Source organism: Pseudoalteromonas sp. 5Ae-yellow, assembly GCF_014077565.1.
Classification (GTDB): Bacteria; Pseudomonadota; Gammaproteobacteria; order Enterobacterales; family Alteromonadaceae; genus Pseudoalteromonas.
The window spans coordinates 1-57,671 of record NZ_JACGWD010000006.1; the positions used below are offsets into that span (position 1 = coordinate 1).

The 57,671-nt window shown below is 38.7% G+C and carries 52 protein-coding genes, 2 tRNA genes and 1 pseudogene; 21 read left to right on the plus strand and 34 right to left on the minus strand.

Going from position 1 to position 57,671, the window contains the following annotated elements; genetic code table 11:
* Positions 1-94 (plus strand): annotated as a pseudogene (locus H4J63_RS02755) (IS5/IS1182 family transposase); the annotation flags it as partial.
* Positions 95-444: 350 nt separating this feature from the next.
* Here the strand turns inward: H4J63_RS02755 and H4J63_RS02760 are convergent.
* From H4J63_RS02760 to H4J63_RS02775, 4 genes are all read right to left on the minus strand, one after another.
* Positions 445-521: transfer RNA gene (locus tag H4J63_RS02760), tRNA-Ile, on the minus strand.
* A 247-nt stretch (positions 522-768) separates the two neighbouring features.
* Positions 769-1,275 (minus strand): hypothetical protein, encoded by a 507-nt coding sequence (locus H4J63_RS02765; protein ID WP_182194423.1) that lies wholly within the window; start codon positions 1,273-1,275, stop codon positions 769-771.
* Between the two features lie 379 nt (positions 1,276-1,654).
* The gene (locus H4J63_RS02770) at positions 1,655-1,813 is read right to left on the minus strand and encodes a YqaE/Pmp3 family membrane protein (RefSeq protein ID WP_002957822.1); all 159 of its coding nucleotides are present in this window, start codon (positions 1,811-1,813) and stop codon (positions 1,655-1,657) included.
* A gap of 72 nt (positions 1,814-1,885) precedes the next feature.
* On the minus strand, positions 1,886-2,452 hold the full coding sequence (locus H4J63_RS02775) for a BON domain-containing protein (RefSeq protein ID WP_165735438.1): 567 nt from the start codon (positions 2,450-2,452) through the stop codon (positions 1,886-1,888).
* 328 nt (positions 2,453-2,780) lie between these two features.
* On the opposite strand from H4J63_RS02775, the gene H4J63_RS02780 reads away from it, so the two are divergent.
* On the plus strand, positions 2,781-3,443 hold the full coding sequence (locus H4J63_RS02780) for a LiaF domain-containing protein (protein WP_182194426.1): 663 nt from the start codon (positions 2,781-2,783) through the stop codon (positions 3,441-3,443).
* Between the two features lie 38 nt (positions 3,444-3,481).
* Here the strand turns inward: H4J63_RS02780 and H4J63_RS02785 are convergent, their stop codons facing one another.
* On the minus strand, positions 3,482-3,898 hold the full coding sequence (locus H4J63_RS02785; RefSeq protein ID WP_182194428.1) for a VOC family protein: 417 nt from the start codon (positions 3,896-3,898) through the stop codon (positions 3,482-3,484).
* Between the two features lie 243 nt (positions 3,899-4,141).
* Between H4J63_RS02785 and suhB the strand changes: the two genes are divergently transcribed.
* Positions 4,142-4,945, plus strand: coding sequence for an inositol-1-monophosphatase (gene suhB, locus H4J63_RS02790; RefSeq protein ID WP_002957826.1), 804 nt, complete (start codon positions 4,142-4,144; stop codon positions 4,943-4,945).
* A gap of 53 nt (positions 4,946-4,998) precedes the next feature.
* Here suhB and H4J63_RS02795 read toward each other — a convergent pair whose 3' ends face one another.
* The 6 genes from H4J63_RS02795 to queA form a co-directional block, all read right to left on the minus strand.
* A complete protein-coding gene (locus tag H4J63_RS02795) occupies positions 4,999-5,808 on the minus strand; it encodes an ABC transporter substrate-binding protein (protein ID WP_182194431.1) in 810 nt (269 codons plus the stop codon).
* Between the two features lie 303 nt (positions 5,809-6,111).
* Positions 6,112-7,059: a protein translocase subunit SecF gene (secF, locus tag H4J63_RS02800; RefSeq protein WP_002957828.1), complete on the minus strand. Its 948-nt coding sequence runs from the start codon at positions 7,057-7,059 to the stop codon at positions 6,112-6,114.
* A 9-nt stretch (positions 7,060-7,068) separates the two neighbouring features.
* Positions 7,069-8,928: a protein translocase subunit SecD gene (secD, locus tag H4J63_RS02805; RefSeq protein WP_002957829.1), complete on the minus strand. Its 1,860-nt coding sequence runs from the start codon at positions 8,926-8,928 to the stop codon at positions 7,069-7,071.
* 19 nt (positions 8,929-8,947) lie between these two features.
* A complete protein-coding gene (gene yajC / locus H4J63_RS02810; RefSeq protein WP_002957830.1) occupies positions 8,948-9,283 on the minus strand; it encodes a preprotein translocase subunit YajC in 336 nt (111 codons plus the stop codon).
* Between the two features lie 25 nt (positions 9,284-9,308).
* Entirely contained in the window at positions 9,309-10,436 is a 1,128-nt protein-coding gene (gene tgt / locus H4J63_RS02815) for a tRNA guanosine(34) transglycosylase Tgt (RefSeq protein WP_002957831.1), read from the minus strand.
* Between the two features lie 183 nt (positions 10,437-10,619).
* Positions 10,620-11,651, minus strand: coding sequence for a tRNA preQ1(34) S-adenosylmethionine ribosyltransferase-isomerase QueA (gene queA, locus H4J63_RS02820; RefSeq protein WP_182194433.1), 1,032 nt, complete (start codon positions 11,649-11,651; stop codon positions 10,620-10,622).
* Positions 11,652-11,837: 186 nt separating this feature from the next.
* Between queA and H4J63_RS02825 the strand changes: the two genes are divergently transcribed.
* Positions 11,838-14,369 carry a GGDEF domain-containing protein gene (locus tag H4J63_RS02825; protein ID WP_182194436.1) on the plus strand — a complete coding sequence of 844 codons (2,532 nt, stop codon included), beginning with the start codon at positions 11,838-11,840 and terminating at the stop codon, positions 14,367-14,369.
* 181 nt (positions 14,370-14,550) lie between these two features.
* On the plus strand, positions 14,551-14,763 hold the full coding sequence (locus H4J63_RS02830; RefSeq protein WP_002957835.1) for a hypothetical protein: 213 nt from the start codon (positions 14,551-14,553) through the stop codon (positions 14,761-14,763).
* A gap of 18 nt (positions 14,764-14,781) precedes the next feature.
* On the opposite strand, the gene H4J63_RS02835 is transcribed toward H4J63_RS02830, so the two are convergent.
* From H4J63_RS02835 to H4J63_RS02865, 7 genes are all read right to left on the minus strand, one after another.
* Positions 14,782-15,708, minus strand: a complete 927-nt coding sequence (locus H4J63_RS02835) for a hydrogen peroxide-inducible genes activator (protein WP_024600190.1) — start codon at positions 15,706-15,708, stop codon at positions 14,782-14,784.
* Between the two features lie 82 nt (positions 15,709-15,790).
* Positions 15,791-17,059 carry an inorganic phosphate transporter gene (locus tag H4J63_RS02840; RefSeq protein ID WP_007586466.1) on the minus strand — a complete coding sequence of 423 codons (1,269 nt, stop codon included), beginning with the start codon at positions 17,057-17,059 and terminating at the stop codon, positions 15,791-15,793.
* 39 nt (positions 17,060-17,098) lie between these two features.
* Complete coding sequence (locus H4J63_RS02845; protein WP_024600191.1) at positions 17,099-17,776, minus strand: TIGR00153 family protein; 678 nt, start codon at positions 17,774-17,776, stop codon at positions 17,099-17,101.
* Between the two features lie 150 nt (positions 17,777-17,926).
* Positions 17,927-18,628, minus strand: coding sequence for a phosphate signaling complex protein PhoU (gene phoU, locus H4J63_RS02850; protein WP_007586465.1), 702 nt, complete (start codon positions 18,626-18,628; stop codon positions 17,927-17,929).
* Between the two features lie 46 nt (positions 18,629-18,674).
* Positions 18,675-19,502, minus strand: coding sequence for a phosphate ABC transporter ATP-binding protein PstB (pstB, locus tag H4J63_RS02855; RefSeq protein WP_002957840.1), 828 nt, complete (start codon positions 19,500-19,502; stop codon positions 18,675-18,677).
* Between the two features lie 27 nt (positions 19,503-19,529).
* Positions 19,530-21,179, minus strand: coding sequence for a phosphate ABC transporter permease PstA (gene pstA, locus H4J63_RS02860; RefSeq protein ID WP_002957841.1), 1,650 nt, complete (start codon positions 21,177-21,179; stop codon positions 19,530-19,532).
* A gap of 15 nt (positions 21,180-21,194) precedes the next feature.
* A complete protein-coding gene (locus H4J63_RS02865) occupies positions 21,195-23,429 on the minus strand; it encodes an ABC transporter permease subunit (RefSeq protein WP_024605596.1) in 2,235 nt (744 codons plus the stop codon).
* A gap of 381 nt (positions 23,430-23,810) precedes the next feature.
* Here H4J63_RS02865 and H4J63_RS02870 point away from each other — a divergent pair, with 381 nt between their 5' ends.
* Positions 23,811-24,317, plus strand: a complete 507-nt coding sequence (locus H4J63_RS02870) for a glycine cleavage system protein R (protein WP_007586460.1) — start codon at positions 23,811-23,813, stop codon at positions 24,315-24,317.
* Positions 24,318-24,493: 176 nt separating this feature from the next.
* Here H4J63_RS02870 and H4J63_RS02875 read toward each other — a convergent pair whose 3' ends face one another.
* The 7 genes from H4J63_RS02875 to H4J63_RS02905 all read right to left on the minus strand — a co-directional run bounded on the left by H4J63_RS02875 (position 24,494) and on the right by H4J63_RS02905 (position 33,658).
* Complete coding sequence (locus tag H4J63_RS02875) at positions 24,494-24,949, minus strand: hypothetical protein (protein WP_165743420.1); 456 nt, start codon at positions 24,947-24,949, stop codon at positions 24,494-24,496.
* A 200-nt stretch (positions 24,950-25,149) separates the two neighbouring features.
* Complete coding sequence (locus H4J63_RS02880) at positions 25,150-28,269, minus strand: efflux RND transporter permease subunit (protein ID WP_165743422.1); 3,120 nt, start codon at positions 28,267-28,269, stop codon at positions 25,150-25,152.
* A gap of 8 nt (positions 28,270-28,277) precedes the next feature.
* Complete coding sequence (locus H4J63_RS02885) at positions 28,278-29,840, minus strand: efflux RND transporter periplasmic adaptor subunit (protein WP_165743424.1); 1,563 nt, start codon at positions 29,838-29,840, stop codon at positions 28,278-28,280.
* Complete coding sequence (locus H4J63_RS02890; RefSeq protein ID WP_165743426.1) at positions 29,830-31,206, minus strand: TolC family protein; 1,377 nt, start codon at positions 31,204-31,206, stop codon at positions 29,830-29,832. Before H4J63_RS02890 ends, H4J63_RS02885 begins: the two co-directional genes overlap by 11 nt.
* A 112-nt stretch (positions 31,207-31,318) precedes the next feature.
* A complete protein-coding gene (locus H4J63_RS02895) occupies positions 31,319-31,681 on the minus strand; it encodes a hypothetical protein (RefSeq protein ID WP_225913250.1) in 363 nt (120 codons plus the stop codon).
* Positions 31,682-31,775: 94 nt separating this feature from the next.
* On the minus strand, positions 31,776-32,390 hold the full coding sequence (locus H4J63_RS02900; protein WP_007586454.1) for a paraquat-inducible protein A: 615 nt from the start codon (positions 32,388-32,390) through the stop codon (positions 31,776-31,778).
* Between the two features lie 2 nt (positions 32,391-32,392).
* Positions 32,393-33,658 (minus strand): EAL and HDOD domain-containing protein, encoded by a 1,266-nt coding sequence (locus H4J63_RS02905; RefSeq protein ID WP_182194439.1) that lies wholly within the window; start codon positions 33,656-33,658, stop codon positions 32,393-32,395.
* Between the two features lie 467 nt (positions 33,659-34,125).
* Here H4J63_RS02905 and H4J63_RS02910 point away from each other — a divergent pair, with 467 nt between their 5' ends.
* A complete protein-coding gene (locus H4J63_RS02910; RefSeq protein WP_024592489.1) occupies positions 34,126-34,692 on the plus strand; it encodes an alkylphosphonate utilization protein in 567 nt (188 codons plus the stop codon).
* Between the two features lie 121 nt (positions 34,693-34,813).
* On the plus strand, positions 34,814-35,632 hold the full coding sequence (locus H4J63_RS02915; protein WP_101164326.1) for an META domain-containing protein: 819 nt from the start codon (positions 34,814-34,816) through the stop codon (positions 35,630-35,632).
* Positions 35,633-35,737: 105 nt separating this feature from the next.
* On the opposite strand, the gene H4J63_RS02920 is transcribed toward H4J63_RS02915, so the two are convergent.
* On the minus strand, positions 35,738-36,577 hold the full coding sequence (locus H4J63_RS02920) for a 23S rRNA (adenine(2030)-N(6))-methyltransferase RlmJ (RefSeq protein WP_182194443.1): 840 nt from the start codon (positions 36,575-36,577) through the stop codon (positions 35,738-35,740).
* A 238-nt stretch (positions 36,578-36,815) separates the two neighbouring features.
* Between H4J63_RS02920 and zapB the strand changes: the two genes are divergently transcribed.
* The 8 genes from zapB to H4J63_RS02960 all read left to right on the plus strand — a co-directional run bounded on the left by zapB (position 36,816) and on the right by H4J63_RS02960 (position 42,524).
* Positions 36,816-37,046, plus strand: coding sequence for a cell division protein ZapB (gene zapB, locus H4J63_RS02925; protein WP_002957855.1), 231 nt, complete (start codon positions 36,816-36,818; stop codon positions 37,044-37,046).
* Complete coding sequence (locus tag H4J63_RS02930) at positions 37,046-37,351, plus strand: cell division protein ZapA (RefSeq protein ID WP_024605605.1); 306 nt, start codon at positions 37,046-37,048, stop codon at positions 37,349-37,351. Before zapB ends, H4J63_RS02930 begins: the two co-directional genes overlap by 1 nt.
* A 63-nt stretch (positions 37,352-37,414) precedes the next feature.
* Positions 37,415-38,437, plus strand: coding sequence for an MBL fold metallo-hydrolase (locus tag H4J63_RS02935; protein ID WP_165743440.1), 1,023 nt, complete (start codon positions 37,415-37,417; stop codon positions 38,435-38,437).
* Between the two features lie 55 nt (positions 38,438-38,492).
* On the plus strand, positions 38,493-39,962 hold the full coding sequence (locus H4J63_RS02940; RefSeq protein ID WP_182194446.1) for a LysM peptidoglycan-binding domain-containing protein: 1,470 nt from the start codon (positions 38,493-38,495) through the stop codon (positions 39,960-39,962).
* 66 nt (positions 39,963-40,028) lie between these two features.
* Positions 40,029-40,517, plus strand: a complete 489-nt coding sequence (locus H4J63_RS02945) for a peptidylprolyl isomerase (RefSeq protein ID WP_007586440.1) — start codon at positions 40,029-40,031, stop codon at positions 40,515-40,517.
* A gap of 21 nt (positions 40,518-40,538) precedes the next feature.
* On the plus strand, positions 40,539-41,267 hold the full coding sequence (locus H4J63_RS02950; RefSeq protein WP_010554366.1) for an SDR family NAD(P)-dependent oxidoreductase: 729 nt from the start codon (positions 40,539-40,541) through the stop codon (positions 41,265-41,267).
* Positions 41,264-42,103 carry an amidohydrolase gene (locus H4J63_RS02955; RefSeq protein ID WP_024605609.1) on the plus strand — a complete coding sequence of 280 codons (840 nt, stop codon included), beginning with the start codon at positions 41,264-41,266 and terminating at the stop codon, positions 42,101-42,103. Before H4J63_RS02950 ends, H4J63_RS02955 begins: the two co-directional genes overlap by 4 nt.
* A 49-nt stretch (positions 42,104-42,152) precedes the next feature.
* Positions 42,153-42,524 (plus strand): hypothetical protein, encoded by a 372-nt coding sequence (locus H4J63_RS02960; protein WP_024595815.1) that lies wholly within the window; start codon positions 42,153-42,155, stop codon positions 42,522-42,524.
* Positions 42,525-42,617: 93 nt separating this feature from the next.
* Here H4J63_RS02960 and H4J63_RS02965 read toward each other — a convergent pair whose 3' ends face one another.
* The 4 genes from H4J63_RS02965 to H4J63_RS02980 form a co-directional block, all read right to left on the minus strand.
* The gene (locus tag H4J63_RS02965; protein ID WP_024605610.1) at positions 42,618-43,793 is read right to left on the minus strand and encodes a mandelate racemase/muconate lactonizing enzyme family protein; all 1,176 of its coding nucleotides are present in this window, start codon (positions 43,791-43,793) and stop codon (positions 42,618-42,620) included.
* 26 nt (positions 43,794-43,819) lie between these two features.
* Positions 43,820-44,587 carry a class II aldolase/adducin family protein gene (locus H4J63_RS02970; protein ID WP_010554363.1) on the minus strand — a complete coding sequence of 256 codons (768 nt, stop codon included), beginning with the start codon at positions 44,585-44,587 and terminating at the stop codon, positions 43,820-43,822.
* A 165-nt stretch (positions 44,588-44,752) separates the two neighbouring features.
* Complete coding sequence (locus H4J63_RS02975) at positions 44,753-45,076, minus strand: c-type cytochrome (RefSeq protein ID WP_002957866.1); 324 nt, start codon at positions 45,074-45,076, stop codon at positions 44,753-44,755.
* A 183-nt stretch (positions 45,077-45,259) separates the two neighbouring features.
* Entirely contained in the window at positions 45,260-45,799 is a 540-nt protein-coding gene (locus H4J63_RS02980; protein ID WP_002957867.1) for a DUF2058 domain-containing protein, read from the minus strand.
* 198 nt (positions 45,800-45,997) lie between these two features.
* On the opposite strand from H4J63_RS02980, the gene H4J63_RS02985 reads away from it, so the two are divergent.
* On the plus strand, positions 45,998-47,146 hold the full coding sequence (locus H4J63_RS02985; protein WP_182194448.1) for an MFS transporter: 1,149 nt from the start codon (positions 45,998-46,000) through the stop codon (positions 47,144-47,146).
* On the opposite strand, the gene H4J63_RS02990 is transcribed toward H4J63_RS02985, so the two are convergent.
* Entirely contained in the window at positions 47,113-47,613 is a 501-nt protein-coding gene (locus H4J63_RS02990) for a prolyl-tRNA synthetase associated domain-containing protein (RefSeq protein ID WP_182194451.1), read from the minus strand. The two genes, H4J63_RS02985 and H4J63_RS02990, sit on opposite strands and share 34 nt — an antisense overlap.
* A 1-nt stretch (position 47,614) precedes the next feature.
* The gene (locus H4J63_RS02995; protein WP_024592478.1) at positions 47,615-48,010 is read right to left on the minus strand and encodes a hypothetical protein; all 396 of its coding nucleotides are present in this window, start codon (positions 48,008-48,010) and stop codon (positions 47,615-47,617) included.
* Positions 48,011-48,176: 166 nt separating this feature from the next.
* On the opposite strand from H4J63_RS02995, the gene H4J63_RS03000 reads away from it, so the two are divergent.
* The 4 genes from H4J63_RS03000 to H4J63_RS03015 all read left to right on the plus strand — a co-directional run bounded on the left by H4J63_RS03000 (position 48,177) and on the right by H4J63_RS03015 (position 55,179).
* Positions 48,177-48,252: transfer RNA gene (locus H4J63_RS03000), tRNA-Ala, on the plus strand.
* Between the two features lie 179 nt (positions 48,253-48,431).
* Positions 48,432-49,694 carry a PotD/PotF family extracellular solute-binding protein gene (locus H4J63_RS03005; RefSeq protein WP_024605615.1) on the plus strand — a complete coding sequence of 421 codons (1,263 nt, stop codon included), beginning with the start codon at positions 48,432-48,434 and terminating at the stop codon, positions 49,692-49,694.
* Entirely contained in the window at positions 49,694-52,912 is a 3,219-nt protein-coding gene (locus H4J63_RS03010; protein WP_182194453.1) for a response regulator, read from the plus strand. Before H4J63_RS03005 ends, H4J63_RS03010 begins: the two co-directional genes overlap by 1 nt.
* A 59-nt stretch (positions 52,913-52,971) precedes the next feature.
* Positions 52,972-55,179: an EAL domain-containing protein gene (locus H4J63_RS03015; protein WP_182194456.1), complete on the plus strand. Its 2,208-nt coding sequence runs from the start codon at positions 52,972-52,974 to the stop codon at positions 55,177-55,179.
* A gap of 71 nt (positions 55,180-55,250) precedes the next feature.
* Here the strand turns inward: H4J63_RS03015 and H4J63_RS03020 are convergent, their stop codons facing one another.
* Both H4J63_RS03020 and proB read right to left on the minus strand, forming a co-directional pair.
* On the minus strand, positions 55,251-56,498 hold the full coding sequence (locus tag H4J63_RS03020) for a glutamate-5-semialdehyde dehydrogenase (RefSeq protein ID WP_024600219.1): 1,248 nt from the start codon (positions 56,496-56,498) through the stop codon (positions 55,251-55,253).
* Positions 56,495-57,601 carry a glutamate 5-kinase gene (proB, locus tag H4J63_RS03025; RefSeq protein WP_010554355.1) on the minus strand — a complete coding sequence of 369 codons (1,107 nt, stop codon included), beginning with the start codon at positions 57,599-57,601 and terminating at the stop codon, positions 56,495-56,497. The genes H4J63_RS03020 and proB overlap by 4 nt, the downstream gene beginning before the upstream one ends.
* Positions 57,602-57,671 lie beyond the last annotated feature (70 nt).

Consider the following 57,671-nt stretch of genomic DNA (forward strand, 5'->3'; position numbering starts at 1 on the left):
GATAGCCACGCGGTATGAAAAGCTTGAACGAAATTATCATTCAATGCTCGCTTTAGCATTTACTATGATGTGGCTACCAATGTGGGCTGATTGATATATGTACTACAAAGATCAACAGCCCCTAGTTAACTCTTGTAGTTTTGAGCAATAAAAGTAATCGCTAATAAGTAAAAAGCTCCAACAGGGGCTTTTTTTGTATCCTGAAATCAGATGCAGCTCATTGTCATTTACAAAACAGAGCATGAATGGCGTCCGATCTAACGCTGGAACTTAATAGTGCATTCGCACTATTTCAAATTTAAGAGAGCTTAGCTTAATCTATGGATTATCTTTATTTAAATTATATTTATTATTAGGGGTAAAAAAAGAGTAATAAATTACACGATATTAAATTTATGTAGCTTTAAATAATTTGAGTAGGTATTTTTGGAAAGTTTGTAAAAGTGGTGGCCCCTCCCAGACTCGAACTGGGGACCTAACGATTATGAGTCGTGTGCTCTAACCAACTGAGCTAAGGGGCCAACTTTTATATAACTGCAAGACAGTTAATTTTTGAAGCGTTTAGTCACAGAGCGACTAAAGCGGACTGCAGTATAAAAACTTTTTAGGTGCTTGTCACTACCAAAAACCTTTATTTTAATAATCAGTAAGCTAACTGCTTAAATAGTAATCTTTTAGGCGGGTATAAACATAAAACGTAAGATATCTTCCACTATATTCTCTGCACTAAATTATAAAAACCTTCCTTCAACATGTAGTCTTTTATATTTAACGCTCTATTTTTTTAAGTAAAGCTAACATATATGTGTAGGCATACAAGGCTGTAAAAAATATGCTTGGAGCTACTGTAAGTGCCAAATTAGGTGTCTCATTAATTACATTCACTATAATCACTAAGCTCGATTGAACAGTAATCGGAATAATAGGCGAAAAAAGTACACCTGCTATTTTTTTGTTACCTAAATACGAGGCGCTAGAGTTAATTGCATTATTGAAGCTTTGTCGTATTGCTACGTTTTGTGGTGTTTTAGAATGAAACATACAAATAATTGGAGTTACAAACGCAAGCGTTACATAACTAGACTTATACTTGTTGACGACCTTTTCTAAAATAAAGGTAAAAAACAGTGTTACAAATCCACTATACAAACCTTGCACTAATGCAGCTTGAAGCGTGACCGATTTAGCAATATCTGCCGAACTGTTTGCCCAGTAGGCCCAACTAAAATAAAAAACGAATGACACAACGCCTGACAGTATAAGTCGAATATTCAATTAGCTACCTCAATATGCGTAAAAACTCGGTTTAATGATAACACTAGAAGTGATGGTAATATTGCCACTTAATAATAGAGTAATTAATCGCGTATTGTAGATATATAAATAAACTAATGTTAAAGATTTCCTAAATGGCATCAATACAGAATCAGAACACTACTGTTAGTTAGAAAGCTTAATTGAAGTAAACGATAGGTGTGGCTGAGGGAATGTTGGGAGTGAGTTACATGAAATAAATCACTTAGTTTGAGTAAATTAAAAATTAGATTTTGATAATAAATATTTACTTTAAAAACTAATATTGTGAGCCGATCAGTACTGAAGTTTTTATTTAGCTAAACCTCAGTAGTCGGCTTACACAATATATAATCTGTCATTATTTTTTCGCAATAATGTAGATCGCATGTATTAACCCTGGGAAATAACCTAACAGTGTTAATAAAATATTTAACCAAAAATGCATACCTAAGCCAACTTGCAAAAATACACCTAATGGCGGCAATAAAACTGAAAGTATTATACGAATAATATCCATGATTAAACTCCATTTAAATTAAGCATTAAAAAGGCGTAAAGCCCAGTGTTAGTGGGCCTTAACTATAATGTGTTATTCAGCAGTAATAGATAGTTTATCAACTACGTCACGAACATCTTCAGCATTTTTAGCAATTTTAACTGCTAGTTGTTTTTCAGCTTCAGACTCTACTGAGCCATTCAGAGTTACTATACCGTTGTCGGTATCAACATCGATGTCTGTACCACCAACTTCTGAATCAAACAGGAAGCGAGTTGTGATTACAGTGGTGATTTTAGCGTCCGTTAGGTCGTTATCATCATCGTCCATCATGTCTTTGCTTCTATCCTTTGTGTCCATGCTTTTAACAACGGTAAGGCTGTTTTCAACATCAGATACGCCATCTAGGCTAAGTACAAGTTCTTCTGCTAGCTCTTTATCAAGCTCGCTATTAACTTTACCTGTAAGTACTACCTTGCCATTTTTTACATCAGTGTTAATGTCAAAGTTGTTTAGATTAGTGTTCATAAGTAGAACTGTTTCTGCCTTACCATCAATCCAAGCATCTTTACTTTCGTTTTCCCAGCTGTTTGCTTGGGCACCCATAGCCGTAGTACCAAGAACTAGAGCTGCGATAATAGATTTGTTAAATGTTTTCATAATCTTTCTCCTTTTGATTAAAGACACTTTAACTAATGCGAGCTTTAGGCCAACTTTATTTATATATATATTTCAATAACTTGATGTAATCCTGGGATAAGGCACTATCTATAGCTGTGTAACTATTTACAGGCTACTCGGTAAAACTTTCTCAAATAGTGAAAATAACTAGATAATTGCATTTTTGGTTAATCTATCGTTAATATAACAAAACATAAAACATCATTAAAAATTAAACCATTGATAATTAAGATTATTATATTTGGTGCGTGCTTTGCATATAAACATCAGAAGCAGTATTAATAGCAAACATAATAAGGAATGCCCCATGTCTGTAAAAGTCGAAGACCGCCCAATAGAGCAAGTACGCGAACAAGTAATTGATCAATTAATTTATAATTACAGTCATGGGGTGATTTCTGTTGATGCATTTGAGAGACGCTTAGATAACGCGATGGATGCACTTAATAACGAAGCTCTTTTAGCCTTAGTAGAAGATTTAACACTTAATACTGATCAGCAATATAAAGCAGAAAAACAATCGCAATTTACACCACATTATAGTGCACAACAAAACAGTGATGATGATTTTACATTACGCAGCATTTTAGGCTCTAACGAGCGAAGCGGTCAGTGGGTCGTGCCAAAGAATATATATTTGAGTAACTTTATGGGATCGGTGGTGCTAGATTTTACCGATGCCATTTTTGCGCATCAAAATGTAACTATTCACGTTAACTGTATTTTTGGTAGTGATGAGATTTACGTACCAGAGCATGTAAATGTAGTGTCTAAAATGTTTTGTATTTTAAGTAGCCTTGAAAATAAATCTGTGTCGCTTAACAAACGCCAAGGTCCTACTATTCACATTGAAGGAAAGGCAGTAATGGGCTCAGTCGAAGTAAAAATAAAGCGCACAATTAAAGAAAAATTTATGAGCTTTGCTAATGAGCTAAAAACACAACTTGGCGCTGGAAATAATCGTTCATAAAGCCTCGTTAAGCACCGCACTTTGCGGTGGTTAACCTATTATAAATCGTTATTTCGCTCACTCGGGATATCACTTAAATATTCTACAAATTCTACTTCAAACCCTGCGGGGTCAACAAAATAAACATTCTTTCTAAAAGGGTTCTCACTACCTTGCTTACTTAGAGTAAAACCCGCTTTATTTAAGCGCATTACTACTGCGCTTAAATTATTAGTTACATAAGCAAAGTGTGCAAAACCAACTTGATGGCCCGATAAGCTTCTGTTTTCAGCCTCACCATGATCGCTTATCGCAATATAATGCGTGTCATCCCCAAAGTGTACCCAGCGTCTTGGTTTTCCATGCCAATCGCCTCTGCCCTCACTTCTAATCGACCAATGTGGAAATACAGCGCGATAAAATGTAAGCATACTATCTATATCACTCGCGACTAAGTTTACGTGCTCTAAATACATAATGTTATCCTATCAGTTAAGTTAGGAGTACGATAAAACCTCAAGTTAACTTTAGGTAAAGTGTTATTTAAATTTAATTTATTTAAATGCAGATAATTATTTTTTAAAAATATATAAACTTTTCAATCTTGTATAAAAAACAAACACAAGTATTTGGGGTTTATTGTTTACTTTATGGCAAAAGTCGCTAAAATACGCCGGCTGAAATATATAAACGTTCTTTTACAACCCAAAGGTAATACCATGCATCCAATGTTAAACATTGCGGTTCGCGCTGCGCGCAACGCAGGCAAAATTTTACTTCGCGCAAGTGAAGATTTATCAAAAGTTGAAGTGCAACAAAAAGGCGCTAACGACTTAGTAACTAACATTGATAAAGAAGCCGAAGCCGTAATTCGTGACACTATTTTACAGTCTTACCCTACTCACTCAATTGTTGGTGAAGAACTAGGTGAGCATAAAGGCAAGGATGATGATTACCAATGGATTGTAGATCCTATCGATGGAACAACTAACTTCATCAAAGGTATCCCTCATTACGCGGTTTCTATCGCACTTAAAGTTAAAGGTCGTTTAGACCAAGCTGTTATTTATGATCCAATTCGTGGTGAGCTTTTCACTGCATCTCGCGGTCAAGGCACTCAGTTAAACAGTAAACGTCTACGCGTTAGCAAAACTACGGTTCTTGCAGGCACTGTACTTGCTACTGGTTTCCCTTTCAAAAACAAGAACCACATGGATGCATACACTGAAGCGTTTAAAGCATTATTTGTACACACTGCTGATATTCGCCGTGCAGGTTGTTCTGCTTTAGATATGGCATACGTTGCAGCTGGCCGTGTTGATGGATTTTTTGAAATTGGTTTAAAACCTTGGAACTCTGCTGCGGGCGAACTAATGGTTAAAGAAGCGGGCGGTATGGTTGTAGATTTCGCCGGTGGTAATAACTATAACCACAGCGGCAATATTATCTGTGGTTCACCAAAACTGACTCAAGCAATTATCCGCGAAATTCGTCCAGTATTAACTGAGTCGTTACTTCGCTAATTAAATGCTATTAATAGCATACTAAAAAGGAGCCTAGGCTCCTTTTTTTGTGCCTAAAAATAAGGGTTATCGAGCTTAATCTCTATTGTTTTACCTTTTTCGTAAGGTAACGAGTTTAAATCTTTTGCGAAATATTCATCAAATAAAGCATCAAACTCGCCATTTTCTTGCATTATCTCAAGCCCTTTTTTAATTGCCACTGCAAGCTCTGGCTTACTATTTGATACAAAATAATAAAACCCTGTTGGATAACTCATATATAAATTAGGTACTATCACTAGGTTACTTTGTTTATTTGCCGCTAGCTCTGAATTAACCTCGATAAATGAACGTGGGAAGTAATCAATACGCCCTGCACTTGTTAAGGCAAACATAGCCTGATAATTTGCAAACGGCCTTATATGCAGGCCATTAAACGCCATTATTTTTGTATCAGGCCAATCATGACCTTGTACCGCAGAAAGCCTACCTAACTGCTCTAAGCTAGTAACACCTTTAAATCTAGCAATGCTGTTCTTACTTGTTAATAGCGCCCTTTTACCTATGTAGCCTTTAAATAATGGGATTTTAATCGCAATAGCTAAAGACTCTCTTTCGGGGCTGCTCATACTCCAGTATAAATCTAAATTTTTTGTATCTAGTGCTATTAAAGTACGTTGTTGATGGGGATGAATTAAAACGGGGTTAATCTCTGCAGGGTATTGTGCGCTCACCAATGCTTTTTCTAATAGCTCGTTAAGGTAGTCGTCACGAGCATATTGCACACGCTGCTCCTGCGCTACATTTACGATATTTACCTCACTCGCTAAAGCGCTGCATACAAACAAACTTACTACGTTAATCAAATACTTTAATGGCAACATAATTATCACCCTAGTTATTATCGGTAGTTTTAACAGTTATTATTAATAGTTTAAATTATCGCGTTATTTAAGCTAAACAGCTTCCAGCGCCTAAATATAAGATGACGATATTATGATTAATAACCGCGCTATTAATACTTATTTTAAATACATAGTACGACGTTACACTCATGGCGTGCTCTACAAAGTTAGCACTGTTTATTCATACTTGCACAGTAAAGCTAAAACAATCGTGAGCACAAATATATTACAGGCAATAAAAAACCGCCCAATGAGCGGTTTTTTAAAGTAGTTACAAAACCATTACGGCATAGCGTCTTGGTCTGCGCCTTCTTTTTCTATCACTTCAGGTATTAAATCTTCTTTGCTTACGCCCATTGCTATAGCAACAGAGCTTGCAACATAAATCGAAGAATAAGTACCAATAAACACACCAAACAGTAATGCAGTTGCAAAACCATGAATGGTTTGTCCGCCCCATGCAAACAAGGCAATCAATACTAAAATAGTCGTGATTGATGTTACAAGTGTACGGTTAAGTGTTTGCGTAAGTGAAATATCAATAATTTCTATCGTATCGTCAATGCGTACCTTACGGAAGTTTTCACGTATACGGTCTGATACAACAATCGTATCATTGAGTGAATAACCAATTACCGCAAGAATTGCCGCTAATATAGTTAAATCAAACTCTAAACCTAATACCGAAAATAAACCCACAGTAATGATAACATCGTGTAGTAGTGCACCTACCGCACCTACTGCAAAGCGCCATTCAAAACGAAACGCAACGTAGATTAAGATACAAATAAGCGCAGTTAACATGGCAAGGCCACCCTGCTCTTTTAAGTCTTCACCTACACTTGGGCCTACAAATTCAATACGGCGCATTACTACGCTGTCGTCTGCTTTTTTAAGTGCATCGATTACTTGGTTACCAATTACTTCAGCTTTTACATCGCTACCGCGTGGTGCTAAGCGAACTAAAATTTCTTGGCTTGAACCAAATAGCTGCACTGATGCATCAGCAAAACCATTATCAGCTAGTGCATCACGTACTTTTTTAAGGTCAGCCGGTTGTGAAAAACCCACTTCTACCGCAGTACCGCCGGTAAAATCTAAACCAAAGTTTAGGCCTTTGATAAAAATTGATGCAAACGACGCTAAAATTAGTAGCGTCGAGAAACCCATAGCCACTTTTCGAAGAGACATGAAACGAAGGGTTCTACTACCCAAACTTAAAATTTGCATGTCTGCTCCTTAAATCGAAAGTTTATCAATGCGTTTACCACCAACAAATAAGTTGATTACCGCACGGGTACCAACGATGGCTGTAAACATTGAAGTTAAAATACCAATCGCAAGTGTCACTGCAAAGCCCGCAATCGGACCAGTGCCCACTGCAAACAGTATAATGGCAGCAATTAGTGTCGTGATGTTGGCATCAAATATAGTGCTAAATGCGCTATCGTAACCAAAATGAATCGCTTGTTGAGGGCTACGGCCATCGGCCAGCTCTTCACGAATACGTTCAAAAATAAGTACGTTAGCATCAACCGCCATACCTACCGTTAATACAATACCGGCAATACCTGGTAGCGTAAGTGTAGCGCCCGGAATTAAAGACATAACACCTACAATTAGTACTAAGTTAGCCGCAAGCGCAAGGTTTGCAACCATACCAAAACCTTTGTAGTACACAAGCATAAACACAAGTACAAACGCAAAGCCAAGTGCAACCGCAGTCATACCCGCTTCAATATTTTCTTGTCCTAAGCTTGGACCTACTGTGCGCTCTTCAACAATTTGAATTGGCGCTACAAGTGCACCAGCACGAAGTAGTAAACTTAAGTTATGTGCTTCTGCTGGGTTATCAATGCCAGTAATACGGAACGAGCGATCAAGACGGGCTTGAATCGTTGCTACGTTAATAACTTCTTCAACCTTAATAGGCGGAAGCGCTTTACCGTCTGCATCTTTTTTACCTGATGGCTTGTACTCAATGAATACCGTTGCCATACGCTTACCAATAGCACGCTTGGTAAAGGCATTCATTTTTGCCCCACCTTTGCTATCTAGCGTAATACTTACTTGCGGACGTTGGTATTCATCAGCGCCAGATTGCGCGCCCGTAATATGGCTACCCTCTAAAATAATACGCTTTTTAAGTACAACAGGGTAACCGTCGCGGCTCATGATCATTTCAGTACCCGCTGGGATACGACCTTGGGCTGCAGCGCTAATATCTGCGTTTTCGTCTACTTCACGAAATTCAAGTGTTGCTGTCGCGCCTAAAATTTCTTTAGCACGTGCAGTATCTTGAATACCTGGTAGTTGAACAATAATACGCTCAGCACCTTGGCGTTGTACGTTAGGCTCTGCAACACCAATTTGGTTGATACGGTTACGAATAATCGTTTCATTTTGCTTGATAGCGTAGTCACGAATTTCTTTGAGTTTTTGCTCACTCATTGTCGCAAAAAATGCTTTATCGTTACTGCTGTCATCAATGTAGACATTTAGCGGGTAGCGAGTTTCTAAGAAACTCTCTGCAGCATTTTTGTCTTCTTCGGTACGCATTTCTACACGCATACGATCGGAGCCTGCTACACGGCGAACACTACGATAACGTAGTTTTTCTTCGCGCAGGTCACTGCGAAAATCTTGTTCCATTTGCTCAAGCTGGTTATCAACCGCTGTTGCCATGTCGATTTCCATGGTGAAATGTACGCCACCACTTAAATCAAGACCTAGCTTCATAGGGTTACCACCAACCGCTTTTAACCAAGCTGGTTGAGCAGGTGCCATATTAATAGCAGAAATGTAATCATCGCTCAGCGAATCACGCAGTAAGTCATGCGCTTTAAGCTGCTCTTCAACATTTTTTAAACGAACTAAAATTTGTCCATCTTCAAGTATTGTCGATTTAGCGGTTACATTATTTGTTTTAAGGATTGCGTTTACTTTGTCTACAACACTGAGATCTACATCAGCGCCTTTAGCACCTGAAACTTGTATGGCCGGATCGCGACCATACAAGTTTGGAGAGGCATATAAAAGGCCAATGGCTACCACAGCTAAAACAAGTAAATACTTCCAAACTGGAAACTTGTTTAACACGGGGTCGTCCTTATTATTTTTATAGCGACTTCATTGTGCCTTTTGGCAATACTGCAGATACTGCAGATTTTTGTACTGTAACTTCTGCTTGCTCGTTTAAAGAGATAACGATGAAATCTTTCTCTTCAGAAATTTTCACAATTTTACCCACTAAACCGCCTTGGGTAAGTACTTCATCACCTTTAGCCATCATACTCATTAAGCTTTTGTGCTCTTTAACGCGCTTAGCTTGTGGGCGGTAGATTAAAAAGTAAAAAACCAAACCGAAAATAGCTAACATTATTAGCATTTCCCAACCACCGCCTGCCGCAGGTTGACCAGCTGCTGCGTGTGCATTTGAAATAAATAAACTCATGATACTTCCTCTTTAATTTTAAAGTTTAATTTTTTATATCTGCTAACTCTGGCACATCTTGGCCTCGGCGAGCATAAAAATCTTGTACAAATTCTTCTAATTTACCTTCGCTAATTGCATTACGTAAACCTTCCATAACACGTTGATAGTAACGTAAGTTATGAATTGTGTTTAGTCGCGCACCTAAAATTTCGTTACATTTATCAAGGTGATGCAAATAAGCTCGTGAATAGTTTTTACACGTATGGCAATCACACTCAGGGTCAAGTGGCCCTGTATCTGTTTTATGCACTGCGTTACGTATTTTTACTACACCCGTGGTAATAAATAAATGGCCGTTACGCGCATTACGTGTTGGCATAACACAGTCAAACATATCAATACCACGGCGAACCGACTCAACTAAGTCTTCTGGCTTGCCTACACCCATAAGGTAACGAGGCTTGTCTTCTGGCATTTTAAACGCACAATGATCAAGGATATTCATCATTTCGTTTTTAGGCTCACCTACTGATAGGCCGCCTAATGCATAACCGTCAAAACCAATTTCTTCAAGACCAGCTTGTGATTGTGCACGTAATTCTGGGTACATACCACCTTGGATAATACCAAATAAAGCAGATGGATTATCGCCATGCCCTTCTTTTGAGCGCTTAGCCCAACGAAGAGATAACTCCATAGAATCTTTAGCTTCTTTTTCAGTTGCTGGGTATGGCGTACACTCGTCAAAAATCATAACGATGTCTGAGCCTAAGTCGCGCTGTACTTCCATCGACTTTTCAGGCGACATCATAATTTCATCACCATTTACTGGAGATTGAAATAAAACGCCTTCTTCAGTGATTTTGCGCATTGCGCCTAAGCTAAATACTTGAAAACCGCCTGAGTCAGTTAAAATTGGGAAGTCCCAATTCATAAAGTCGTGTAAATCACCATGTTGTTTAATGATCTCAGTACCTGGGCGAAGCATTAAATGAAAGGTATTACCTAAACATATTTGCGCACCAGTGGCTTTAACTTCATCTGGCGTCATACCTTTTACAGTACCGTAAGTACCAACAGGCATAAAAGCAGGTGTTTCTATTACACCACGGTCAAAAATTAAGCGGCCGCGGCGCGCTTTTCCGTCAGTACAATCTAATTCAAATTTCATATCATCCTCAATGTCGGAAAAACAGTCCAACAAGCTATAATTTAACCGCCTGATTCTACCCTTTTTGCCTCACTAATACTATTAGCTGCGATAAATTCAGTTTTGCCAATTGCCGCAAACAAAAACCCCAGCAACTAAGCTGGGGGTTTTAATATATTCGACTGAGTATTAAACAATATTTTGTTACTTACGTGTTAAAAACATCGCGTCGCCATAACTAAAAAAGCGGTACTGCTGCTCTATTGCAGTATTGTAAGCGCCCATAATATTGTCTTGGCCGCTAAATGCGCTGACTAACATTATAAGCGTTGATTCTGGTAGGTGAAAATTTGTGACCATGGCATCAACAACATTAAATTGATAACCCGGAAAAATAAATATATCGGTATCACCAAAATACGTGTCTAACTTGCCGCCGTGAACTTTAGCAGCCGACTCTAATGAGCGAACTGAAGTTGTGCCTATCGCAATTACACGCCCACCATTTGCTTTAGTTTGCGCAACAGCTGCAACTACGTCATCAGGTACTTCTATGTATTCTGAGTGCATTACATGCTCATCAACACTATCAACTCGTACCGGCTGAAAAGTACCAGCGCCAACGTGTAGCGTAACAAAAGCCATATTTACGCCTTTATCTTTGAGTGCTGTCATTAACTTATCGTCAAAATGTAGACCTGCAGTTGGTGCTGCAACTGCACCTGGTTTTTCACCATAAACAGTTTGATAACGCTCACGGTCAGCATCGGTATCAGGTCGGTCAATATAAGGAGGCAGTGGCATATGGCCAATATCATTAAGTATATCTAACACGTTTTGGCTATGATCGAACTCAAGCTCAAATAAAGTATCGTGGCGTGCAACCATTATTGCCTTGGCTTTGCCTTCTAAAATAACTTCGTTACCGAACTTAAGCGACTTGCTTGCCCGTACATGCGCAAGTACGCGATGCTCATCTAATACCCGCTCTACAAGTACTTCAACTTTTCCGCCTGAAGCTTTTTGACCAAACATACGTGCTGGAATAACGCGTGTATTGTTAAAGACCAATAAATCGCCTTCGTTTACTAGATCAAGTATATCGCTAAACACTTTATGTTCTAAAGTTCCGCTTGGGCCATCTAAAGTGAGTAGACGGCTGCTGGTTCTGTCCGCTTTAGGAAAACGAGCTATTAATTCATCAGGTAAGTCAAAGCTAAAGTCAGCCACGCGCATAATTAGTAATCCACATCATTTAAAATCGCGCCAAGTGTATATGTATCGGATATTAAGCTCAAGAAATCAGCCAAACTTATAATGTCTGTTTGCGTGTTTGCCATTAAATTCTCTTGTTCTTATGGTTAAATGTCACTATTCTTATTCGGCTAAATTATTATAAGTTATATTAGGGGTGTTCAACTCGTGCCAAACCAGCTTAAATTGCTAATATTAAACGCAAGTAGTGCTGAACGTCGCGCGATTAAGGGCACTTTAGAGAGCTTAAATGTATTTACCTTTATTGATGCCCAAGACAGCCAACAAGCTTTAAAGCTTTTGAAACAACACCCTGTTGATATTATAATAACGGGCATTAATGTTGGTAAAATTGATGGCTGGCGCTTTTCTAGGATGATCCGCTCAGGATTATTAAAAACACCAAAAAACACACCAATCTTACTTATTCCGCCAATTTACTGTGAGCGGATTGCCGAAACAACAGCCCGAAGCTATGGGATAGATGCTGTGCTACCGTTTGAGCACAAAGATATGCTCCCTCAAGTACTTGCGAATGTTTTATCTACTCACTTAGAAAAAAGTAGCCGGCTAAACTTATTATTATTAGAGCCACTTCAAAATACGGCCGACAAAATTAGTGAACAGTTAAAGTTAAACTTTGCTATTACTCACGTTACCTCAGCTAAAGCAGCACTCAACGCTTACAACCAACAGCAGTTTTCAATTGTGCTACTCGATGCCACTACATTAAGTGCAGGGAGCTCGAGTGTACTCGTTGAAGAAATACTACAGCACAATTCTAAACAAGCTATTGTTACGATTATAGAAAGTGATGATGCTGATTACGCTGAGCAGCTTTTGCTCTCTGGTGTTACCGATTTTATTAGAGCCCCATACGACCCTTCATTTTTAAATAAAGTGTGTGACCACGCCGCACGACGTGAAGATTTTATGGTGAGTTATGCTGAGTTTGCTTACAAAGTAGAGCAGCTTAGCGTGAGCGAAGTGCGTTACAAAGAGTTATTTTCGGCTCATCAGCGTATTTTATTGCATTTGAATACGGTTGTTTTAGAGCTTGATCAGCAAGGGCATATTCGTTTTATTAACCCTGCATGGGAGACATTAAGCGGTTTTGGTGTTAAATCATCACTACAAACCCCATTAAGCGTTTATTGTAATAACGAAGATAAAGGAAGACTAAATTATACTATTAATGACATTTTACATGGTGGCGAGCAACAGCAACAAATAGAAGTAAAGCTCACCCATAAAAATGGCAATTTAATTTGGGTCGAATGCAGATTACAGCTAATCAAAAATAGTCGTAATAACGCGACCATAACCGCCACTATCGACAACATACACGAACGTAAACAAGCAGAGATCCAACTACGTCATTTAGCACACCATGACCCATTAACTGGTTTACATAACCGTTATTACTTTGATCAACAGCTTAATAAAATATGCCAAGATAAATACACGTATGATGGTATAGAGCATGCTGTTATTTATATTGACCTCGATCACTTTAAAATAATAAACGACAGCAAAGGTCACCACCAAGGTGACATAGTATTAAAAGAAGTGGCGCAATTATTTAAAGCAAATATTGGCGAAGACCATTTGGTGTGCCGAATAGGCGGCGATGAGTTTGCAGTCATACTTACCAATATGAATTTACTGGATGCACACCTTATTGCTGAAGGTGTGTGCAGCGCAATAGAAAAACATGCTTTTAAATCAGAAGATCAGATATACACAATTAGCTGCTCTATCGGTTTAACTCAAATTACGACACAAAACAATGACCCTAATGAATGTTTAAAACAAGCCGATATTGCTTTGTATATTGCCAAAAATTTAGGGCGTAACTTAGTACATTGCTATTCAAAAGAGGGCGCCCAAAACAATACACTTCAAACTGGGCTTGAATGGGGTCACGAAATTCGCCAAGCACTGCAGCAAGATAATATTGAACTGCATTACCAACCTATTTGGGATTTTAAAGAGTGTAAAGTTGCTTATTTTGAAGCGCTCTTACGCTTAAAACTCAAAGGTGAACTTGTATACCCAAATCAATTTATTCCCTCTTTAGAGATGCTTAACGACACATTTTTGATGGATCAATGCGTTATACGTAATGCCGTTGCTTGTGTGTCTAAGCACCCAGAGTTAAACCAAGTTGCTATCAATTTGTCAGCACAATCATTTTTAGATGAACGCTTACTGCCATTAATTGAATCAAATCTTGAAAAGTATAACGTGCCCGCTTCGCGGATAATTTTTGAAATAACTGAATCTGCGAGTATTAATAACTTAAAAGCCACTCGTAAAATGATCGAGAAGCTTAATAGCTTAGGCTGTCATTTTTCTATCGATGATTTTGGAACTGGCTTTAGTACATTTAATTATTTAAAGCAGCTTCCGGCACAGCATGTAAAAATTGATGGCTCATTTGTAAGTGGCATGCTTAATGACCCTATAGACTTAGCGTTAGTAAAAGCAATAAATGATATTAGTCGGTCTCTCGGTAAGCTTTCTGTAGCTGAGTACGTTGAAAACGAAGAGATATTTTTTGCACTAAAAGAGATAGGTGTTGATTATGGACAAGGCTACTTTATTGCACGCCCAATACCTGTTGAAAAAGTAAAAGATGAACTTGAAAAAATTTCAAAAAATAAAACGTTTTACCAACAACAAGCTAGCCTAAAATAAACAAAATTAAACAATTTGTTACTACCAATATTACTTTTCTTGCCTATACTTTCAGTATCAAATGAAAAATGTCGTATCTTTTAATGCATTTCACTTTAAAAACATGACATTACCTTTTGGCGACGTAGTACTGATATTTGTATTAGGTTTCAAAGCTATTTGGGCTTTTAAGGAGAAAGGTATGACACAGCTAGTTATGTTATTACTGATTATACATTTTGCAATCGCGTATCAGTGTTATCGTTACGCAAATATTAAAGGCTACCCAGTTAAGGTTTTTACTGTATTAGGCTGCGTGCCTTACTTTAACTTAGTGGTATGGATTTATTTACTATTTTTACCCGAACTTGAACCTTTTGAAAGCCATCTTCAAAATCAAAAGCAGCCTTTATAGGCTGCTTTCATTCATTTCCTATTCTAATTTAGAAAAATCTAAACTACATTGACGCTTTAAAAATACCTCAAGCTGTTGACTAAATAACTTAAAGTCGCGGATCCGCCCCGTAGTTTTACGCCACAATATGCCAATATCTCTATATGCATCACTTTGTGATGGTGTAGCCACCATATTTTTATTATCTAAAATTCCGGCGTTAATCGCCATTTGTGGTAAAAAAGTCACCCCGAGCTGATGCTCAACCATACTCAATAATGTATGCAAGCTTGCTGCTTCGAATGGGTTAATACAACTAGCACGATTTAAATGACATGCACTAAGCGCATGGCCTGTCATACAGTGCTCACGCTCGAGTAAGAATACGCTAGCCTCTGGTAATAGATTAAAGTCGACTACGCCCTTTGCAGCGCTGTAATCCTTATGGTGCACTAAACTAAACTGATCTTTTGCCAATACTTGTGTATGAAATTTATCGGTTTCGTATGGCAGTGCAAGTAGCGCTAAATCAATATGCCCATGCTCAAGTTTATCCAATAGCTTATCACTTGTATCTTCTATTAAAACCAGCTCTAAATCACAAAAGGTTTCTTTACAAAAGTGATACAGAGGAGCCGCTATAAAGCTAGCAATTGTAGGTATAACACCCACTGTTAATTTACCACTCAGTGGTGTTAAAAAGCTTTTAGTGAGCTCTTTTAAACTAATTGTATCGTTAATTATTTTACGAGAGCGCTCAACAACTTCTTCACCAATACTGGTAAACATAAGGCTGCGATTTTCGCGTTCAATAAGCTGGCAACCCAAAGTTTCTTCAAGATTTTGAATAGCACTGCTTAAAGTAGATTGTCCAATAAAACAGGCACTGGCAGCTCTGCCAAAGTGCTGATGTTGATGAACAGCTAATAAATACTGTAGCTGTTTGATACTTGGAAGATTGGTCATTTTTTCTTTCCACAAATAAAAAGACCCCAACACCTAGGGCATTGAGATCTTTTCAAGCTAAAAGTCTTTGAGTACTTTTTTGTTAAACCCCAAATGCGGTTCTTAGTACGTAGAAAATAACAATAGCAAGGGCAGCGCCAACTGGCAATGTAATTACCCAAGAAACTACGATGTTTCTGATAACACCCATGTTAAGTGCACCAATTCCACGTGCCATACCTACACCTAGTACCGCACCTACTAAGGTTTGAGTAGTAGAGATTGGCATACCAGTACCTGATGCAATAACAACGGTAGAAGCAGCGGCTAGTTCAGCAGCAAAACCACGGCTAGGTGTTAAATGCGTAATACCTTCACCAATCGTTTTGATTACTTTTTTGCCTAAAATAGCAAGACCCGCAACAATACCAAAACCACCTAAAGGTAGAATCCACCAAGCAATAGCGGCTTTCTTAGCAATTTCACCATTGTTTTCAACTATATTTACAACAGCAGCTAATGGACCAATTGCATTAGCGACGTCGTTAGAACCATGTGCAAAGGCCATACAACATGCTGTTAATACCATTAGAACAGCAAACACTTTTTCAACATTGTTGAACTGCATTTGTTTATCTGCTTTTGGATCGATATTTAAACGAGAAATAGCAATTTTACCAATAATAGCAACAACTACTGCAACTGCGATTGCAAGGGCATACCCTTCGGCTGCACCTAAATCAACACCAACATGCTTTAAGCCTTTTTTAATTGTAACCAAGGCCATTATAAAACCTGCTAAACCCATATAAAGTGGTACATAGCGTTTAGCATTTTTTAGTGGTGCATCTGTATTGAAAATAAGTTTTTGTGCACTCATAAATATTAAGTATGCAATAAAGCCTGATATGGCGGGCGTTATAATCCAACTACCAACAATACCACCTACTTTATCCCATTGAATCGCCTCAGTACCTACTGCAACTAACGCAAAACCAATGATTGCACCAATGATTGAGTGAGTCGTTGATACTGGCCAACCTAAGAACGAGGCCATTAATAACCAAGCACCCGCTGCAAATAAAGACGAAATCATACCCAGAACCATAAGCTCCGGAATATCTGCAAACGGTGCCGCATCAATAATTCCTTTACGAATTGTTGATGTAACCTCACCACCCGCTAAGTAAGCGCCTGCAAATTCAAAAATCATCGCAATAAAAATTGCTTGTTTGATTGTAAGTGCTTTTGAACCTACAGATGTACCCATGGCGTTAGCTACGTCATTCGCGCCAATACCATAAGCCATAAAAAAGCCGACTGCTGCGGCAATTAAAATTAATACCGTGCCGTAAGATGCAATGATATCCATTGTAAAACCTTAATCTTTCGTGTTTGAACTGATTTTAAATTAACGAGCTAACATCAGCTCAAGACGTGATCCTACGCGCTCTGCAATATCTGCAAGCTCGCCAACCCATTCAATGATTTTGTATAAAAACATCACATCAATTGGATTTAACTCACCCTCTACATCACGTAGCTGGCGGCGTACTTTTATCTGCATTTCGTCCGTGTCTTGTTCTATGGCATCCAATTCAACTAACATTTTTTCTACTAAGGTGACTTCTCGACCTTTAAAACCCGTTTCTAACAATTCTTCTAACTCGTTAATTGCCTTTGATGCTTGTTTAGTCGCATCTACACAACGAGTTAAGTAAGCTAAAAAGTCAGTTTGCATAACTTTTGGTATGGTCATTTCACGACCAATTACTCGCCCAGCTATGTCTTTCGCTTTATTGGCAATTTTATCTTGTTGAGTTACTAATTCGAGAAGATCTGTACGCTCTACCGGCATGAATAAACCACGCGGTAACTGTAAACGTATATCTCTTTTCATATCATCAGCTTCACGTTCTAAATTGCGAATAGTGATGCGAAGCTCTTCTGCCTGTACCCACTCTTCTTTAAATACGTGATTAAAAAAAGGTATCAAAGCTTTACTTGCTTGATGAACCTTCTTGATGTGTTCTTCCATTGGTTTGATAGGAGATTTTGCAAATACTCCTAAAAACGCGTTTGTAGGCATAACTGACCCTTTAATCAAATTGATATGCTTTGCAGCATGAATTTTACAGTATTAACCAAGATTGTGAACGCTTTTTATTACTTCACTAAAGCTTGCAATACACAAAGCGGCACTAAGCCGCTTTAATAGAAATACGTGATGGATGAAAAATCATAGTGATTTTTCTATATCTTCTTGAGATGTATGGCGAATATCTTTGCCATTAACAAAATAAATAATGTATTCAGCAATGTTCTGACAGCGATCACCAATACGCTCTAATGAGCGAACAGACCAAACTAAGTCCATGATTTTCGGGATTGAGCGTGGATCTTCCATCATGTAAGTCATTATTTGACGTGTGATAGCTTCATATTCGCGGTCAACTTTTGCATCTTCTTTATGTACTTGAAATGCGCGTTGCACATCCATACGCGCAAATGCATCTAGTACGTCGTGTAGCATTTTTAAAACTTGACGGCCCATATTTTCAATATTTACTAATAAATCTTGCTGATCTTTAGTAAATGAGTCTAGTGCAACTTTAGCAATTCGCTCAGCTTCATCGCCAATACGTTCTAAATCTGCAATAGTTTTTGCAATTGCAATCACTAAACGTAAGTCACTTGCTGCAGGCTGACGACGAGCAATGATACGCGTACATTCTTCATCGATGCTGACTTCCATTGCATTTACTTTGTAATCGTTCTGACGTACCTTTTGAGCAAGCTCAGCATCGTTACGACTCACCGCATCAAGCGCGCTATTTAATTGCTGCTCAACTAAGCCACCCATACTCAATACATGGTTACGTACATTTTCTAGTTCTTGGTTAAAGCGCCCAGAAATATGCTTATTAATATTATGTTCCATAGTTACCTTCTCTCTTAATCTTGTACAACACGCTATAACGGGCTAATTAACCGTAACGACCGGTAATGTAATCTTCAGTCTTTTTCTTCGTTGGTGTAGTAAATAAGGTATTTGTGTCTGAGTATTCAATCAATTCGCCCATATACATAAAGGCTGTTTGATCAGATACACGCGCTGCTTGTTGCATGTTGTGTGTAACAATAACAACGGTAAATTTGTTTTTTAAATCGTTTATTAGCTCTTCGATTACCAAAGTAGAAATAGGGTCGAGTGCTGATGTTGGTTCATCAAGTAAAAGTACCTCTGGCTCAATTGCAATTGAGCGAGCTATAACTAAACGTTGTTGCTGACCACCCGATAAGCCAAACGCGCTATCGTGCAATCTATCTTTTACTTCATCCCACAAAGCAGCACCACGAAGTGATTGCTCTACCACTTCATCTAATTTACGTTTCTCTTTAATGCCTTGTAAGCGCAGGCCATAAACTACATTTTCATAAATTGATTTAGGAAATGGATTAGGGCGCTGAAACACCATGCCTACATTACGACGAAGTGCTGCTACATCTACGCTCTTATCGTAAATATTTTGACCATGGAGTAATATTTCACCTTCAATACGGCAAATATCAACCAAATCATTCATGCGATTAATACAACGCAGTAATGTTGATTTACCACACCCAGACGGCCCGATAAACGCAGTTACTTGGCCTTTAGGAATGTTCATATTTACTTTATTAAGCGCCTGCTTATCACCGTAGTAAAGATCGAGGTCTTTAATCTCTAGCGCTTTTTGATCATCCGTTAAATTTTCTAGGTCTAACTTTTGACCAATATTAGCTTGGTTTACTTGTGGAGCGACTGTAATCATTTTTGTTACCTATAAAATCTTTACTAATTAGTGTTCAAGCGATCTGAATTTTTCACGTAAATGGTTACGTATACCAATGGCCGTTATGTTTAGGGTAATAATCACCGACACCAATAAAAAGGCAGTGGCGTATACCAGCGGACGTGCCGCTTCAACATTAGGGCTTTGGAAGCCAACATCGTATATATGAAAGCCTAAGTGCATGAACTTTCTATCTAAGTGAAAATACGGGAAGTTACCATCAAGTGGTAATGTAGGGGCCATTTTCACAACGCCTACTAACATTAATGGTGCAACTTCACCTGCAGCACGCGCAACTGCCAGTATTAAACCAGTCATAATTGCAGGGCTTGCCATTGGAATAATTATGCGCCATAACGTTTCAACCTTTGTTGCGCCAAGCGCTAGCGAACCGTCACGTACGGTACTTGGAATACGAGATAAGCCTTCCTCAGTCGATACAATAACAACTGGCAAAGTTAATATAGCAAGCGTTAACGCCGACCACATTACACCAGGCGTACCAAATACTGGCGTTGGTGCCGCTTCAGGGTAAAATAATTGGTCTAAGCTACCACCTAACATGTATACAAAAAAGCCGAGGCCAAATACACCGTACACAATTGAAGGCACACCGGCCAAGTTAATCACCGCAATACGAATCATCTTAGTGACTGCATTTTTAGCGGCATACTCGTGTAAGTAAATTGCAGCAACAACACCAAACGGCGTCACTATTACAGCCATCAGCATAACCATAAACACAGTACCAAATATAGCAGGGAAAACACCGCCCTCTGTATTTGCTTCACGTGGGTCATCAGATACAAACTTACCTAGCTGCACAAAGTAGTGCCCTAGCTTTGCAAAAAAGCCCATATCATTTGGAAACCAAACATCAAGTACTTGATACATTGGAATCGTAACTACTTCACCGCGCATATCTTTTACAGTTACGTGGTCACGTTTAGCTTGTTTACGTAGTGCAAATAAATCTTTTTCAAGTACACCATACTGCGCACGTAATTCAGCACGCTCTTGAGCAAGCTCAGCAACACGTTCATCAGTGAGTGCGTTATCTAGTAAGTAGCCCTTTTCTTTTAAACGAAGACGCTCAAGCTCATAGTTAATATGCCCAATGTCACCATTTTGTAAATCAAGTGCTTCGTCGTTTAAATCCACGGCACGCTCTACAAGTTCATGTAGAGCTTCAATTTTATCGCCTTCGACTGGTTTACCATCTTTAATTACACTTTCAACATAACCATAAAAATTACCGTTTTTACTACGCTCAAATACAGCAAGCGTTGCAGGCGTTGTTTTATTTTTAATGTCGGTTTCTAATATCCAACGAAAGTCTAAATCTACATACTCACGATTACCTGTTTTAATAAGTAAGCGCTCTATTTCTTCTTTTTCAAATCCGCTAACGTCAATACCTGTCGCGGCTAAACGCGTTTTTGGTACTAATTCACGGTCATAAACTTCGCCAATAACGGTTTGTTTTGAAATTGACCCTTCAAGTTCAAACTGCACAACTTCTGAAGGCCAGAAAAAACTTAATCCTTTCCAGGCTATCATTGCTAATAAGCCTAGAACTGAAATTAAACTGATGCTCACTGCACCACCGGTCATCCAAATCCAAGGAGAACCAGACTTAAACCACTGCTTTACCATGTCATGTCTCTCCGCTTACATTGAGCTATATTTTTCACGCAGTTGCTGGCGAACAAACTCAGCGACTGTGTTAAAAATGAATGTGAATATGAATAGTACAAAGGCCGCTAAGAACAATATTCTGTAATGCGAACTACCTACTTCTGATTCAGGCATTTCAACTGCAATATTTGCTGCAAGCGTACGCATACCTTGGAAGATGCTCCAATCCATAATAGGTGTATTACCCGTTGCCATAAGTACAATCATGGTTTCGCCAACGGCTCGGCCAAGTCCCATCATTACCGCAGAGAAAATACCAGGGCTTGCTGTAAGTAATACAACACGTATTAGTGTTTGCCACTGCGTTGCACCTAATGCTAATGAGCCATTTGATAAATGCTTTGGAACACTAAATACGGCGTCTTCTGCAATTGAGAATATAGTTGGAATAACTGCAAACCCCATCGCAATACCTACAACAAGCGAGTTACGTTGATCGAATGTCATACCCAGCTCATTTGTTAAGTACTGACGTACATTGCCGTCAAACATCCAAAGCTCAACAAATTCACTCATCGCAAACGAAAACCAGCCAATAAGTAAAACGACCGGAATAAGGATAATTGAATGAGATCCTTCAGGAATTCGATGACGAATTTTGGTTGGTAATTTAGTCCAAGCTAAACCTGTCGCTAACATACCTAAAGGTAATAATATGAGTAACCCAACAATTGCAGGTAAGTGCTCTTCTATCAATGGAGCTAACCAAAGACCGGCTAAAAAACCTAAAATAACGGTTGGTAATGCTTCCATTATTTCAACAGTGGGCTTAACTACCTTACGTAATTTACTCGACATAAAGTATGCCGTGTAAATTGCCGCCGAAAGCGCAATAGGCACTGCAAATAACATCGCGTAAAGGGCTGCTTTTAATGTACCAAACGAAATTGGCACTAATGAAAACTTAGATTCAAAGTCATCACTGGCTGATGTTGACTGCCATATATAACCTGGCTCTGGGTAACCTTCGTACCACACTTCTTGCCAAAGCGCTGACCAAGTGACTTCTGGATGCTCGTTATGTATTTCTAATACTGTTAGTTTGTTATCCGCCAAAATTAATGCAGCATTTGAACGCGGTGAAATTGCAAAGTTTTGTATTGCGCCTTCACTTACTTTACCTTGCCATAATTTTGCTTCGCTTGTTGTGTAGTACACCCCAAGCTCACCGTTACTGCTGGTCGTAAAAAAAGTACGACGATAGAACTCTGTAAATACATTTAATTTACTTTGCTTAGTCGTTTCAAATGAACGTATTTTTTGATATTCGCGGCCAGTGTCAGTGTTAACTTCAAACCACTGCGAAACTTCGCCGTTATCATTGGCAAGCATTAATGAGTTTGCACCTGCTAGTAATTGTGCAGATACAATATTGGCATTTTCTTCGTTAGCTGAAAGTAACTGAATTTGTTCTACATCACTTGGGTCACGTGTATCGTATACGTAAACTTGATTAGCAGAACGTACAAAAGTACGGGTTGTATCTGGAGACATTAATAGCTCATCTACACGCCCTTCAACATCTAGCTCTGTGCGCTCAACAACCCACTCAACTTCGCCAGTAAACATATTCTCTTCAGCAACAAAACTGCTAAACAGCACCCGTTTGTCTTCTGTAAGTGCGACAACGGCTGTTCTGTCTTCATAGTGGCTAAATGCAAAGCGTTTAATAGCTGAGCCTTGTTCATCTACTTCCAAAGCCATTTCCCCAAGAGGAAAGTCTAAACGAGGCGTTAATTTACGCTCGTTATTAGGAAAGGTGACCAAAAATTTAGGTGCTACGACCATTACAGTGCCATCTTTTAAACCAAACGCATAATGCCCTTGAAAAGGCGCGCTAGTTGCAAAGCTTGTTGCATCACTTGGTAGCTCGGCGTTTAATGTTTTAAGCTTTTTACCAAAGCTGCCATCTTGCACACTGTAAAAATCAACCTGCCCTTGCTGACTGAGTAAATAAGCAACTTCAGTTTGCTCTTCTACACCTAGGCCTGCTATTTGCTGCGAATTAGCGACCTGAAAGCTATCGCGTTTTTCTACTTTTGCTGATTCAAAAATTGGCTGTACTACATAAAGAAGGTAAAAGAATATTAATAGCAGTGCTACCAATACCATTATCCCACCTGCGGTTATACCAAATTTGGCAAACCGATCTTTAAATAGACGGCTTCGATCCGTATTAAAAGTCGGTTTATTCGGATTTGAAGTCATCAAAACACCCTTAAATCTTAACGTTCTATAAATTATATTTCATCAAGATGACAGTAATGTTACAGCAGTAATAATAAGCACGTTAAAACGGTTTTAAATAAAACTAGCGAAGAAAATCGCTAAATAAGTCTCATATAGATGATTTTTAAGTGAACTAAATTATAAAATAATTGGACAAAGCATTTATCGAGGTCAATACTAAAAGAGTACTTACTAAATAAGAATGACTATTAATACCGCGTATAGTCAACACAACCATATTCATTTTTATTGCTTTAAAATTAACGATTTATAGAAAGTACAACAACACACAATTTAGATTAGACAATACACTTAATGCCTATGCATTTACTTTCTTTGGGCTTAAAAAGAGAATTATTTATGAAGCAGTTGGTTATAACTATTTTAGGGAAAGATCGCCCTGGTTTAGTAGAGAGCATCTCATCAGTCGTATTACAAAATCATGGCAACTGGCTTAGTAGTAACTTAAGCCATTTATTAGGTCATTTTGCAGGTATTATTCAACTTGAAGTTGCTGAGGAGCATTTTCAATCATTACAAAGTGCTTTAAATAAGTTACCTAAGTTAGACGTTCGTATTGAAACCGGAAACACAGAGATTGAACCATCAACACTAGAGCAAATTAATCTAGTTATAACAGGTAACGACCGTCCTGGGATTGTTCAAGAACTGGCAAGTGTAATACGTCATAAAGGCGCTAATATTACTCACTTAAATTCAAGACAACAAAGTGCACCTAATTGGGGAGTGCCTATTTTTAGCGCTGTTGCTACCGTTACTTTGCCAAATGGTATGGATAAAGACGAAGTTATTGAAGCATTGGAATCAATTACAAGTGATTTAATTGTAGATACAGAAGAAGTTTAACCTCCATTTATGCGTGCCATACAACTGACACGCATACCATTTTAGTCCATCAAAATGCTCTGCAGATTATTTAACGCAGACATAAAATAAGCCGATGCAAGCATCAGCTATTTTAAATAATCACCTTAAAGCTAATAAGAGCGAGATAAACTCAGTAATCCCGCTCTTTTATAAAGCTACATATCCATATGACGATTAGTACTTTGCATCATTTGCTTTATACCTTGCTTTTCAAGCTCTAGTATTTGTTGAAGCTTTTCTTGCCCACTTTGAGTTTCAGCGCGTTCAAGTAAGTATTCATATAACTCAATCACTTTTTGATGTTGCTCTGATAAGTAAGCTTGAATAACTTTCTCATCAAATTGCTGGTCTTTACTAATGTCTTCGAAAGTAATTAGCTCAGGATTTTTAGCAAAGTATTCATAACTGTACGTATCGAGCGTATTTATTTCAGTTATCGCTTTAAACCCGACTAAATCTTCGGCGAGTTTTTTTTCGTAATTTAGGTAGTAGTCCACCAGCATTGCATTATGTTCATCGAGTAAATCCTTTACGCTATAAAAATTAGCCGCCATTTGCGTATGAAACAAAACGGTCCAATCGTATACCTCTTTAATTGTTTTAACTTGCATGTGCATTCCTTACTTAGTTGACTGTATAGGTAATACACTGCGTAAAGCGTGCCAATTAAAAAGCCATTTAAAAACAGTTGGTTAATTTAAATATGAGTAATAACTAGCTCTTTAATAGAACAACTTACAAATTATAGGTAATTTTTATAGAGCAATGCGTGGGTAGTAACCGCACTGCTCTATCGTCTTGTTGCTTTATATTATTTAAGTCCTTGTTTGCGCCACAGTAGGTAAACCGCAGGAATAACAAGTAAGGTGAGTACAATTGCACTGCCCATACCGCCAACCATAGGTGCAGCTATTCGACTCATTACTTTGCTTCCGGTGCCTGTGCCATACAGCACAGGTAGCAAGCCAATAATAATTGTCGCGACAGTCATCATAACCGGGCGTACTCGAAGCCCTGCACCTTCAATAATAGCTTGCTGTAATTGCACTAAACTAAGTGGCTTATCTGCCTGCTCTGCTTCGATGCATTTTTCTTGATAGGCTTGGTTTAAATACACCAACATAATGACCCCAATTTCTACCGCTACCCCAGCTAAGGCAATAAAACCTACACCCACTGCAACTGAAAAGTTAAAGCCCTCTAAATACATTAGCCATACGCCACCAATCATTGCCAGTGGCAACGTAGCCATAATAATAGTGACCTCAGCAAAGCTTCTAAAATTAAGATAAAGCAACACAATAATAATCGCTAATGTAAGTGGTAATACATAAGTCAGTTTGTCTTTAGCGCGCTGCATGTATTCATACTGCCCAGCCCACGTAATTGAGTAGCCAGCAGGTAGTATTAGGTCCTTATCGAGCACTTGCTGAGCGTGCTCAACGTAAGTACCAATATCAACGCCATCTATATCAATAAAACTCCAACCGTTTAAACGTGCATTTTCGCTTTTTATACCAGGCGGTCCATCTTCAATAAATACATTGGCTACATCACCAAGTGCTATACGCTGCCCTGTAGGCGTTACAATGGGTAACAACATTAGCTCTTCTGGCGAGTCTCTGTATGCTTGCGGGTAACGCAAATTAACTGGGTAGCGCTCTTGCCCTTCTACGGTTTGAGTTACGTTTGTACCACCAATTGCAGTAGATACAACTTGCTGTATGTCGCTAATATTTAAGCTATAGCGCGCGGCTTTTTCACGATTTATATCTACTTTTATATAACGTCCACCGGCTACTCGCTCTGAGTAAACCGATGCAGTGCCTTGTAGATCTTTTAAAAGCACTTCTATTTGTTGACCAATTTTTTGAATTTCACTCAACTTTGGTCCCGCAACTTTAATGCCCACGGGAGTTTTAATACCGGTTGCGAGCATATCAATACGTGTTTTAATTGGCATTACCCACGCATTCGTCAACCCCGGAAACTTAACCAAACCGTCGAGTTCTTTTTTAAGTTTTTCAAGGGTCATACCATCGCGCCATTCATCTTTTGGTTTTAACTGAATAAACGTCTCTATCATTGTAAGCGGCGCAGGATCTGTTGCAGTTTCTGCTCGCCCAACTTTACCAAATACTGTTTTAACCTCGGGTACTGTGGCAATTAGCTTGTCGGTTTGCTGTAGTATTTCGCGCGCTTTACCTACCGATAAACCAGGATACGTTGTGGGCATATACATTAAGTCGCCCTCATCAAGTGGCGGAATAAATTCACTGCCTATTTTGTTTACCGGGTAAAAGCCAATAACAGAAACAACCACCGCGAGTACCAATGTCATTTTTGGAAATTTAAGCACCCAGTTAAGTAGTGGGCGATACGCTGCGACGAGTAATCGGTTAACTGGATTTTTTTGCTCCGAAATAACTTTACCTCTAATAAAGTAACCCATTAATACCGGCACCAAGGTAATCGCAAGCCCAGCAGACGCTGCCATAGCATAGGTTTTAGTGTAAGCCAGTGGCGCAAACATACGTCCTTCTTGCGCTTCTAAAATAAATACCGGCATAAAGCTGACGGTAATAATTAATAAACTAAAAAATAATGCAGGACCCACTTCACTCGCCGATTTAGCCACAACTTCCCAGCGGTTTTCGTTGGTAAGGGGCGTTTTTTCCATATGTTTGTGCATATTTTCAATCATGACGATAGCGCCGTCGGTCATTGCACCTATCGCTATTGCAATTCCTCCTAAAGACATAATGTTGGCGTTAATCCCCTGCCAATACATAATTATAAATGCCGTTAAAATCCCAAGCGGTAACGTAATAATCGCCACCAATGATGAGCGCACATGAAACAAAAACACCACACACACCAAAGCAACTACAATCAGCTCTTCAATTAGCTTACTTGTTAGATTATCTACCGCGTTATTAATTAAGTTGGAGCGATCGTACACAGGGATTATTTCAACGCCCTCTGGTAATCCCTTTTTAAGTGATTCTAATTTTGCTTTTACCAGCTCAATAGTTTTTTGTGCATTTTCGCCATAGCGCATAATAACAATGCCGCCGGTTACTTCGCCTTCGCCATTAAGCTCTGCAATACCACGGCGCATTTGCGGCCCGACTCTAATATCGGCTACATCACGCAATTGCAGCGCAGTACCATTAGCGTTTACACCAAGCGGAATAGCTTCTAGGTCGGCAACACTTTTAATGTAGCCTGTGCTTGTTACCATGTATTCAGCTTCAGCCATTTCAACTACCGAGGCGCCCATCTCTTGGTTGCCTTGTTGAATCGCCGTTTGAATAAGGCTAAGCGGGATACCATATGCACGTAATTTATCAGGCTCTACATTGACTTGGTATTGCTTAACCATGCCACCAACAGCAGCCACTTCAGATACACCGGGCACAGTTTGTAGCTCAAACTTTAAAAACCAATCTTGTAAGCTTCGTAGCTGACTAATATCGTGTTTATTTGTTTTATCAATTAGTGCGTATAAGTAAATCCAACCTACGCCTGTTGCATCAGGGCCAAGCTCTGGCGTAGCGCTATCGGGCAATCGGTTTGCTGCTTGGCTTAGGTATTCTTGTACTCGGCTACGCGCCCAATACAAATCAGTTTTTTCGTCAAAAATAACGTAAACGTACGAGTCACCAAAAAACGAAAAACCCCTTACAGTTTGCGCACCCGGCACAGAAAGCATTGCAGTGGTGAGCGGAAATGTAACTTGGTCTTGCACTACTTGCGGCGCTTGCCCCGGGTAAGTAGTTTTTATAATGACCTGAACATCAGATAAGTCAGGTAAGGCATCCACGGGCGTATTTTTTAGTGCAAACAATCCTCCACCCAGTAAAATTAATGTAAGCAACAACACAAAAAAGCGATTGCCAACAGACCAGCGAATAATGGCAGTTATCATAATGGCTCCTAGTGAGAACTATGTTGCATAGGTTGCATAGTAGAATGATCAATCAGCTCTGCGTTTTGCGCTTTAGTAATTACAAATTCATCATTAATAATGCTAAAAGTAAAATTAATATGCTGGGCATTTTCAAACTGAGTAATATCAATATCTGGCGCTAATACAAAGTCCATTGTGGCGGGTTCTCGATTCCATTTTTCAATGGCTTCTCGACTAATATTTATAATGCGATTTTGTGTATCTATGGCATTAATAGTGCCGTTAACCGTGGCGCTTTGTGGCTGCATATCCATGTTCATATTAGAGTCTGAACCAGAATCCGAGCTCATACCTGAGCTAATACCAGAACTAGGCATTTCCATTCGCTTAAAGTCAGAGCTTTTACTCGATTCAGAGTCTATTAAAAATTGCGCTGAAGTCACTACCGTGTCACCTGTCATTACACCTGACAAAATCACCGCTTCATTACTATTAATTTGCCCAACGTCGACTTCTACCGATTTAAAACGACCCTCACCTAATGCAATAACTACACGGTTTTGATGCTGCGTGCGAATTACCGCTTCTTTAGAGACTGTAAATTGCGCCTTACTCGCTTTAGCGTGAATGCTCACTTGTGCAAACATATTTGGTTTTAACCGATGATCTGCATTTTCAAACCTAAGCCTTACACGCAGAGTCCGGTTTTTAGCATCAAGCGCGGGGTAAATGTAATCAACCTTACCTTCCCACTTTTGACCTTTTAAGTAATCAAGCGTCATTGTAACGGGCAACCCAACACTCACTTGTTCTGATTGGCGCTCGAACACTTCCGCCTCTACCCAAATTTCATCAAGCTGGGCAATACTCATCATTGATGTGCCTGGTTTAACGTAAAAGCCTTCTCGTACTGTTAGCTCATCTACCACACCACTTTGCTTTGCGTAAAAAGTAATATTTTGCATTATCTTTTTATTTTTTTGTAAGCGCTCGATAAATCCATCAGACACATTTAACGACTCTAAACGCGCCTTTGCAGCCCGAATTAACACGGTATTATTACGATTAACCGCCAATAAAAGCTCTTCCTGTGCGTTCACCAATTGTGGTGAATACAATGTATATAAAGGCTCACCGGCTTTAACTTCTGCGCCTTGTGCTTTAACATATAAACTTTCAATCCAGCCTTCTACACGCGGATGAATGTGAATAAGTTGGTCTTGGTTATATTGCACATAACCCACAGTATTTATATCGCTGTGAAGTGTTTTAAGCTCTACTTTGGCAGTTCTTACACCAAAGTTATTAACTACTGCAGGCGAAATAGTTACAGCACCAGGTCCATCCTGAGCGTTGCTAGCGTTTTCATACACAGGTACTAAATCCATTCCCATTGGCGAAAGCCCTGGCGTGTCACGCCTGTAATTACTATCCATAGGGGCTACCCAATATAAGGGCTGTTTGTCTGCGCTTTGTTGTTCATTCATTGCCGAGTTGCTAGGTAAAAACTGCATTACTAAGCCGCCTATTAACCCAAAGGCGCCTGCGCCAACTAAGGCGGCAACAAGTAACTTTAAATTAGTATTCATTGTGTAATTCTCCAGTTTGCTCGCTCATTACTTGGGGGTCTAAGCTACTTGCATAATAATTAAGGCGGGCGGTAATAATATGTTGATCTACTTGAATATTCAGTGCATCAATTTTGGCGTTAAGTTCACTAATGCGCGCGCGCATCACGTCAGAAAAATCCCCGTCGTCGCGTGTATAAGCATTTAGTGTTGCCTGAGATTGCTCTGACATTTGCGGTAATAACGTATTTTGATAAAGCGCATCGCGTTTTTGCAAACGAGCGAGTTGGCTAAACTCCTTAAAGTACATGCCTTTGAGTTTTTGAAGCGCCACCAGCTTTTGTGTTTTAGTAGCTTCTGCACTCGCAATAGCCGATTTAACCTGTTGATCTTGTCTGTTATCAGTAAACAATGGCAAATCAATACTAAACCCTACAGAGAGTAAATCAGCTCGCGACTCACCCATCGGGGTATCATCCCGGTAACCATAACCCACATTAACGCCCATCTGAGGTTTGTAGCTTTGCTTAGCGAGTGCAACTTCGGTTTGCTTTGCCGTTACGGTTTTATCTATCGCAATAATTGCGGGATGCGTCATAAGTAACTGTATTAGCTCATCAAATTCAAGGCTCGCAAAATCAACCAGCCCTGCGGTTTTAGTAAACTCAGTATTTAAAGGCTGCATAAGCATATTCATAGGTAACCACTGTGCTAAACGGTTTTTAGCACTTTCAAATTGCTGCTCAAGCATAACCAGCTTATCTTCAAGACGGGTGAGTTCTAATTGCGCACGAATAATATCTTGCTGACGTGTTTTACCTAAGGTGCTTGCGTAGCTTGCTTCGGTAATGTCAATAAGTTGAGTAAATAGCCCTTTATCTAGCTCAATTAAAGCAATACTTCGCTGAGCACGATACGCGTTTAACCACGACTCAATCACAATTGCTTTTACTTGTGCTAAGCGATCGGCGCGCTGCGAAGGGTATTGTTGAGCAGACTGTGCTAATGCTTTTTGTCTAAGCGCTAAACTATTCCCTCGGCTAAACTTTTGGCTCAAATCAACTTTAAGCTGCGTCATCCCTTCTTGATCAAACGCATAACCGTTAGTAGGTAAGTTGAGTAAGCCAACCGTTAAAACAGGATCGGGTAAGGTGCCAGCGGCAATGCTTTGCGCTATTGCTGCATCTTCTTGGTAGCCACTCGCTTTTAGCCATGGCTCATGCGTTAGCGCATAATTAAGCGCTTGCGTTAAGCTAAGCGTTTGCTCATTACTAGTTTGCTTTAGTGTTTCGGTATTTAGGTTATTTTGATTGTTTTGCGCATTAACGGCTGTGCTAAATAACACAACACTACATAATACGACTTTAATACTTACAGCGTGGTTCATCACCTGCTCCATCTAAAAATAAAAGAAAATCTTAAATTAGGAAGCAAAAAAGGTGTTTAGGAGTTACCAATAAACGGGGTTACCGCAATTTTTACATACACCTATCCTGCTATTAAGCAGACATAGGAGGGCGGTAGAGTGAACGAGGTATATTAATTTGTGTAGTAAATACACGTACATTTACTTTTTCAGATTCAAGTAAAGTAACGCTAAATAAAGTATCAACATTAAGCATTGAGTTAGCAGCGCAGCCACTCATAGGGCATTTACAGTCATTTTGTGGCGTACTTTCGTCGTCGCAACAATCCATCTGCATCATATTTTCAGACATGCTAACGACAGCTGTTGCATCACTACTTTGTGTCATTGGCATTTGGGCATGCGTTGCTGTCTTAGTTGGCATATGTGGCATTTCGCATACCATAGCTACAGACGCAACTGCCTGACCCACAAAAGTGAGCAGTAAAGTTATCATGAGTAAACTAGAGTAAAAACGTTGCAACATTATGCCTTTTAATAAACTTTAAAATGATTGTAAGGTAACCTAACGGCAACCACAAATACTTTAATTATGTAGACTGCGGTTTAGCAGGTGTTTTAATTAAGTTACTCGCGATAATTGCAAATATACAATATGCGCTAAAATACCAAAACCCTTCACCAAATTGTGCATTCATAACAAGTAGCTCGCCACTTTTACCATGGGCGTTACCTGCTAAGTAAGTCACTATTAATGCAATAACAAATACATCAACCATGCTCCACTTACTTAATGCACAAATAACCAGACCGAGCTTTTGCTTAAACCCATTCAAAGGTAGGCAACAATAAAGCAACTGTAATAATAGCTTTAAGCTTGGAATAACAATAGAAAACAACCCCACTAAAGCGGCTACAAATAAATTATTATTGCTAGCAAGCTCTTTAACTGTGCCTAAAATACTTTGTGTTTTGTTATAGGCGCTAATCTCACCTTCTAACTTATCAAGCCCTAGCATGTTCGAGAACATCATTAGCATACTGCGAGTTCGACCATCGCCCTCTTCAGCCAGCATTTCAATACCCGCTTGCGCTAGTTTTGATTTATCTATGTTGCCCTCTATTGTTAATACTGGTTTTGTAATACCAGGAAACAATAAACAAAGAGCAACCACTACACTTATAACCGACAACCAATTACGCATATTTATTCTGCTATTGCCTCAATAATGTCGTCACTGTATAAAACAGCATCCAGTAAAAAATTAAATATATGCCCAACATGTTGTTCGGGATTTATTTTAGCTAGTTGAACCATCGCCTTATCAATATTATCTACTTCAAACTCTTTTATTAGCGATAAACACTCACCTAAAGTGCCTTTTTCAAGTAGTAACGCATCAGATATTGCAGCATCTAAAGTAAACTCTTTAACTATGTCTTTTAAATCGCCATCTAAAATGGCATCAAGCACAGAAAACAAACCCACTAGATAGCCTTGCTCAGTCAGTTCTTTATTATTTTGCTCTAAAATAAGCGACATAAATTGTGCCCGAGTTAAAGCAAGCTTAGTTAACTCAGTTGGTTTTTCGACCCCCAACTCACTAATTGCTAATACACGAACAAATTGCCTTATTGTATCTTCACCTAAATAAATAACCGCTTGTGAAATAGAAGTAATAACTAAATTTGCTTTGCCTGAACGCGCGTTAGCCAGCTTTAAAACCCTGGCTGTTATGGCTACATCTCTGGCCACTCGTTGATGAACTTCTTTAAAGCAAAGTGTTTGTTTTGCTGTAAAACGCAATAGATCAAAAACAGTTAACTTTGAAGGCTCTACACCTTTATACGTAATCATTTCTGGGCGAGAAAAAAAGAACCCCTGAAATAAATCACAGCCTGCCAATTTTAATATATTAAATTGTTCATGCGTCTCTATTCGTTCAACAATTATTTTTGCATGTGGATTTGCGCGTTTTATTTTTTTAATGCGCATATTGGTTTTAATAACCGGATCATCTATCTCAATTTTTATGTAATCAACATGTGCTAATAGTGGCTCCCATTTTGGATCACCATCGTAATCATCAAGTGCAAAAACATACCCTTCTTTTTTAAGTTCTTGCACACGCTCAGCAACCGCAGGAATATTACCCGTGCGCTCTACTATTTCAATAACACTATTTTCTGGCAATAAAAGTTTGGGAAAGTTATCGAGAATAGTTTCTGATGACAAGTTTATAAAAGCTAAATGATGCGCGGTAAGTCTATCTAAACCTACCAACATTAATGCATTAAAAAACAGGCGGCTTGTCGCATGCACATCAGAAGTGCCCACAGGAAACGCATTATTGGCTGAATCTCGATAGAGTAGTTCGTATGAGAAAACATTCTGATCTATATCAAAAATAGGTTGCCGGGCGACAAACTGAGTTATTTTTTGTACCTCATCAGGTATGTTATTTAATTTCACTTGGCTCTAAACCTATAAATAAGAGATGGCAAAACAGCCAATAATACGTGTACTTTAATGCAACTCGCATAAGATAAACATAGTAACCATTACAAAACAGCTAAAACTACACAATACTCATATAATAACTTTAATATAAAAGGTGGAGCTTTGACCAACTTTTTTCAGATATTAAAAGTTTGTCTTTTGCTATTTATATTTTCAACTTTAGCAAAGCCTAACACCACGCCCTTAAAATATAATGTGGGTGCATCTGGCAACCATTATCCATTTTATACAAACGATTCAGCCAAACCAGGCATTCCCCCCCGGAATAATCAAAAAAGCACTCAAGGCTATATAAAAAGTATTAAAGATAAGTGTATGAGTAATATACCCACACAAAATTAAGGGACTAATGGCGCAGAGCTCGTGTTTTGGAGTATAATAGCAGCAATGTTAACTCGACCAGAATCAGAAAGAGCCCCATGAGTATTGAAAAAGCCTTAATCGAACGTAGTAATAATCAATGTGAATTGTGTGCAGCCACCGAGAACTTATCTGTTTATGAAGTACCACCGGTAACTGAAACCCACTCAGATAAATGTATTTACACGTGTCAAACATGTAAAGATCAAATCGAGAATAACAGCGAAATAATGCCTACACATTGGCACTGTTTAAACGATAGCATGTGGAGCCAAACTCCTGCAGTACAAGTTGTAGCTTACAGAATGCTTTCGCGTTTAGCGCCTGATAATGGCTGGGCACAAGATGCGCTAGACATGATTTACCTTGAAGAAGACACGCTAACCTGGGCTAAAAAAGCACTTGCCGAAGATGACGATTTAAAGCATGTAGATAGTAACGGTGTAGTACTTCAAGCAGGCGATACTGTTACCCTAATTAAAGACTTAGACGTTAAAGGCAGTAGCCTTACCGCTAAACGTGGAACAGCTGTTCGTAATATTGGCCTAACCAGCAACCCTGAACATATTGAAGGGCGAGTTGACGGCCAGCGCATTGTTATTTTAACTAAGTTTGTTAAAAAATAATCGTTTGTTTTTAATTATTAAAGGCGCTAATGCGCCTTTTTTTATGTTTAAAATAAGTTAAGGAATGATTAAGTAACTAGGTAATACACTAAGGACATAATATTGAGTAAGGATAACCAACATGGAAAAGCATCAAGCAGTATCTTCGCGTAAAAAGGCAGTTGCAGGGATTGGCTTATTGGCGCTTAGCGCTTTTGCAGTAACTGGCTGCGGTGAGCAAACTAAATCGACTGAAAACACAGAAATTGCAGAAGCAATAACCAGCCTAACTATCCAAGCTAGCTACAAAGATCGCAGTATGCTTCGCCCTGGCTCGCAATTAATAGTTACGCTTTCCAATGTATCTAAAATGGATGTAAAAGCCGATATAATCACACAAGAAGTGATTGATGTAACCCAAGCCCCGCCATTTACCGTTGAGCTAATTTATGATGCCAGCAAAATTAGCGATAAACATCGCTATAGCCTAAGCGCCAGAATTATAAATAAAGACAAAGTGCTTTACACAAGTACAACAAATCATGACCCGTTTGCAGAATCACAGTTAACTACCCCCTATAAAATTGAGCTTTCAAAAGTGTCGACTCAAAAACCCGATGTAACACTCACAAATACTTACTGGAAAGCAATAACAATAAATGCTCAAACTGTGAATGTTACAACTAAAGAACCATTCATTCAGTTCAATAAAGACCACCGCGTTAATGGCTTTTTAGGCTGTAATAATTTTAGCGGAAGCTATAGCACCGAGCAGCAAACAATTACACTTAGTCAGCTAGCAAGTACAAAAAAGATGTGCTCGGATAATATGAGCCAAGAAGCGGCTATGTCTGACGTACTTAGCAAAACTTCAAAGTGGGAAATAACAGGTGAATCACTAAAACTTAAAAACAGTCGCGGTAATACGCTTGCTACTTTTAGTGCGGTTTATTTTAATTAATATTTAGCTCCCTTATATATATTACCTAACACATTCGTATTGATTTTAAATAAAATGCCCAGCAAAGCTGGGCATTTTATTATTCGTTATAAGCGCTATTTAAAGTTACTCATCAACGAGTTGTTCACTTCTGTAAAAACCACTTGGCTCACTTAACAAACTAACAAGTTCAGGCATTATTGCATCCATTGTTTGCTTTAGCTTCCATGGAGGATTAATTACAATCATGCCCGATGCTGTCATACCGTGTACGTCAGTATCCGCTTCAGTGCCTAATTCAAATAACTGAATGTTGCGCATTCCTGAATCAATTAAGCCCTGCTCCATATTATCAATGCGCTCTCTATCTACAACCGGATACCAAATCATGTAAGTACCTGTAGCAAAACGCTGATGAGCTTTAACTAAGGTTTTTACAACCGTTTCGTAGTCATCTTTAATTTCGTATGGAGGATCAATTAACACACACGCTCTGCGAGATGCTGGTGGTAACAAACCAACTAAACCTGCAAAACCATCTTCTCCACGTACACGAATAGAGCGCTTACCTTGCATGTTTTCTTCAAGTAATAATAAATCGCGCGGGTGCAATTCAAAAAACCAGCCCTTATCTTGGCGGCGCAAGTAATGCTCTGCAATTTTTGGTGAACCTGGATAAAATGCAAGTTCGTCAGTGTCGTTAAATGACTTAATTAATTCAATGTACTCATTAAGCTCAGCATGTTCACTTTTATGTTGCCAAAGTTTTTCAATACCATCTTGATACTCTTGCGTTTTTTGCGCATCAGCAGCTGCCAGTTCAAAAAAGCCAGCACCTGAATGCGTGTCTATATAATCAAGCGGTTTATCTTTAATTGTTTGATAATTTAGTACTTGTGCCAGTACTAAATGTTTAAGTACATCGGCAGGATTACCCGCATGAAATGAGTGTCTGTAACTAAGCATTATTTATTTTCGCCATACGCAATTTAATATCGTAAGTGAACCATAAGCACTAGGCTTTGGCAACTTACACCAAGATAAGAGAGTGTTAAAGTGAACCATTTCTGAATGAAAAAGCTCATATGCTGAATTATCCCTTAACACAGAAGAAAAATCAGCTAAAACCACCGTAAATGCTGGCAAATCAACACACTTTGCTTTACATTTGCATGACATTAATTACAGTTATATGAGCGCCTTTATGAACAACACTACTCTTCAACAACTCGAACAACTGATCGATTCTTTAATCGAACGTAATAATCAATTACAAACAGATGTTGCTACTTTAAAAGAACAGAACACTAAACTAAGCGATGAAAACGAATTACTACAGCTTGAAGCTTTAGAAAATGAAGAAAAGCAAAAAGATGCCAGCACTACTTTATCTGGTCTTCTTGATAAATTACAAAGCGCACAACAGGCTAGCTAATGTCTGAGCTGCAAAACCAGCGGGTCACTGTTGAGTTGCTAGGTAAAGAGCAGCAATTTGCTTGCCCCGAAGGGCAGGAAGATGCATTAATAGCAGCAGCTAAAAATCTAAATGACTTAGTTGAGCAAATGAAACAACGCTCAACCGTTAGAAACGATCAAAAAGCCCTACTAATGGCAGCATTAAACTTAAGCCACGAATTGCTAGAAGCAAAAACACAGGCTACAGTTGAACAACAGCATCAAGACCAATTGATTGATAAACTCAGTCTGCATTTGGCAAATGACCCCAAACACCAAAAATAAAAAGCGCATACTGCGCTTTTTGTTTATTATTAAAGTAATTAAACCTCAGCGTAGAGATAATAAATGAAGTTAAAACTTTCAAACATAACCTCTTCATGTAAGCACTTACTATTGGCATGCACTTTACTATCAATAGCACCTAGCACCTACGCTGCCGTAACTTGGAATACAATAAACCCTCATATTCAGTTTTTAAAGCAACAAGACAAGCTTCGCTTCTACGACTCTAACCAAGTATTAATTGAAGGCGAAAAATGTGCCCTACTGGTTGATACGAGTGCCAATTTTGCTGCAGTTGAACAACTTGCTGAAGATTTAAAAAAACGCCTTAAAACACCTTTATGCTATTTGGTTGCCACGCATTACCATGACGATCACTTGCTAGGTATGGCGGTTATGCAAAATTTCTATCCTGATGCCAAGCTCGTTGTTCATCAGCAAGTAAATAAAAATTTTAGCCTTTACCAAACAGCATATACCGACAAACTAGACACCTATGAAAAGAGCATTGAGCTGAGCTACCAACGGTTAGCGAATGTACCCAAAGAAGAGCAAGCTAAATGGCGTGATAAGTTAAAGCTTGCAAAAAAGCGACTTTTTCGCTGGCAGGAGTATCAGCTTAGCAAACCCGAAATAGTAATTAATAGTCGTAAAATTATCGACCTTGGTGGTTTTGAGGTAACGCTTGAGCCGCAGCAAGCCCATACTAACGGTGATTTAACTATTACTACTAATAATGGCAGTGTGCTGATTGGTGGCGATATCGTTGACTGGCTTCCTTACCCTGGTCACGGCGAACTTAAAAGTTGGCAAACGTTGCTTAAGCAATATATTAACGACGAAAAGCTCACTATTATTATACCTGGCCACGGCGGCACATTAACAAAAGAGCAGCTGAAACAGCCGCTATCATTTTTAACAGCCATAACGGAGCATGTTAAAAACAATAAAGATCAAAGTATTGAGCAGTTAATGCTGTCGTTTCCTGAATCAGTTATTGAGCCTTATAAACAAGAAGCGCTTAATATAAAATCGAGTAACTTTTTTTTACAAGCAGGCCTAAATCGTGTAAAAAGCGCAGAATAACTCAACACAACGGATTGTGTTAAAATAATAAAAGGAATTTACAAAAGTGATCACTATGCGCAGTTTGGTTTTATGTTGTTTGGGTATTTTGTTATTTGGTTGTCAATCAATGGAGCAAGAACCACAAGAAGCTCCACAAATATTTACTCATTTTGAGCCTGACTATACTTATGATATTGACGATGAAGTAGCTCAAACGCCTCAAGTTAAAGAGGCAGTTACGCCACTTCAATTCAAAAAAACAATCGTAAAAAAGCGCCCACTAAAAACCACCGATCTGTGGATGCATATAGCCAATAATCTACACTTTACGATTTATCAAAATCGCGCTTTAAAAAAGCGTATCAGCTGGTATGCAAAGCAACCTAACTACTTACAAACGGTGAGCAAACGCGCAGCGCCTTACCTGTATCACATCGTAAAAAAAATTGAGCAAAAGCAATTACCTATGGAGCTCGCATTATTACCATTTGTAGAAAGCGATTTTAGACCAACAATAGCCTCATCACAGCAAGCTGTTGGTGTTTGGCAGTTAGTTGGCGCAACGGCGCATCACTTTGGTGTTAAGTCAGACCAATGGTATGACGGGCGCCAAGACGTACTTGCTTCAACCGATGCTGCACTTGATTACTTAAGTTACTTACACAAACGCTTTGATGGTAATTGGCTACATGCTTTGGCCGCTTATAATAGTGGTGAAGGCCGTGTTAAACGTGCAATCGAAAAAAACAAAAAACGCGGTAAAAGCACCGATTACTGGTCGCTCAGTCTGCCAAAAGAAACTGCTGACTATGTACCCAAATTACTCGCTTTAAGTTATTTAGTTAAACATCCACAAAAGGGCATTAAACGCCCAAAGCTAGTATATAAACCATTTACAACACAGATGAACATAGGCCAGCAGTTCGACTTTTCAGTCATTGCCAAGCTCTCTGGTATAGGTTCAAAGCAGTTACATGCTATTAATCAGGGATATTTAAAAAATCAAAGCTCACCTAACGGGCCGCATACTTTACTGCTGCCTATAGGGCAAGAAGCATTATTAAAAAGTCAGTTCTTCAAATCAAACTTTGCTGGAGAGTACATCGTTAAACAAAACGATACGCTTTACAGTATCGCCAGGCGTTTTAGTATGTCTGTAAAAGCTTTGAAACAACTTAATAATAAAAATAATAATTTAATAGGTGTTGGAGAAAAGTTATTAGTTGGGCAACCTAAAACTCTGCCAAGCACATTAACTGTTGATTACAAAATCAGCCCTTATTTAGAACACCAAGAGATTGCGATTCCCACCATTGAAATAGATTACGAAGTTAAGTCAGGCGATAGCCTTTGGAGTATAAGTCAGCTTTATGATGTACCTCATAGCGACTTGGCAAAATGGAACAAACTCTCTGCATCAAGTATTTTAAAGCCTGGCACTCAATTAGTACTGTTTATACCACAGGCTGAAAAGCAAAAAGCAGCACCAATAAAAAAAGATTTACTGCTAGATTTACAAAAAACACTAAATCAGCCACGTTAAGTTTATAAACACGTATATTTCGCGTAAAATTGCGCCCTAACATAGTTATTATTTGAAGAGACAAGCATGCAAATTAGCAAAAATTCAGCAGTTGAATTTCATTACACCCTTAGCGAAGCGGGCGAGCAAATTGAAAGTAGCACAAACGAAGCGCCACTTACTTACATTCATGGCAGCGAAGGCATGCTTCCTGGTTTAGAAAAAGCACTTGAAGGCAAAGAAGCTGGCGAAAAATTTAGTGTAACTCTAGAGCCAAGTGAATCATACGGCGAGCGTGTTGATGACTTAATTCAACGTATTCCGCTTAAGCACCTACAAGGCGACGTTAAAGTATGGAAACCTGGTATGACAGCAATGGTTAGCTCTAACCAAGGTCGTCATCAGGTTACTATTGTTAAGGTTGGTCGTTTTAACGCAGATTGTGATTTAAACCACCCATTTGCTGGTAAAACGCTAACGTTTGACGTTGAAGTTATATCGGTACGTGAAGCAACAAGTGAAGAAGTTTCTCACGGACATGTGCACGCTGAAGGCGGCTGCGGTCACTCTCACTAGTTAGCAATAAAGGAAGTAAGTATGTCTAAAGTTGCAGTCGTTACAGGTGGTACAAAAGGTATTGGCTTAGCCGTAGTAAAGCGTTTGCTAAACAATGGCTATGAAGTACATAACCTTGATATAGAGCTGAGCGAAATCGGTATATTTCATCAGTGTGATGTAAGTGATGTATCGGCGGTACAAAGCTGTATCAACGCTATCTGTGAACAAAGCAAACGTATTGATGTACTTGTTTCTAATGCTGGAAAACACTTAAGCGCAAATATAGAAAGCACCGACGAGCAAACTCTCGATGCACTTTTTGCGCTTAATGTTAAAGGCGCTTATGCCGCAATACAAAGCGTATTGCCAAGCATGAAAGCGCAAAATGGCGGCGCTATTATATTAGTCGCTTCCGATCAGGCAATTATAGGTAAGCAAAACTCTTTTGCGTATAACCTAACAAAACATGCCCTTGCCTCAATGGCTAAAACAACAGCGCTTGATTACGCAGGTTTTAATATTAGAGCAAATGCGGTATGCCCTGGCACAATAGAAACCCCGCTATTTCATAACGCGATAGATGCGTACTGCGCAAAAAGTGGCGCAAACAAAGCTGAAATAGTTGCCGAGGAAGCAAGTCTGCAACCGCTTAACCGATTAGGTCAAGCCGACGAAGTTGCTGCTCTTGTGAGCTTTTTAGCAAGCGACGATGCCAGCTTTATTACTGGTAGCTTACAAAGTATTGATGGCGGCTATACAGCCCAATGAGCATGCAAATTATTGACCCTCATGTGCATTTTTTTAATCTTGCCGAGGGGCAATATACTTGGCTACAAGGCGAAAACCCACCAGCATGGCCTAACCTAGAAAAAATTAAACAACCAATAAGTGCAGAGCAACTTGTTAAAAGTACTGATTTTGAACTTGCGGGTATTGTGCACATTGAGGCTGGGTTTGATAATCAATCACCTATAAACGAGTTAAACTGGCTAAGCTCGCATTTAAAAAACCTTTCATTCAAGGCTATTAGTTACAACCAAATTGATGCGCCCGCAGAGCAATTTAATCACGCGCTAAATGCACTGGCTCATTCAAGCCTTTGTGGTATAAGAGATATAACCGAAGAAGATGATGCAGTGAGACTAAAAAGCCCTCATTGTATTAATAACCTTAATTTATTGGCTACAAATAAACTGCATTTTGAAGCTCAATTTGATATTGAAAATAGCGAAATAACCAAACAAATAGCTTACTACGCTAAGCAGCTACCGCAGCTTCAGATTATAATTAATCATGCAGGACTGCCAAGTAATTTAAATGACTGGCAACAAGGTGCTGAGTTACTTGCTCAGCACGACAACATAGCAATTAAATTCTCTGGTTTTGAATTACTACAACTTACCAGTGAGCAACAAGCAGCGTGTTTTAATATTCTTTTTAATCACTTTGGCCAGCAGCGTATTATGTTTGCAAGCAACTTTCCTGTGTGCCAAATAAATACAAGCTACAACACTCTATGGCACTGCCATAAGGCGTTATGCTCAAACGATAAGACATGGCATAACCTTAGCTATGCAAACGCTAAGCACTACTACCAAGTTTAAGTAAAACTAGTTATATTAAACTCTCTTTTTATAATAATACGGCCAATTTATGAAAATGTACTTTTTACTAATCGTTGTATTTTCTGCGTTTTTTCTCAATGGCTGCATATCTCAAAATCCAGATCCGACACCTAAGCTGCAACATGCTCTACTGGCAAAGCCAAATAAAACAGCCGTTAGCAAAGCAATTAAAACACTTGTACATATACAAGAAACTCAATTAGCTGAGAATGTATTTACTACCAGCAGCACAGTAACCCTTAGCAATGTGGATGGTAATAATATTATCGACACGCAAAGTCGCAATACACCCGATCAGTTTGAATTGATGATTAAAGGCAAGCAATGCTATATACGCCACCTTGATAGTAAAGCCACTATTGAGCTTAAAGACGTAGAATGTAGAATTAACGAGTTATAACAAGCTAAAACTTTACCAAAAAAGTAAAAGCCGGTAAGTGACTAATCACTTACCGGCTTTTTAATGCATGACCTAAGTTAGGTTAAAAGACTATTATTTTATTTCTACGCGTTGAGAACGCATAACAATCTCATCATTTAATTCAATACCCAACCCTGGCTCTTCTGACACTTCAAAGAAACCATTTTTAGGTTGTGGGTCTTGTAAACATAACTCGCGGTTCCACTTTTTAATCGCATAAGTGTGGTGCTCATGAATCAAAAAGTTAGGGATAGCCGTTTCTAAGTGCAGTGATGCTGCTGTTGCAACAGGCCCGCCACATACGTGAGCTTGAATACGCACATCAAAGATATCTGCGTAATCACATACTTTTTTAGTTTCGGTAAAGCCACCACATAAACCAATATCAGGTTGCAGAACATCAATACTTTGCTCTTCTAAGTACGGGCGCACACCCCAGCGATTATACAAACGTTCACCACCAGCAATTGGCACATTAACTTTATCTGCTACTTTTGCATGCAATGAATGGTTTAGGTAGTTAACTGGCTCTTCAAAGTACATACAGTCAAATTCTTCTGCAATTTCACCCAACTGAATGGCTGTTGTCACGCCAGGTAAACTGTGGCATTCAAAAATAATATCCACTTCGTCGCCTACTGCTTCGCGAATGGCTTGCATACGTGCACGGTATAGCTTCATTTCAGTGCGTGAGATTATTTTTGTACGGTCGTAATAAGTATTGCCGTCTTTATCGTACTGAATTGGATCTACTTTTACTGCATCGTAACCTTCGGCCATCGCCTTTAAAGCCGCTTCTGCATATTCTTGCGGCTGTACTAGCGCTTTAAATTCGCTATCCCAGTCAAACTGTAATTGCGATGCGTACGTACGTAGTTTGTCGTTAACTTTACCGCCTAACAATTGATATACAGGTAAACCAAGCGCTTTACCTTTTATATCCCAAAGTGCGGTATCAATTGCGCTCATTGCAGCATATACAACAGGTCCGCCGCCTAAACCCCAAAAGCTTTCACGTAACATACGTGACCATAGTTTTTCTGTTTGAAATGGGTCGTGGCCTATTAAAAAGGCGTCGGCCATTTCCTTAATCATAGCCGCTGCAGCACTGTGACCTAAATCGTATGCAAGGCCCGCTTCGCCAACACCACTAATACCTTCGTCAGTATGAATACGTACAAACACAGGTGTCCAAGAAGGTCTATCAGGACAGTGAATATCAAATACTTCAACGCGATTTACTTTCATTAAAATTCCTTATTAACCGCTATGGGTTATTTTGCAAAACTAGGGTCAAGTCGATACGCTTTACGTAACATCGCAGGCCACGCAAGTTGCCCGCCGGTGCTGCCACTGTGTACTACGTTTGCTTGATTATAAATATTGTCGATTATAGGTTGCGGTACTTCAATCACCTCTTGCGAGCTTGATTGTAGCGCTAGTTGAATTTCACACGCTCGCTGTAAATCATAAAAGCGCATAAACGCATCGCCTACCGTTGGGCCTACTGTTAAGCCACCGTGATTTACCAATAACATATGGTTAGTGCTGCCCAAATCATCTTGCAGCACTTTTCGCTCGTCGTCGTTTACTGCAAGCCCTTCGTAGCCATGATAAGAAAGCGATGGCAGTGAAAACATTGAATATTGGCTAAGCGGTAATAAACCATTTTTTTGTGTAGCGACTGCGATTGTTTCTTTGGTATGAAGGTGAATAACACAATGAGCGTCTTCGCGTACCTCGTGAATCGCACTGTGAATAGTAAATCCAGCTGGATTAATACTAAATGGCGTATCGTCAATAATGTTGCCGTCTAAGTCGACCTTTACTAAATTAGAGGCAGTTACTTCATCAAAGGTTAAACCAAACGCATTCACTAAGTAGTGGTCGGTGCCAGGCAAACGTGCTGATAAATGCGTATAGATTAAATCCCCCCAACGAAAGTGCTCTACCAGTCTATAACACGCGGCTAAATCAACACGAAGTTGCCACTCTTGTGCTGATACTTTATTTTTTAAATCGAGTTGGGGTAAATCAAACATAATGAGCCTTTTAAAAACGTACATTATTAACCTGTACGAACAGATGTTTAGAAGTCTAAAGCAGTCTCTATTTTATAGCAAACACCAAACAAAACAGCCACACTATTGTGTGGCTGTTTGTAAAACTAAAATACCAATTGCATTAAAATGGTATAACTGCGTAAATTATTTTACGTTAGCTAGGTAATCTGCAATTGCTTCAAACTCTTCATCAGTTACCGTTGCAACCATTGCTTTCATTGCCATGGTCATACCGTTATTACGTGCACCTGACTTAATATCTTTCATTTGCGCTACTAAGTAGTCTTTGTTTTGACCGTTTAGTTTAGGGTACATACCCATAATTGGTGCTTTACCTTCAGCGCCATGACAAGTTTGACAATTCTTAGCGGTATAAAGTGCAGCGCCATCGGCAGCTGCTGCATTAAACGAGAAGCTTGCGGCTAAAGTAATACCCGCGCCTAATAGTAGTGTTTTCATCTTGCTCATTGTATTTACTCTTCTTTTTTGACGGTTAGAAAAACTGTTCTATTGATTGTAGTAAACAATCAAATAAAAAGCATACGTACGAAACGACGCTAGACGATCAACTTAACCAAAAACCGCTAACTCGTTTCTATCTCACTTTTATATACTTTAGCAAATAAAAATGAGCTTACCCTTAATAACTTATTACCACACTATATCATCTGGTACTTCAAAGTCTGCGTATGGGTCATCTTCATCTTTTGGTTTGTTTTCTGGCTCTACATGAAAAACAATATACTTTTCGTCAACTTCAGCCACTTTGCGTGCTGGTTCGTCGTCTAGTACGTAAAATTGCCCTTCTAGTACACAAATAGCTAAACGACCGCCCGATAACGCTTTTTGCGTTTTCTCGTTCACGTCGATATTTTTTACTTTGTTTTGATAAGTAAAATTAAATGTGCGCTCACCACGAATAGCGTCTTGGTTGTGGTGCTCTAAAATTTGTTTAACACGCGCTTCTTGTTCGCGCTGCTTTAAGCTCACTTGGCGTGTTTGGTTAAGCTCTTCAGCTTTTTTTTGCTGCTCTAGCTTGGTTTGTTGAATATGCTTTTGCAGATCACTTGGGTTGCTAGTAGCCCCTTTCTTTTGCTTTTTTTGTTGCTTACGCTTTTCTGATTTAGCAACTTTAGCATTATGCGATGTTGTTAATCCTGCTTGAAGCAATTGGTCTTGTAATGAACCCATGACTTTGTTCCACTAAAAACTAATATTATCGCTATTTTAATCACCAACGAGTTCAAATAACAGCGCTATCGACATTAATCTAGCAAACTAGTTAAAACAAACCATGATATAGCGCAATGACTATGGTTTTAATTATCAATTAAAAGCAATTTTTAATACAATACCAGACAACCAATCAGCAAATGCACAAGCCATATAATGCGTTTACCTCATCTACTCGTTTGCTCGGTATTTATATTTTTTGTGCTTTATGCACCGCAACCCCTACTTAGCCTTTTTGCGAGCGAATTTAATGTAGCACCTGCGGTAGCTGGCAGCTTAATGACTGCAACTATGCTGCCCTTAGCTATTGCCCCGCTCGTTTATGGTTTATTTTTAGCAAAAATAAATCCACTACTTATATTACGTATTGCAATGATGCTTTTAGGCCTTAGCTGCTTACTTTTTGTTTATGTACCTAACTTTGAGCTTTTATTATTAGTCAGATTTTTACAAGGTTTAACGCTCCCCGCAGCTTTAACAGCAATGACTAGCTATATAGGCATGAGTTATAGCGCTGATACACTTCAAAAAAATATGACCCTATATATTGGTAGCAGTATAGTTGGTGGTTACTTTGGACGTGTGCTTGCCGCTTTGTTTAGCGACTTATGGAATTGGCAGAGCTTTTATTACGTAATTGCTTTTATGCTTATTTGCTTAGCTTTAACAATCAAACATTCTCAATTTTCGAACCCAGCAACAAAGTCTCAGCTTTCACCACTGGACTACATTAAACAGCTTAAAGAAGGCGCTATACTTAAAATTTACGGTGCCGTTTTTTGTATGTTTTTTTGCTTTGCTGCACTACTTAATTACTTACCGTTTATATTGCAAAATACGTTTTTAATTACCAATACTCGTGACATAGGTTTAGTTTACAGTGGTTATTTAATTGGTGCCCTCGCCTCTATTGCTGCACCTTGGTTACTTAAAAAAGTCCCTTCGCCTTGGCATTTATTAACTGCGGTATTTAGTTTTTATAGTGTGAGTATTATTTTATTAATGAGCCATCAGCTTAGCTTATTTTTAATCGCATTTACTTTGTTTTGTGGTGCTATGTTTGTGATTCATTCAACTGCCGCACCGCTCGTTAATAAAATCAGTAAAGCCCCACCAAGTGTAACCAATGGCGGATATGTATCGTTTTATTACAGTGGTGGCGCATTGGGGTCGTTATTACCCGGTGTGGTATACCAACATCATGGGCAAACAGCGTTTATGTTTACGCTGCTTGCAGTTTGCTTATGTGGTTTATCGTTAATTATGTGGGCTTATTTTGAGGGTAAAAATACAACGCGCGGTTGATGCTTTGTGTAATTAAAAAATGTTTCTAAATCAGCTTTACTAAGCAACCATGTTTGGGTGTTTTCAAACGGATGACAATGAAACAAATCACCGTGCCAAATATCTTGGTCAACCCATAAGCTCACTTCGTTTTGCTTATCATTTAAAAGAGCCAACATAGATACATACCCAGGAGCCACTTTTAAATATTTAGCTAGCCGCTCACTCGATGCAAACCCTAAGCGTGAAAGCCCTTGTTGCTTTGATAGTGCCTTTAAGTCGAGTTGCTTATTGTGCGCTGTAATAACTAAAAAGTGTCGCTTGCCTTCGTTATCGCGTAAAAATAGGTTTTTAAGACGAGTACCTGGGCGCTCAATCATAAACTCATCAGCCGCTAAGCTAGTATGTAGCGGCGGATGTTCTATTGCATCGTAAGCAATATCTAGGTGCGCTAAAAGCTCTGCTAACTTCGTTTTATCAGCCAACATATTACAAGCAACGCCCTCTTAGCTGTACACTCAGATCTCGCCATAAAACATCATTAACTTCATGTTTGTTATCGCAGTATTTACGCTCTTTTAGCTCTTGATTTAATAATTCAACTGCTTGGTCTTCTAGCTGCAACTTCAGAATGCTCGATTCTTCAAAATGCTCTTTCTCTATATACTGCTTAACCTCACCACGGCTTGGTCTATTGTTAGGACCACGGTCTAGGTTAAAGTTTTCACGATGCTTAGCTTTTACCGAAACAACATAAGCAAAAAGCTTATTGCCTTGCTCATCTTGCTTTTCGTGAAACTGTTTATTATTTATTTCAAAAGGCGGCTCGTCATTCGAGGCACAGCCAGCGAGTAAAACCATAAGCGCTAGAACACATTTTTTCATTGTTTTTTATCGTTTTAGTTTTGAATTAAGCCGAGTCTAACAAAAATTGACGTAAACAGTGAAAATTTACGAAAAAATACTTGACCAATTTTATAAAAAAACTTAAAGTTCGTCCCGCTTGGAACTCAGCAGTCAAGCAGTTACATTATATGTAACTTAGGAATGTGGGGCTATAGCTCAGCTGGGAGAGCGCCTGCCTTGCACGCAGGAGGTCAGCAGTTCGATCCTGCTTAGCTCCACCACTTTCCTACTCCTTTTCAAATTCGCTCTACTCTTCTATTTTTCCATTGTTTTTATTGTTTTTTGACACCCTACTATTCTAATTTTTCATTCTATATAATTTTAAATTTATCCATTCAACTTGTGTCTTTACAAGTTCTTAGCTATACATAATGTCACACATTAGTACTTTAGGCTTAACATGGACAACCCTAAGCGTTCAACGCTAAAAAAGCTAGCTGCAATAGGTTTAACAGCTGGTGCAATAACACATGCGCCTTATGTTTTTGCCCGAAAAAAAGTCACATTAAGAGTACTTGGTACGCATGTAACACTCCAAGAGGCTATTCGCAAGCAAGCGATGAGTGACTTGGGTATTAATATAGAATTTACTCCCGCAGGCAGCGCTGCTGTTTTGCAAAAGGCATCAATGGACCCTAGCTCCTTTGATTTATACGAACAATGGTCAAACAGCATTAATGTGCTTTGGGATGCAGGTTCTATACAGCCAATAGAAAAAAAACGACTCACCTACTTTAACGAGATAAATCCACTAACTAAAACGGGAAAACTAACCGAAACTGCAAGTATTGGTGCAGGTGATGCTCCCTATAAATTATTAAATGTTCAACCCGATGGCACATTAAGCGCTCAAGAAAGCGATCATATTAGCTTTTTGCCTTATGTGCATAATGTTGACTCTTTTGGTTACAACACCGACTTTATTAAGCCCGGTATAGCATACGAAACAGAAAGCTGGAGTTGGCTGCTTGATGACGAGAACCGAGGTAAAGTAGCCATTGTAAATGCGCCTACCATTGGATTATTTGACCTAGCCCTAGCAGCACAAAGCAAAGGGCTTATAAAGTTTAACGATATAGGTGCAATGACCCGCCCAGAACTTGATAGATTGTTTAGTATATTACTCGACTTTAAACGCCAAGGTCATTTTAGTGGCTATTGGAACTCGGTCCCTGAATCGATTGAGTTTATGAAAAGTAAGCGTGCCCATATAGAAAGTATGTTTTCGCCTGCCGTCTCTGCGTTAAACAGTCAAAATATTAATGTTCGTTTTGCCGCGCCAAAAGAAGGCTACCGAGGATGGCATGGTGTTATGTGTTTATCGTCACAAACACAAAGTAGCGTAAAAGATGCAGCTTACGACTATATGAATTGGTGGCTTTCAGGCTGGCCTGGTGCATTTATTGCTCGCCAAGGTTATTACATTAGTAACCCACAACGCTCTAAACTACTTCTATCTCAGGCCGAATGGGATTACTGGTACGGTGGAAAAGCAACAAACATAGATTTATTAAATACAAATGGCGACGTAGCAGTAAAAGCGGGTAAGCAACGCAACGGCGGTAGTTACCATAAACGCTTTAGCAATGTAGCAGTATGGAACACCGTTATGCCAACCTATGACTACAGTCTACAAAAATGGTATGAGTTGATTAGCCGATAATGATAATAAATTCAATTAAATCAAAAATAATATTAGCTTTGTGTCCGCTGATTGGATTACTTCTTTTACAAAGCTATTTGTTTAACTATTCGCAAACGACCTTACTAAACTTGCAAAAGTCGCAGCGTAACGCGCTTATTCAAAGTGAAGCTGTAACTAACTTAGAAAACGATATTATTTCCCTGCAAGGGCATGCAGTTTCATTTATTGACAATGCAAATGAAAATACGATTACCAAATTTAATTTTTACTTAAATAAGGCAAATCTAAATCTCGAGCAGCTAAAAACAAACACTCAAAACCAGACCCCTGAGTATCAAAACTCACTAATACGCCTTGGCGAGTATTTAAATAATTACCAAGATACATTTGGCCAAGTTGTCGTAAACAGACAAAAACGCGAACACCTTTACATTACTCAGTTCAAACAACCTATTGATGACTTACAAGTAACAATTAGTGATTTAGAAGGGTCTTCAAACAATGATAATAAAGTTATTTTTAACGATGTTTTACTCACAATAAGTAATTTAAAACATGCAATTATAAGCTACCTCTATAAACCTAATTTTGATGAAGCACAAAATGTAAAACAAAACTTAAATCACTTACATAAAAAACTAACGAGCACCTCTGTAATAAATGAATCCCTCTCCAATAAAACAACAAGCTTAAACCAAGCTTATAACCAACTTGTATTACTCACCCGTAGCTACACTTTTTCTGTAAATGTAGTGCTTACAGGCATAGAAAACGAATTGCTGTATTTAACTAATGAAATTAAAAACATAGAAAAAAATAAACTAATCAAAACAGAAGAGCTACTAAGTAGCCACTTAACAAAAAATACAGAACAGGCAAATATATTTGCCGTTTTAATTATGTTAATCATTTTATTTTTAAGCTATTTTATTTTTAGATCGGTTATAAAACCAATTACTCAGCTCACTTTATTACTTAAAGATATGAATAGCGAAAAGCCAGTAACTATTTCAAATAACAGCCAAAATCAAACTGAAATAGCATCGGTAATAAAAGCAGCTAACGCTTTATATTTAAAAAATAAGCAAACCAAAGAGCTACTCAATGAAACCCGCGTATTAAATTCCCAAATGGAAGCAATGAATGCCGACCTGACGAGTGCCATGGAGCAAACCGATAAAGCCAATAAAACAAAAATAGATTTTGTAGCCAATATGAGTCATGAACTTCGCACCCCAATGAATGGCATATTAGGTATGTTGCAACTTTTACAAAGCAGCGAGCTTCCCTCAAGGCAAAAACACTACGCAGATAAAGCTTTTTCAAGTGCTCAAAATTTATTGCAGATTTTAAACAATATTCTGGATTTTTCTAAGCTAGAATCGGAAAAAGTTCAGTTAGAGCAAATCCCTTTTACCTTACATACTATAGTTTCTAACGTTCAAAATTTATTCTCAACAAATGCCAAGCAAAAAGGTTTGTTATTAAACTTTACTTTACACGTTGATGCAGGGCTTGAACTTATTGGCGACCCAATGCACTTAAGCCAAATAATAAATAACTGTGTAGGTAACGCAATTAAGTTTACTGAGCATGGTGAAATATCATTAATTATAGAAGCGACATCTCAACACGAAAAAACAATAAACCTTCGCTTTAGTATAAAAGACACGGGTATTGGGATGACTGAAGAGCAATCAAAAATTATATTCCAGTCTTTCTCGCAAGGTGATTCAAGCACAACAAGAAAGTATGGTGGGACCGGTTTAGGACTCACTATAAGCAAACAATTAACTAAATTGCTGGGCGGAGATATACAAGTAAGAAGCACGATTAATCAAGGTAGCGAGTTTTTCTTTACTCTACCCTTTACTTTATCTGAGCAACAAAAGCTTAAAAAACACGCCTTATTAATTAGCCCTGATAATGAGCAAATTAAAAAATTAATGGACTTACTAAGTGATATAAATATAACGACAGAAACAACACAAGAACCATTAAGAGCCATTGCAAAAATGTCTCAGCCTAGTAGCCCATTTAGTATTGTAATAATGTCGATAGAAAAAAAAGAGCTCAACGATAACTTTATTTTACAACAACTGTACGCTCAAAATAAAAATACGAATGAAAAATTGACGCTTATTTTATTGATTACTGATGAAGAGTCTCCTGAGCCAATTGCAAAAAATGAAAATATAGACATTATAAATATTGGTAATAAAAATAGTGAAGTAGAAATTTTAAGAGCACTCTCACCAAATAATTTTAAAGAAAAGCAATTAAAGCCTCACCCTAAATTCTCGGGTTTTAATGCATTAGTTGTTGACGACAATAAAATTAATCAAGAAATAGCCTCCGCCCTTTTAGCAAGATTAGATATGACCGTGATCATTGCTGACAATGGACGTGACGCATTAGATAAAATAGAGACAAATGACATCGATATTATTTTTATGGATGTTCAAATGCCAGTTATGGACGGACTAGAAGCAACAAGCATATTAAGAGAGCGAGGCTACAAAACTCCTATAATTGCTATTACGGCAGCCGCAGACCCTAATGATAAAAAAGCAGCATTTAGAGCCGGTATGGATGACTTTTTAGTAAAACCAATTATTTTTGATGCTCTTTTCGAAAGTATAGAAAAACACCTACAAAGTAACAAACCATTAAATACAATTAATCTGCAGCTGGCAAAAGAAAACCTAGAAAATAATGACGTATTATTAACTAAATTATTTACTCAGTTTGTCAACGATTACAATGACTTTTCGACTAAAGCTGATATATTAATTAAAAATGGAGAGTTAGAAAGCTTAATTCGACTAGTACATACACTTAAGGGCCTTGCCGGCACATTAGGTTTGGAGCTACTGCAACAAAGCGCGCAAAGTGTTGAGAAAAGCTTAATAAATGAGAAAAGTATTAACTTATCTCACTTTAATGAACAATTAACACTTACACTTTTTGCCGTAAAACAATTCTTGGTAGCTGATAGCTTTAAAAAAGAACATATACAGCGACATGAACTAGAAAACGAAGACTCGGTTATCGATAAAATATACTCATTAGCATTAACGGCTCGCCCCGTACCTAGCAGTTTGGTTAGACAGCTAGAAATGAATCAATATGATAGAAGCCACTCTCTATTTAAGCTCAAAGAAGCAATTGATCATTTTAACTACGCATTAGTAATAGAGTTGATTGATAAATATAGAAACGATAATAAAAATTAGGCATAACCACTAACCTGAACTAGATTTAACATAGCAAAGAACGCAAAGAAGGATAGATAGTGCATTCAAATTATCTCGCAAACAGTAAGGGATTAACTACAGAGAAAAAGCATAAACCTTTAATTCTTATTGTTGATGACGAACCTAGTAATTTACACGTATTAGTTGAAGGACTTTTAACTGACTACGACGTACGTATTTCAACTAGCGGTGAACAAGCATTAGTATTTGTTGAGTCAACTCGCCCTGACTTGATTTTATTAGATATAATGATGCCGGGCATGGACGGCTACGAAGTATGTAATATACTCAAAGCGAAACAAAATACTAAAGGCATCCCCGTCATATTTGTAACTGCGCTTACCGAAGAAGAGTCTGAAGAAAAAGGCTTTGCAATGGGCGCAATTGACTACATACACAAACCTTACAAGCTAGCGCTCGTTAGAGCACGTATCCGTACCCATATTACCGCACAGGGCATGCTTGATAGGCTTATAGAAAAAAACTTTGACCTACACGATAAGCTACTTGAAATAGAGTCACTGGCGAAAGAACTAAGCCAGCGTGAAGAAGAATTAAAAGAGCTCTCTTCAAAACAAAAGTTATTTTATCAAGCCCTAACGGGAACCGCTGATGGTGTTGTTATTGCCGATAGTAATGGCAAAATTATAGCCGTAAACCCTTCATTTTGCCGTATAACCGGTTACTGTGAATCTGACTCCCTGCAAATGCAGTTGCACGACATTAAACAAAATAACCACCCTAGTATTAGCTTTGATCAAGTATGGGAGCATGCGAATCAAGCTGGATATTGGAGTGGAGAACTTGTAACCAGACGCAAAAATGGCGAGCTTTACCCTGAGCTACTGACTCTAAGTATGGTTAAAGGCGATCAAGATACTAATGTGCATTATATTGGTGTGTTTAGTGACATTTCGAGCGTTAAAGTAACACAAGAAAGAATTCACTACCTCACATGGCATGATGAGCTTACAGGTTTGCCAAACCGAAATGGCTTTTTAAAACAGTTAGAGCAGCAACTTCAGGTTTGTAGTACCGAAAATAGTTATGCCTATATTTATATTATTGACATAGACAGCTTCCACTCAATAAATGATGGATTAGGCCTACTTGCTGGCGATAACATTTTAAAAGAATTAACTAAACGAATTCATTCTAAGGTGAGTAAAAAAGATGTTATTGCTCGCTTAGGCAGTGATGAATTTGCAGTACTGTGTACAGTTGAAAAAGGCGTTGGCAGAGTTAGAGCCCAAGCTATGGCAGAAAATAAAGCTCAAGAGCTGCTTATAAGTGTAAACCATCCTTTTAAGGTAGGTGAGCAAGACGTTAGCTTAACGGTAAGTATTGGCACGTATATTTTTCCTCGAGAAGATCAGTGGGAAAGCGCTATTGAAACTATTCGTAACTGTGAGGCAGCTTGTTACAAGGCAAAAGAGAAAGGCGGTAATAGAGTTACCTTTTTTGATACTTCGTTTGGCGAGCAAGCAAAACGTCGTTTTGAAATAGAGCAAGATTTACGCAAAGCTATCTCAAATAATGAGCTATCCCTATATTTACAATCCCAATTTGATCGAAGCCAAACCCTTAAAGGAGCTGAGGTTTTATTAAGATGGGAGCATCCCCAAAAAGGCTTTATTAGCCCAGGTGAGTTTATATCTATAGCCGAAGAATCAGATATAATTTATGACTTAGATTGCTGGGTAACTTCAAATGCACTTGAAGTATTAACGCAACTTAGTAAAACTCACCCTGAGTTAAATTTATCGATTAATATAAGCGGCAGGCACTTTCATGAAGCTCGTTTTTTAAGCTTTATTAGCCAACAAATAAAGCAACATAGCATTAATCCTCAGCAACTCACTATTGAGATAATTGAAGGGACATTGCTTAATCATATGGAAGCGGCTATTGAGGCTGTTCATTGTCTCAAGAAGCTAGGTATTAGGGTATCTATTGATGACTTTGGTACTGGGTATTCGAGTTTAACTTATCTAAAACAATTACCCATACAGGAGCTAAAAATTGACCGCTCTTTTGTATTGGAAGCACCGACTGATAATAACGATAAGTTAATTATTGATATGATTGTAAGCTTAGGCCGTTTATTCGAGTTAGAGATTGTAGCTGAAGGCGTAGAGAACCAATCCCACTTTGGTTTATTGCAGGAATATCCAGAAGTTATTCTTCAAGGCTACTATTTACATAGACCTGAACCTGCAAGCGATTGGCTTGATAAATTAAAATAACCGTTACGTAATTTACAAACTAAAAAGCCGAGCATGAATATGCTCGGCTTTTTATAAACCTAAGTTTGCAGTTACTCGCGAACTTGGCCTACTCCATTAACTAAATACTTTTCTGTGGTCAGTGATTCAAGACCCATCGGACCGTACGCATGAAGCTTAGAGGTTGCTATACCAATCTCTGCACCTAAACCCAGTTGTGAGCCATCAGAAAAGCGAGATGATGTGTTAACCATTACTACAGAAGCGTCAACACTACGCTGGAATAACTCTGCAGCAGCTGCGTTCTTAGTACAAATCACTTCAGTATGGTTGGAACCAAACTGAGCGATATGATCCACAGCAGCGCTGAAAGTTGGCACCACACGAATAGCAATTTCAAGGTCTAGGTATTCTTCACCAAATTCGTTATCGGCTAACACAGTTGCATTATCAAAATATTTAGCTGCAAAGCTGTCGGCATTTATTTTTACACCTTCTTGGCGTAATACAACTGCGCAAAGATTTAAAAACTCATCTGCAACATCTTGATGAACTACTAAGCCCTCAAGTGCATTACAAACACCCGTACGTTGCGTTTTACCGTTAAGTAGTAAGTTAAGCGCAATTTCAAGATCAGCATCTTTATCTACATATAGATGACAAACGCCTTTGTAATGCTGAATTACTGGGATCGTACTGTTTTCGGTAACAAAGTTAATTAAGCCTTCACCGCCACGTGGAATTATTAAATCAATGCTTTCACGTTGCTGCATCAATTCCATTAATAGTGCACGGTCTGGATCTGGGATCACTGAAATAAGTGATACTGGTAAGTTATGCTTTTCAAGTACGCTGTGCATTACACTTGCGATAGCTTGCGAACTTTTAAGTGCTTCTTTACCGCCACGTAAAATAACGCCATTACCTGATTTAAAACACAATGCGCCAGCGTCTGCTGTTACATTTGGGCGTGCTTCATAAATCATACACACAACGCCAAGAGGTACGCGCATTTTACGAATTTTAATGCCATTTGGACGCTCTGTGATATCACGTAGCTGACCAACAGGATCATCTAGGCTTACTATTACTTCAATGCCTTCTGCCATTGCTTCAATGCGCTCATCGTTTAACGTTAAGCGGTCTATCATTGAGGCTGCTAAGTTATTGTCGCGTGCTGCGCTTAGGTCACTCTCGTTTTCTTTAATTATAAATGCTTTTTGCTCTCTTAGTGCCGCTGCCATTTCAACTAGTACTTGATTTTTAGTCTCGGTGTCGAGTAAAGCAAGTGTATGGGCAGCTTTAGCTGTCTGGCGTGAAATGTCCGTAATTAAGCTCATGACTTCTCCAATAATGCGATATGTTTTTCAGATATAACTGGTCCAATTGAATCCTGCATTTTTTCGCTGAATTCACTCTGTTCGTTGTCTGCAATAAAGTTTAACAAACAGCTACTATAATTTGCGGTCGCTTTAGCTAAACGCGTACCGTCTTCACTACGTACTAAAATGGTATCACCAACAGCAAATTCACCATGGACTTCCATGATTTCATCACCGCGAATACATCCACTTTCACCTTCAAGGGATTCATCAAATGATCCATCAACAACAACTTCACCTTGCTCATTTGCTGTGTGTGTCATCCAATGTACAGAATCTTGCATCGGTTTTTCGTACGGTAAAAATACGCTACCAGGATTTTCCCCAGCTAGCAGTTTCGTAAATGTTTCTTCTTTAAAGCCGTTTATAATATAAGTCGCGATACCATGTGACGTTGCTTTTTCTGCCGCTTCTATTTTGGTTTTCATGCCACCAGTACCAACAGCACTTGTAGCACATCCTGCCATAGCATAAATAGATTCATCAATTGATTTTATTTCAGGCAGTAACACCGCATCATCATGTAAGTTAGGGTTTTTATCATATAACCCATCAACGTCTGAGAATATTAATAAAGCATCGGCATCGGCTGCTGCTGCGACCATTGCTGATAAGTTGTCGTTATCACCCACTCTTAAGTCGTCGGTAGTTACAGCATCATTTTCATTAATGATAGGAAAAACACCATGCTCAAGCAAAGTAAACACTGTTTCGCGAATACTTTGGTAACGCTCGCGGTCACGTAAATCGCCGTGCGTTAATAATAGTTGCGCAGATGGAAAGTCAAAAAAGCGGTCCCACATGGCGATCATTTCTGTTTGGCCTGCCGCTGCCATTGCTTTTTTCATCACCACGGAGCGAGGTTTGTCTGATGGGAATAAATGCGCTCCAGCCGCTACAGAACCCGATGATACTAAAATCACCTCGATTCCACGGGCACGACAACGAACAATGAACTGTGCGATGGTTAATATGTAACGCGAACGGCAGCCATCTTGATCTGGTGCAATTAATGCACTACCTACTTTAAGTACGATACGTCGCCAATTTAACTTTTGCATAAATGCTCAACTTTCCATTTTATCTGCGCTCATCTTAATTAGACGAGCTAAAACTAAGTAGCTAGGTTTA

What these genes read in the sequence shown, in the direction of transcription:
- H4J63_RS02945 (WP_007586440.1), top strand. Translation starts at nt 40,029, where the DNA reads ATGCAAATTAGCAAAAATTCAGCAGTTGAATTTCATTACACCCTTAGC.
- H4J63_RS02920 (WP_182194443.1), bottom strand. Translation starts at nt 36,577, where the DNA reads ATGCTTAGTTACAGACACTCATTTCATGCGGGTAATCCTGCCGATGTA.
- H4J63_RS03020 (WP_024600219.1), bottom strand. Translation starts at nt 56,498, where the DNA reads ATGAGCTTAATTACGGACATTTCACGCCAGACAGCTAAAGCTGCCCAT.
- H4J63_RS02935 (WP_165743440.1), top strand. Translation starts at nt 37,415, where the DNA reads ATGAAGTTAAAACTTTCAAACATAACCTCTTCATGTAAGCACTTACTA.
- H4J63_RS02830 (WP_002957835.1), top strand. Translation starts at nt 14,551, where the DNA reads ATGACACAGCTAGTTATGTTATTACTGATTATACATTTTGCAATCGCG.
- H4J63_RS02875 (WP_165743420.1), bottom strand. Translation starts at nt 24,949, where the DNA reads ATGCAAGTTAAAACAATTAAAGAGGTATACGATTGGACCGTTTTGTTT.
- H4J63_RS02880 (WP_165743422.1), bottom strand. Translation starts at nt 28,269, where the DNA reads ATGATAACTGCCATTATTCGCTGGTCTGTTGGCAATCGCTTTTTTGTG.
- tgt (WP_002957831.1), bottom strand. Translation starts at nt 10,436, where the DNA reads ATGAAATTTGAATTAGATTGTACTGACGGAAAAGCGCGCCGCGGCCGC.
- H4J63_RS02970 (WP_010554363.1), bottom strand. Translation starts at nt 44,587, where the DNA reads ATGTTTGATTTACCCCAACTCGATTTAAAAAATAAAGTATCAGCACAA.
- H4J63_RS02955 (WP_024605609.1), top strand. Translation starts at nt 41,264, where the DNA reads ATGAGCATGCAAATTATTGACCCTCATGTGCATTTTTTTAATCTTGCC.
- H4J63_RS02975 (WP_002957866.1), bottom strand. Translation starts at nt 45,076, where the DNA reads ATGAGCAAGATGAAAACACTACTATTAGGCGCGGGTATTACTTTAGCC.
- H4J63_RS02845 (WP_024600191.1), bottom strand. Translation starts at nt 17,776, where the DNA reads ATGCCTACAAACGCGTTTTTAGGAGTATTTGCAAAATCTCCTATCAAA.
- zapB (WP_002957855.1), top strand. Translation starts at nt 36,816, where the DNA reads ATGAACAACACTACTCTTCAACAACTCGAACAACTGATCGATTCTTTA.
- H4J63_RS02910 (WP_024592489.1), top strand. Translation starts at nt 34,126, where the DNA reads ATGAGTATTGAAAAAGCCTTAATCGAACGTAGTAATAATCAATGTGAA.
- proB (WP_010554355.1), bottom strand. Translation starts at nt 57,601, where the DNA reads ATGCAAAAGTTAAATTGGCGACGTATCGTACTTAAAGTAGGTAGTGCA.
- H4J63_RS02915 (WP_101164326.1), top strand. Translation starts at nt 34,814, where the DNA reads ATGGAAAAGCATCAAGCAGTATCTTCGCGTAAAAAGGCAGTTGCAGGG.
- yajC (WP_002957830.1), bottom strand. Translation starts at nt 9,283, where the DNA reads ATGAGTTTATTTATTTCAAATGCACACGCAGCAGCTGGTCAACCTGCG.
- H4J63_RS02950 (WP_010554366.1), top strand. Translation starts at nt 40,539, where the DNA reads ATGTCTAAAGTTGCAGTCGTTACAGGTGGTACAAAAGGTATTGGCTTA.
- H4J63_RS02930 (WP_024605605.1), top strand. Translation starts at nt 37,046, where the DNA reads ATGTCTGAGCTGCAAAACCAGCGGGTCACTGTTGAGTTGCTAGGTAAA.
- H4J63_RS02985 (WP_182194448.1), top strand. Translation starts at nt 45,998, where the DNA reads ATGCGTTTACCTCATCTACTCGTTTGCTCGGTATTTATATTTTTTGTG.
- H4J63_RS02785 (WP_182194428.1), bottom strand. Translation starts at nt 3,898, where the DNA reads ATGTATTTAGAGCACGTAAACTTAGTCGCGAGTGATATAGATAGTATG.
- H4J63_RS02965 (WP_024605610.1), bottom strand. Translation starts at nt 43,793, where the DNA reads ATGAAAGTAAATCGCGTTGAAGTATTTGATATTCACTGTCCTGATAGA.
- H4J63_RS02885 (WP_165743424.1), bottom strand. Translation starts at nt 29,840, where the DNA reads ATGAATACTAATTTAAAGTTACTTGTTGCCGCCTTAGTTGGCGCAGGC.
- H4J63_RS02840 (WP_007586466.1), bottom strand. Translation starts at nt 17,059, where the DNA reads ATGGATATCATTGCATCTTACGGCACGGTATTAATTTTAATTGCCGCA.
- H4J63_RS03005 (WP_024605615.1), top strand. Translation starts at nt 48,432, where the DNA reads ATGGACAACCCTAAGCGTTCAACGCTAAAAAAGCTAGCTGCAATAGGT.
- pstB (WP_002957840.1), bottom strand. Translation starts at nt 19,502, where the DNA reads ATGATTACAGTCGCTCCACAAGTAAACCAAGCTAATATTGGTCAAAAG.
- suhB (WP_002957826.1), top strand. Translation starts at nt 4,142, where the DNA reads ATGCATCCAATGTTAAACATTGCGGTTCGCGCTGCGCGCAACGCAGGC.
- H4J63_RS02995 (WP_024592478.1), bottom strand. Translation starts at nt 48,010, where the DNA reads ATGAAAAAATGTGTTCTAGCGCTTATGGTTTTACTCGCTGGCTGTGCC.
- H4J63_RS02890 (WP_165743426.1), bottom strand. Translation starts at nt 31,206, where the DNA reads ATGAACCACGCTGTAAGTATTAAAGTCGTATTATGTAGTGTTGTGTTA.
- H4J63_RS02775 (WP_165735438.1), bottom strand. Translation starts at nt 2,452, where the DNA reads ATGAAAACATTTAACAAATCTATTATCGCAGCTCTAGTTCTTGGTACT.
- H4J63_RS02770 (WP_002957822.1), bottom strand. Translation starts at nt 1,813, where the DNA reads ATGGATATTATTCGTATAATACTTTCAGTTTTATTGCCGCCATTAGGT.
- queA (WP_182194433.1), bottom strand. Translation starts at nt 11,651, where the DNA reads ATGCGCGTGGCTGACTTTAGCTTTGACTTACCTGATGAATTAATAGCT.
- H4J63_RS02870 (WP_007586460.1), top strand. Translation starts at nt 23,811, where the DNA reads ATGAAGCAGTTGGTTATAACTATTTTAGGGAAAGATCGCCCTGGTTTA.
- H4J63_RS02780 (WP_182194426.1), top strand. Translation starts at nt 2,781, where the DNA reads ATGTCTGTAAAAGTCGAAGACCGCCCAATAGAGCAAGTACGCGAACAA.
- H4J63_RS02990 (WP_182194451.1), bottom strand. Translation starts at nt 47,613, where the DNA reads ATGTTGGCTGATAAAACGAAGTTAGCAGAGCTTTTAGCGCACCTAGAT.
- H4J63_RS03010 (WP_182194453.1), top strand. Translation starts at nt 49,694, where the DNA reads ATGATAATAAATTCAATTAAATCAAAAATAATATTAGCTTTGTGTCCG.
- H4J63_RS02960 (WP_024595815.1), top strand. Translation starts at nt 42,153, where the DNA reads ATGAAAATGTACTTTTTACTAATCGTTGTATTTTCTGCGTTTTTTCTC.
- H4J63_RS02795 (WP_182194431.1), bottom strand. Translation starts at nt 5,808, where the DNA reads ATGTTGCCATTAAAGTATTTGATTAACGTAGTAAGTTTGTTTGTATGC.
- secF (WP_002957828.1), bottom strand. Translation starts at nt 7,059, where the DNA reads ATGCAAATTTTAAGTTTGGGTAGTAGAACCCTTCGTTTCATGTCTCTT.
- H4J63_RS02835 (WP_024600190.1), bottom strand. Translation starts at nt 15,708, where the DNA reads ATGACCAATCTTCCAAGTATCAAACAGCTACAGTATTTATTAGCTGTT.
- H4J63_RS02940 (WP_182194446.1), top strand. Translation starts at nt 38,493, where the DNA reads ATGCGCAGTTTGGTTTTATGTTGTTTGGGTATTTTGTTATTTGGTTGT.
- H4J63_RS02895 (WP_225913250.1), bottom strand. Translation starts at nt 31,681, where the DNA reads ATGATAACTTTACTGCTCACTTTTGTGGGTCAGGCAGTTGCGTCTGTA.
- H4J63_RS02980 (WP_002957867.1), bottom strand. Translation starts at nt 45,799, where the DNA reads ATGGGTTCATTACAAGACCAATTGCTTCAAGCAGGATTAACAACATCG.
- pstA (WP_002957841.1), bottom strand. Translation starts at nt 21,179, where the DNA reads ATGGTAAAGCAGTGGTTTAAGTCTGGTTCTCCTTGGATTTGGATGACC.
- H4J63_RS02865 (WP_024605596.1), bottom strand. Translation starts at nt 23,429, where the DNA reads ATGACTTCAAATCCGAATAAACCGACTTTTAATACGGATCGAAGCCGT.
- H4J63_RS02900 (WP_007586454.1), bottom strand. Translation starts at nt 32,390, where the DNA reads ATGCGTAATTGGTTGTCGGTTATAAGTGTAGTGGTTGCTCTTTGTTTA.
- phoU (WP_007586465.1), bottom strand. Translation starts at nt 18,628, where the DNA reads ATGGAACATAATATTAATAAGCATATTTCTGGGCGCTTTAACCAAGAA.